53 protein-coding genes and 2 tRNA genes (2 of these 55 only partly in view) are annotated in these 56088 nt (G+C 67.9%); 24 read left to right on the plus strand and 31 right to left on the minus strand.

From position 1 onward, the window contains the following. Positions 1–101: the beginning of a beta-ketoacyl-ACP reductase gene (gene phbB, locus ACUVWL_RS03200; protein WP_014647808.1), read on the minus strand. Its footprint begins 640 nt before the window's first position; the window shows 101 of its 741 coding nt (coding positions 1–101); its start codon is at positions 99–101; its stop codon lies off the left edge, out of view. Between the two features lie 17 nt (positions 102–118). Then, the gene (gluQRS, locus tag ACUVWL_RS03205; RefSeq protein WP_041863637.1) at positions 119–1039 is read right to left on the minus strand and encodes a tRNA glutamyl-Q(34) synthetase GluQRS; all 921 of its coding nucleotides are present in this window, start codon (positions 1037–1039) and stop codon (positions 119–121) included. 93 nt (positions 1040–1132) lie between these two features. Between gluQRS and htpX the strand changes: the two genes are divergently transcribed. Further along, positions 1133–1999, plus strand: coding sequence for a protease HtpX (gene htpX / locus ACUVWL_RS03210; RefSeq protein WP_014647806.1), 867 nt, complete (start codon positions 1133–1135; stop codon positions 1997–1999). Between the two features lie 671 nt (positions 2000–2670). Here htpX and ACUVWL_RS03215 read toward each other — a convergent pair. Next, complete coding sequence (locus tag ACUVWL_RS03215; protein WP_005417749.1) at positions 2671–3498, minus strand: inositol monophosphatase family protein; 828 nt, start codon at positions 3496–3498, stop codon at positions 2671–2673. Between the two features lie 120 nt (positions 3499–3618). Here ACUVWL_RS03215 and ACUVWL_RS03220 point away from each other — a divergent pair, with 120 nt between their 5' ends. The 3 genes from ACUVWL_RS03220 to ACUVWL_RS03230 all read left to right on the plus strand — a co-directional run bounded on the left by ACUVWL_RS03220 (position 3619) and on the right by ACUVWL_RS03230 (position 7491). Beyond that, positions 3619–4389: an RNA methyltransferase gene (locus ACUVWL_RS03220; RefSeq protein WP_032956141.1), complete on the plus strand. Its 771-nt coding sequence runs from the start codon at positions 3619–3621 to the stop codon at positions 4387–4389. 103 nt (positions 4390–4492) lie between these two features. Then, positions 4493–5368, plus strand: coding sequence for a phosphate/phosphite/phosphonate ABC transporter substrate-binding protein (locus ACUVWL_RS03225; RefSeq protein ID WP_227864238.1), 876 nt, complete (start codon positions 4493–4495; stop codon positions 5366–5368). Further along, complete coding sequence (locus tag ACUVWL_RS03230; RefSeq protein WP_445978809.1) at positions 5365–7491, plus strand: putative bifunctional diguanylate cyclase/phosphodiesterase; 2127 nt, start codon at positions 5365–5367, stop codon at positions 7489–7491. The genes ACUVWL_RS03225 and ACUVWL_RS03230 overlap by 4 nt, the downstream gene beginning before the upstream one ends. Before the next feature lie 66 nt (positions 7492–7557). Here the strand turns inward: ACUVWL_RS03230 and epmB are convergent, their stop codons facing one another. After that, entirely contained in the window at positions 7558–8598 is a 1041-nt protein-coding gene (epmB, locus tag ACUVWL_RS03235; protein WP_445978810.1) for an EF-P beta-lysylation protein EpmB, read from the minus strand. A gap of 96 nt (positions 8599–8694) precedes the next feature. Between epmB and efp the strand changes: the two genes are divergently transcribed. The 5 genes from efp (at position 8695) to ACUVWL_RS03260 (ending at position 12962) form a co-directional block, all read left to right on the plus strand. Beyond that, complete coding sequence (gene efp / locus ACUVWL_RS03240; RefSeq protein ID WP_005410381.1) at positions 8695–9261, plus strand: elongation factor P; 567 nt, start codon at positions 8695–8697, stop codon at positions 9259–9261. Positions 9262–9467: 206 nt separating this feature from the next. Next, positions 9468–10811: a TRZ/ATZ family hydrolase gene (locus ACUVWL_RS03245; protein ID WP_014647801.1), complete on the plus strand. Its 1344-nt coding sequence runs from the start codon at positions 9468–9470 to the stop codon at positions 10809–10811. Positions 10812–10837: 26 nt separating this feature from the next. Continuing rightward, positions 10838–11554, plus strand: a complete 717-nt coding sequence (gene ubiG, locus ACUVWL_RS03250) for a bifunctional 2-polyprenyl-6-hydroxyphenol methylase/3-demethylubiquinol 3-O-methyltransferase UbiG (RefSeq protein WP_014647800.1) — start codon at positions 10838–10840, stop codon at positions 11552–11554. Beyond that, positions 11551–12246, plus strand: a complete 696-nt coding sequence (locus tag ACUVWL_RS03255; protein ID WP_445978811.1) for a phosphoglycolate phosphatase — start codon at positions 11551–11553, stop codon at positions 12244–12246. The genes ubiG and ACUVWL_RS03255 overlap by 4 nt, the downstream gene beginning before the upstream one ends. Positions 12247–12257: 11 nt before the next feature. After that, entirely contained in the window at positions 12258–12962 is a 705-nt protein-coding gene (locus ACUVWL_RS03260) for a squalene/phytoene synthase family protein (RefSeq protein WP_049442410.1), read from the plus strand. Positions 12963–13051: 89 nt separating this feature from the next. Here ACUVWL_RS03260 and ACUVWL_RS03265 read toward each other — a convergent pair whose 3' ends face one another. The 3 genes from ACUVWL_RS03265 to yidD are packed head-to-tail and all read right to left on the minus strand — an operon-like array spanning position 13052 to position 15499. After that, on the minus strand, positions 13052–13897 hold the full coding sequence (locus tag ACUVWL_RS03265) for a M23 family metallopeptidase (protein WP_241887800.1): 846 nt from the start codon (positions 13895–13897) through the stop codon (positions 13052–13054). Further along, positions 13897–15243 (minus strand): dihydroorotase, encoded by a 1347-nt coding sequence (locus tag ACUVWL_RS03270; protein WP_014647796.1) that lies wholly within the window; start codon positions 15241–15243, stop codon positions 13897–13899. The genes ACUVWL_RS03265 and ACUVWL_RS03270 overlap by 1 nt, the downstream gene beginning before the upstream one ends. Before the next feature lies 1 nt (position 15244). Next, positions 15245–15499, minus strand: a complete 255-nt coding sequence (yidD, locus tag ACUVWL_RS03275; RefSeq protein ID WP_014037867.1) for a membrane protein insertion efficiency factor YidD — start codon at positions 15497–15499, stop codon at positions 15245–15247. A 271-nt stretch (positions 15500–15770) separates the two neighbouring features. Between yidD and dksA the strand changes: the two genes are divergently transcribed. Further along, a complete protein-coding gene (dksA, locus tag ACUVWL_RS03280; RefSeq protein WP_075076325.1) occupies positions 15771–16997 on the plus strand; it encodes an RNA polymerase-binding protein DksA in 1227 nt (408 codons plus the stop codon). A 546-nt stretch (positions 16998–17543) separates the two neighbouring features. On the opposite strand, the gene ACUVWL_RS03285 is transcribed toward dksA, so the two are convergent. Genes ACUVWL_RS03285 through cysS form a run of 3 tightly spaced genes read right to left on the minus strand, consistent with a single transcriptional unit; the run spans position 17544 to position 20671 of the window. After that, entirely contained in the window at positions 17544–18791 is a 1248-nt protein-coding gene (locus tag ACUVWL_RS03285) for an MFS transporter (RefSeq protein ID WP_445978812.1), read from the minus strand. Then, positions 18788–19240: a SufE family protein gene (locus ACUVWL_RS03290; protein ID WP_014647792.1), complete on the minus strand. Its 453-nt coding sequence runs from the start codon at positions 19238–19240 to the stop codon at positions 18788–18790. The genes ACUVWL_RS03285 and ACUVWL_RS03290 overlap by 4 nt, the downstream gene beginning before the upstream one ends. A gap of 54 nt (positions 19241–19294) precedes the next feature. Continuing rightward, entirely contained in the window at positions 19295–20671 is a 1377-nt protein-coding gene (cysS, locus tag ACUVWL_RS03295) for a cysteine--tRNA ligase (protein WP_014647791.1), read from the minus strand. Between the two features lie 188 nt (positions 20672–20859). On the opposite strand from cysS, the gene ACUVWL_RS03300 reads away from it, so the two are divergent. From ACUVWL_RS03300 to ACUVWL_RS03350, 11 genes are all read left to right on the plus strand, one after another. After that, a complete protein-coding gene (locus ACUVWL_RS03300; protein ID WP_014647790.1) occupies positions 20860–21423 on the plus strand; it encodes a hypothetical protein in 564 nt (187 codons plus the stop codon). A gap of 331 nt (positions 21424–21754) precedes the next feature. Beyond that, entirely contained in the window at positions 21755–22765 is a 1011-nt protein-coding gene (locus ACUVWL_RS03305) for an N-acetylornithine carbamoyltransferase (protein WP_014647788.1), read from the plus strand. A gap of 119 nt (positions 22766–22884) precedes the next feature. Beyond that, the gene (locus tag ACUVWL_RS03310) at positions 22885–24081 is read left to right on the plus strand and encodes an argininosuccinate synthase (protein WP_014647787.1); all 1197 of its coding nucleotides are present in this window, start codon (positions 22885–22887) and stop codon (positions 24079–24081) included. A 151-nt stretch (positions 24082–24232) separates the two neighbouring features. Then, the gene (locus ACUVWL_RS03315) at positions 24233–25321 is read left to right on the plus strand and encodes an acetylornithine deacetylase (protein ID WP_014647786.1); all 1089 of its coding nucleotides are present in this window, start codon (positions 24233–24235) and stop codon (positions 25319–25321) included. A 75-nt stretch (positions 25322–25396) separates the two neighbouring features. Beyond that, a complete protein-coding gene (locus tag ACUVWL_RS03320; RefSeq protein ID WP_049406136.1) occupies positions 25397–26725 on the plus strand; it encodes an acetylglutamate kinase in 1329 nt (442 codons plus the stop codon). Between the two features lie 4 nt (positions 26726–26729). Then, positions 26730–27329, plus strand: coding sequence for a GNAT family N-acetyltransferase (locus ACUVWL_RS03325; RefSeq protein ID WP_014647784.1), 600 nt, complete (start codon positions 26730–26732; stop codon positions 27327–27329). Next, a complete protein-coding gene (argC, locus tag ACUVWL_RS03330; protein WP_014647783.1) occupies positions 27326–28279 on the plus strand; it encodes an N-acetyl-gamma-glutamyl-phosphate reductase in 954 nt (317 codons plus the stop codon). The genes ACUVWL_RS03325 and argC overlap by 4 nt, the downstream gene beginning before the upstream one ends. A gap of 20 nt (positions 28280–28299) precedes the next feature. Beyond that, positions 28300–29595, plus strand: a complete 1296-nt coding sequence (gene argH, locus ACUVWL_RS03335; RefSeq protein ID WP_014647782.1) for an argininosuccinate lyase — start codon at positions 28300–28302, stop codon at positions 29593–29595. After that, positions 29595–29858, plus strand: a complete 264-nt coding sequence (locus ACUVWL_RS03340) for a YciI family protein (protein WP_014647781.1) — start codon at positions 29595–29597, stop codon at positions 29856–29858. Before argH ends, ACUVWL_RS03340 begins: the two co-directional genes overlap by 1 nt. An 11-nt stretch (positions 29859–29869) precedes the next feature. After that, a complete protein-coding gene (gene proB / locus ACUVWL_RS03345; protein WP_014647780.1) occupies positions 29870–31027 on the plus strand; it encodes a glutamate 5-kinase in 1158 nt (385 codons plus the stop codon). Next, positions 31024–32295, plus strand: coding sequence for a glutamate-5-semialdehyde dehydrogenase (locus ACUVWL_RS03350; RefSeq protein WP_049442413.1), 1272 nt, complete (start codon positions 31024–31026; stop codon positions 32293–32295). The genes proB and ACUVWL_RS03350 overlap by 4 nt, the downstream gene beginning before the upstream one ends. 112 nt (positions 32296–32407) lie before the next feature. Here ACUVWL_RS03350 and pgaD read toward each other — a convergent pair whose 3' ends face one another. From pgaD to ACUVWL_RS03400, 10 genes are all read right to left on the minus strand, one after another. Further along, positions 32408–32878: a poly-beta-1,6-N-acetyl-D-glucosamine biosynthesis protein PgaD gene (pgaD, locus tag ACUVWL_RS03355; protein WP_014647778.1), complete on the minus strand. Its 471-nt coding sequence runs from the start codon at positions 32876–32878 to the stop codon at positions 32408–32410. Then, the gene (pgaC, locus tag ACUVWL_RS03360; RefSeq protein ID WP_181454188.1) at positions 32875–34125 is read right to left on the minus strand and encodes a poly-beta-1,6-N-acetyl-D-glucosamine synthase; all 1251 of its coding nucleotides are present in this window, start codon (positions 34123–34125) and stop codon (positions 32875–32877) included. The genes pgaD and pgaC overlap by 4 nt, the downstream gene beginning before the upstream one ends. 7 nt (positions 34126–34132) lie before the next feature. Then, complete coding sequence (gene pgaB, locus ACUVWL_RS03365) at positions 34133–36019, minus strand: poly-beta-1,6-N-acetyl-D-glucosamine N-deacetylase PgaB (RefSeq protein ID WP_014647776.1); 1887 nt, start codon at positions 36017–36019, stop codon at positions 34133–34135. Between the two features lies 1 nt (position 36020). Further along, positions 36021–38048: a poly-beta-1,6 N-acetyl-D-glucosamine export porin PgaA gene (pgaA, locus tag ACUVWL_RS03370; protein WP_445978813.1), complete on the minus strand. Its 2028-nt coding sequence runs from the start codon at positions 38046–38048 to the stop codon at positions 36021–36023. A gap of 341 nt (positions 38049–38389) precedes the next feature. Next, a complete protein-coding gene (locus ACUVWL_RS03375) occupies positions 38390–39595 on the minus strand; it encodes a CynX/NimT family MFS transporter (RefSeq protein ID WP_032956113.1) in 1206 nt (401 codons plus the stop codon). Positions 39596–39816: 221 nt separating this feature from the next. Next, positions 39817–39893: transfer RNA gene (locus tag ACUVWL_RS03380), tRNA-Pro, on the minus strand. Positions 39894–40033: 140 nt separating this feature from the next. Further along, positions 40034–40110, minus strand: a tRNA-Pro gene (locus ACUVWL_RS03385). 55 nt (positions 40111–40165) lie between these two features. After that, a complete protein-coding gene (cydX, locus tag ACUVWL_RS03390) occupies positions 40166–40282 on the minus strand; it encodes a cytochrome bd-I oxidase subunit CydX (protein ID WP_005410354.1) in 117 nt (38 codons plus the stop codon). 58 nt (positions 40283–40340) lie between these two features. Further along, the gene (gene cydB / locus ACUVWL_RS03395) at positions 40341–41492 is read right to left on the minus strand and encodes a cytochrome d ubiquinol oxidase subunit II (RefSeq protein WP_445978814.1); all 1152 of its coding nucleotides are present in this window, start codon (positions 41490–41492) and stop codon (positions 40341–40343) included. 15 nt (positions 41493–41507) lie between these two features. Further along, positions 41508–43097 (minus strand): cytochrome ubiquinol oxidase subunit I, encoded by a 1590-nt coding sequence (locus tag ACUVWL_RS03400; RefSeq protein ID WP_005410352.1) that lies wholly within the window; start codon positions 43095–43097, stop codon positions 41508–41510. A gap of 228 nt (positions 43098–43325) precedes the next feature. On the opposite strand from ACUVWL_RS03400, the gene cydD reads away from it, so the two are divergent. Together cydD and cydC are read left to right on the plus strand one after the other, a co-directional pair. Next, positions 43326–45071, plus strand: coding sequence for a thiol reductant ABC exporter subunit CydD (gene cydD / locus ACUVWL_RS03405; protein ID WP_197605032.1), 1746 nt, complete (start codon positions 43326–43328; stop codon positions 45069–45071). Then, complete coding sequence (gene cydC, locus ACUVWL_RS03410; protein WP_445978815.1) at positions 45068–46747, plus strand: thiol reductant ABC exporter subunit CydC; 1680 nt, start codon at positions 45068–45070, stop codon at positions 46745–46747. Before cydD ends, cydC begins: the two co-directional genes overlap by 4 nt. A gap of 112 nt (positions 46748–46859) precedes the next feature. Here the strand turns inward: cydC and ACUVWL_RS03415 are convergent, their stop codons facing one another. The 11 genes from ACUVWL_RS03415 to ccmA form a co-directional block, all read right to left on the minus strand. After that, positions 46860–47204, minus strand: coding sequence for a DUF1294 domain-containing protein (locus tag ACUVWL_RS03415; protein ID WP_014647770.1), 345 nt, complete (start codon positions 47202–47204; stop codon positions 46860–46862). Further along, the gene (gene metX, locus ACUVWL_RS03420; protein WP_111205996.1) at positions 47205–48317 is read right to left on the minus strand and encodes a homoserine O-acetyltransferase MetX; all 1113 of its coding nucleotides are present in this window, start codon (positions 48315–48317) and stop codon (positions 47205–47207) included. Positions 48318–48497: 180 nt separating this feature from the next. Then, complete coding sequence (locus tag ACUVWL_RS03425) at positions 48498–49487, minus strand: tetratricopeptide repeat protein (RefSeq protein WP_445978816.1); 990 nt, start codon at positions 49485–49487, stop codon at positions 48498–48500. Then, positions 49481–49930 (minus strand): cytochrome c-type biogenesis protein, encoded by a 450-nt coding sequence (locus tag ACUVWL_RS03430; RefSeq protein WP_049405998.1) that lies wholly within the window; start codon positions 49928–49930, stop codon positions 49481–49483. The genes ACUVWL_RS03425 and ACUVWL_RS03430 overlap by 7 nt, the downstream gene beginning before the upstream one ends. A gap of 4 nt (positions 49931–49934) precedes the next feature. Continuing rightward, positions 49935–50552, minus strand: a complete 618-nt coding sequence (locus ACUVWL_RS03435; protein WP_014647766.1) for a DsbE family thiol:disulfide interchange protein — start codon at positions 50550–50552, stop codon at positions 49935–49937. Between the two features lie 8 nt (positions 50553–50560). Next, entirely contained in the window at positions 50561–52480 is a 1920-nt protein-coding gene (locus ACUVWL_RS03440; RefSeq protein WP_445978817.1) for a heme lyase CcmF/NrfE family subunit, read from the minus strand. Beyond that, positions 52481–52942, minus strand: a complete 462-nt coding sequence (gene ccmE / locus ACUVWL_RS03445; RefSeq protein WP_262093575.1) for a cytochrome c maturation protein CcmE — start codon at positions 52940–52942, stop codon at positions 52481–52483. It abuts the gene before it with no gap. Continuing rightward, positions 52942–53130, minus strand: coding sequence for a heme exporter protein CcmD (gene ccmD / locus ACUVWL_RS03450; RefSeq protein ID WP_005410342.1), 189 nt, complete (start codon positions 53128–53130; stop codon positions 52942–52944). Before ccmD ends, ccmE begins: the two co-directional genes overlap by 1 nt. Next, positions 53127–53897 carry a heme ABC transporter permease CcmC gene (ccmC, locus tag ACUVWL_RS03455; protein ID WP_032960090.1) on the minus strand — a complete coding sequence of 257 codons (771 nt, stop codon included), beginning with the start codon at positions 53895–53897 and terminating at the stop codon, positions 53127–53129. The genes ccmD and ccmC overlap by 4 nt, the downstream gene beginning before the upstream one ends. Positions 53898–53940: 43 nt before the next feature. Then, a complete protein-coding gene (ccmB, locus tag ACUVWL_RS03460) occupies positions 53941–54636 on the minus strand; it encodes a heme exporter protein CcmB (protein ID WP_014647762.1) in 696 nt (231 codons plus the stop codon). Beyond that, entirely contained in the window at positions 54633–55487 is an 855-nt protein-coding gene (gene ccmA, locus ACUVWL_RS03465; RefSeq protein WP_414612122.1) for a heme ABC exporter ATP-binding protein CcmA, read from the minus strand. Before ccmA ends, ccmB begins: the two co-directional genes overlap by 4 nt. Between ccmA and ACUVWL_RS03470 the strand changes: the two genes are divergently transcribed. Continuing rightward, positions 55441–56088, plus strand: partial view of a pyridoxal phosphate-dependent aminotransferase gene (locus ACUVWL_RS03470; RefSeq protein ID WP_445978818.1) — the 5' portion only. Its footprint extends 501 nt past the window's final position; the window shows 648 of its 1149 coding nt (coding positions 1–648); it begins with the start codon at positions 55441–55443; the stop codon falls past the right edge of the window. The two genes, ccmA and ACUVWL_RS03470, sit on opposite strands and share 47 nt — an antisense overlap.

Consider the following 56088-nt stretch of genomic DNA (forward strand, 5'->3'; position numbering starts at 1 on the left):
TAGTTGGTGGCGACCCGGTGGCCCTGGTCGGCCAGGCGTTGGCAGATGGCGGTACCGATGCCGCCGGTTCCGCCGGTGACCAGTGCGACGCGAGATGTCATGGAGTGCTGTCCGGGTATCAGGTGGGGGAAGGGGGATTCTGCAACATCGGCGCGGAAAGTGCGCCGGCCGGCAACAGGATGTCGGTCCGCGGCAGCCGCGCCGGGTCGAACGCCCGTTGCGCAGCCTCCAGCAGCGCATCCCGGTCATCGGCGCCGTCCAGTGCGGCAGGCGCCTGGCCCAGCAGCTGCCAGAGCGCGCGCAATACCGGCACCGGCCGCGTGCTGTCCACCGGCAGCGACGCCAGCGACTTGGACAGTTTGTGCCCCGGTGCATCGAGCAGCAGCGGCAGGTGCCAGTAGCGTGGCACGGCCAGGCCCAGCGCCTGCTGCAGCAGGATCTGCCGCGCGGTGGAATCGAGCAGGTCGGCGCCGCGCACCACTTCGGTCACGCCCTGTTCGGCGTCATCGACCACCACGGCCAACTGGTAGGCCCAGCAGCCATCTGCACGGCGCAGCACGAAGTCGCCAACCTCGGCATGCACGTCCTGGTGCTGCGGCCCGCGCAGGCCATCATTGAAGTGCACGATGCTGCCGCGTGGCACGCGGAAGCGGACGGCAGGGTCCGGTCGTGGCTGTCGCGCAACGCAGCGGTGGTGGATGCCGCCGCTGGCGGCCAGTTCGCTGCGGCTGCAGTGGCAGACAAAGGCCAGATCGCTGGCCAGCAGCACGTCGAGCGCGGCTTGGTAGGCCTCCCCGCGCGCGCTCTGCCACAGGACCGGGCCGTCATGGGTGAGGCCGAAGGCGGCCAGCGCCTGCAGTTGTGCCTCCGCGGCGCCAGGCACCGTGCGCGGCGGATCGACGTCTTCAATGCGCAGCCGCCACAGGCCGCCGTGATGGCGGGCGAGCAGCCAGCTGCCGAAGGCGGCAAGCAGGGATCCGGGGTGGAGCAGGCCGGTCGGCGAGGGCGCGAAGCGGCCGCAGGAAATGGGGGAGGTCATGCTGGCTGAATCGTCGGTCAGGTTGGCGCTTGAATTCAAGCTGACCACACCGCAAATTGACTGGTATCGACCCCTTCCGAGCCGGATTTTCCCATGTTTACCCGCATTGCCCTGTTCCTGGCGACCAACTTCGCGGTCCTGATCCTCGCCAGCATCGTGATGTCGTTGCTGGGGGTCAATCCGAGCCAGATGAGTGGCCTGCTGGTCATGGCCGCGATCTTCGGCTTCGGTGGCTCCTTCATCTCGCTGCTGCTGTCCAAGTGGATGGCCAAGCGCTCCACCGGTGCGGTGGTGATCACCGAGCCGCGCAACCAGACCGAGCGCTGGCTGCTGGCCACCGTCGAGCGGCAGGCCAAGGCGGCCGGCATCGGCATGCCCGAAGTGGCGGTCTATGACGGCCCGGAGATCAATGCCTTCGCCACCGGTGCCAACCGCAACAACGCGCTGGTGGCGGTGTCCACCGGCCTGCTGCACAACATGAGTGAAGACGAGGCCGAAGCGGTGCTGGGCCACGAGATCGCCCACGTCGCCAACGGTGACATGATCACCATGGCACTGCTGCAGGGCGTGTTGAACACCTTCGTGATCGTGCTGGCCCGCGTGGTCGGCGGCATCATCGACAGCGCGCTGTCGGGCAACCGCGAAGGCGGCGGCCGCGGCTTCGCCTACTACATCATCGTGTTCGTGCTGGAGATGGTGTTCGGCCTGTTCGCCACGATGATCTCGATGTGGTTCTCGCGCCACCGCGAGTTCCGTGCCGATGCGGGTGGTGCCTCGCTGGCGGGCCGCCAGAAGATGATCGCCGCGCTGGAGCGCCTGCAGCTCAACCACGGCCAGAGCACGCTGCCGACCCAGATTGCCGCCTTCGGCATTTCCGGTTCGACGGCCAAGAAGCTGTTCATGAGCCACCCGCCGCTGGAAGAGCGCATCGCCGCGCTGCGGGCGTCGACGGCGGCGTAAGCCACCGCTCCACGGTAGTGCAGGAACGCCTGGCCCCGCGCCGGGCGTTTTTGTTTGCGCGATGCATTGCTGATGCCGGATCGTGCCCGGCGGATCGTTTCCGCGCCTGCGGGGAGGTGTCACTTTCTTTGCTCGTGCAAAGAAAGTAACCAAAGAAACACGCCGCCGGGGCGCGAGCCGTCGCTGCGCGACGGTTCCCTGTGCTTCTCGGCGAATCAGGGGACGGCGCCGAACTCGCTGCGCTCAGACACCGGCGCCTCTTCGCCCCAGATTCCCCTGCGATGCTCGGCTCGCTCAAGGCGGACTGGAAGATCAAGATCAAGATCAAGAACAACAGCATCCACACGTGGCGTGGATTTACTGGGTGCAGCTGTGGCATTTGACCTTGGGTCCGCCTTGAGCGAGCCGAGCACCGCAGGTCCGGCGAGGGCGAAGAGGTGCGGGTGTCTGAGCGCAGCGAGTTCCCGCACCGTCCCTCGACGGGCCGAGGAGCGCAGGGTACCGATGCGTAGCATCGGCTCGCGCCCTGGCGGCGTGTTTCTTTGGTTACTTTCTTTGCACGAGCAAAGAAAGTGACACCCCTCCGCGGTCGCGGAAACGACTCTCCGTGCGCACAAACGAAAACGGCACCCTCGCAGGTGCCGTCTCCATGAAGCGCTTTACGCGAAACCTCAGAACTTCGCGTCGAACTCCGCCGCATAACCGGTGTTGACCAGCACCTTCTGCAGCGACTCGGCCACCTTCAGGTTGCCGGCCACGATCTGGTGGGTCTCCGGGCCACGGTTGTCCATGCGGCCCAGGGTCGCGCCCTTGAAGTCGCAGACCTTGCCACCCGCCTCGCGGACCAGCAGCAGGCCGGCGGCGATGTCCCACGCCTTCACGCCGGCTTCGAAGTAGGCGTCGGCGCGGCCGCAGGCCACGTAGGCCAGGTCCAGTGCGGCCGAACCGGTGCGGCGGATGTCCTCGCCGTGCACCAGCAGGGCGTCAACCGCCTTCAGCTGGGCGCTGGCACGGCTGCGCTCGCGCGGTGCGAAGCCGGTGTGGATCATCGTGCCTTCCAGGTCCTTGCGATCGGCCACGCGGATGCGGCGGTCGTTCAGCACGGCGCCAGCGCCACGGCTTGCGGTGAACAGTTCATTGCGCAGCGGGTCGAAGATGACCGCATCGGTCGGTTCGCCATTCTCGACCAGGGCGATCGACACGCAGTAGTGCGGCACGCCGCGCAGGTAATTGCTGGTGCCGTCCAGCGGGTCGATGACCCACATCTGGCGGCGCTCGCCCTGCACGCCACCTTCTTCGCCGAAGATGCCGTAGTCCGGGTAAGCGCGCTTGAGTTCCTTGACGATGACCTTTTCCGCGTCCGCATCCACTTCGCTGGCGTAGTCCATCCGGCCCTTCTGCACCACGTTCAGTGCCTCGAGCTTGTTGATGTTGCGCAACAGGACGTTGCCGGCGAGGCGGGCGGCCTTGACCATGACGGTGACGGCGGGTTTCTGCATGGCGTGGGCTCCCGGAAAGGCAGAAGAGATGGACTGGCGGGGGAAAAGAGCGGGTCCGGCGCAGTGGCCGGCCGCACAGTTTACCATTGGTCATCGTCCAGCTCGACCTTTTCCCTGTTCATGTCCCAGTTTCCCGCCGCCACCCGCCTCCGATTCGTCCTGGTCGGTACCCAGCACCCCGGCAACATGGGCGCTGCCGCCCGTGCCCTGAAGACCATGGGCCTGGCCCGCCTGGTGCTGGTCGCCCCCGAAAAACCGCTGGACGAGGAGGCTTTCCGCCGCTCGGCCGGTGCCGAAGACGTGCTGGGGGACGCCCCGGTGGTGGCCACCCTGGCCGAGGCCGTGGCCGATTGCCGACTGGTGCTGGGCTGCACCGCCCGTGCCCGCCGCGTCCAGCTGGAGGAGTACCTGCCGGCCGATGCCGCCGCCCGTGCGGTGGCCAAGGCGGGCGAGGGCGCCGAGGTGGCGCTGGTGTTCGGTCGCGAGCGCACCGGGCTGACCAACGAGGAACTGCAGCTCTGCCATGCGGCGGTGCATATTCCATCCGACCCGGCGTTCAGCTCGCTCAACCTGGCAGCCGCGGTGCAGGTGCTGGCCTATGAAACGCGCATGCAGCTGCTGGGCGCGCAGCCGGCCGCCGACGCCGAGCCGGGTTTCCGCGAACAGGCCGCCAGCCATGAGCAGATGGAGAGCTTCTTCGCCCAGCTCGGCGACACCTTGGACGAGATCGATTTCCACAAGGGCCGCGCACCGGAATCAGCGATGCGCAAGCTGCGCCGCCTGTTCCTGCGCAGCGAGCCGAGCGAGCAGGAAGTGCGCCTGTTGCGCGGCATCCTGGCCGACACCCAGCGCATGGCGCGACTGGCACAAGCGGGCAACAAGGACAGCTGACGACGTTCTCATTTTTTCGGGTAGTCTGTCCGGATACCCAGGGGGGATGAAGCCTGTGTCGGGTCTGCGAAGGGCAGTGCAGAGGGGACTGCTGAGCCTGGTCATGATCCTGCTGGCCGGGACGGTGCATGCAGCACCGGACCCGGTGCTGGTGCTGGGCCGGATCAGCGATGATCCCAAGGCCCATTACGAGCAGCTGCAGCCGTTGCTGGACTATGTGGTGGCACGCATGCATGACGTCGGCATCAAGGAGGGGCGGATCCTGATGGCGCGCGACCCGCAGCAGATGGCCAGCTATCTGCGGCGGGGGCGGGTCGACTGGGTCACGGAAACGTCGGGTACGGCAGTGGCACTCGGCCAGCGCAGTGGCGCGCGGCCGTTGTTGCTGACCGAGCGCAATGGTGTGCGTGAGTACCAGACCGTGTTCTTCGTGCGCCGCGACAGTCCGGTCCAGCGCATCCAGGATATGCGTGGGCATCGCCTGGCGTTGCAGAACACGGCGTCCACCAGTGCCTACCTGGTGCCGGTGATGACGCTGCTGCAGGAGGGGCTGGCGCCGCAGATCCTGGCCGGCGTGTGGGACATGCCGGGCCGGGACAGTGTGGGGTATGTGTTCGCGCGCAGCGAGTTGAACATCGCTACGTTCGTGCACAAGGGCGTGGTTGACGTGGGGGCGGTGAGCAGCGTGGACTGGAACGACGAGCGACGGATGCCGGCGGCATTCCGGCGCGACTTCCGCGAGCTGCTGCGCACCAGGCCCTACCCGCGGGCGGTGGAGATGGTGCGCGCCGACCTCGACCCGCGGGTGCGTGACCGGCTGCAGGACGTCCTGCTGCAGGCGGCCAGTGACCCGCAGGCGCAGGGGGCGTTGCATCGGTTTTTCGGTACTTCCGGTTTCCACCGCGTCGATGCGCATGCGCAGCAGCGGCTGGATGAATTGAAACAAGGATTGACGCGCGTGCGGATGGAAGTGGAATGAAGTGGCTCGGCTCGGGAATGCAGGCCCGGTTCCTGCTCGCGATGGGCGGGGCGATGGTCGTGGTGGTGGCGATCCTGGCAGTGTTGCTGGGGCGGCAGGCGGCGATGCAGGGCGAGGTGCGCAACCTCAGTGGTGGCGTCATCCATGAACTGTTCGACCGCAGCGTGCGCAGCCGCGGCGAAGCGATGGCGCGCGAGCTGTCCGACGCGCTGGCCAACCCGTTGTACTACCGCGACCTGGACCAGGTCGGTGCGCTGGTGCGCAGCACCGCACGGCAGCCGGTCGTGCGCTATGTGCTGGTGTTCGACGACCGTGGCCGGCTGGTGCATGACGGCTCGATCGAGGTGTCCGGCTTCGGCCAGCCGATGGCCGACCCGCTCGCTCCCAAGGCCGCGGTGGCGCAGGCGCTGGTGGTGCAGGAATCGCCCAAGGTGCTCGACAACACCATGCCGATCATGGTCGGCAACCAGCGCATCGGCGGCGTCCGCGTCGGCATGGCGCTGGACGAGGTGCAGCAGCGCGAACAGGCAGCCAATGCCACGCTCGGCGAGCGCCTGCAGCAGGTCGGCAGCCGCCACCTGGGCTGGCTGCTGCTGATGCTGGGCCTGCTGGTGGTGATCGGCGTGGCGGTGATCCTGTACGTGCAGCGCACCCTGGTGGCGCCGATCCGGGACCTGGCCGCTGCGGCACGCCGCATCGAGGCTGGCGACTACCAGGCGCCGCTGGCCGAGAACACCCGCAATGACGAGGTCGGCGAGCTGGTGCGCGGCTTTGCCCGGATGCGCGATTCCATCGCCCGCCATGACCGCGAGGTGCGGCGCATGGCCTATACCGATGCGCTGACCGGGTTGACCAACCGGCTGGCGTTCCGGGAAGCACTGGACCATCGCCTGATGGCGGCGCGCGCATCCAATCATCGGCTGGGCCTGCTGTTCGCCGATATCGACGACTTCAAGCGCGTCAACGATACCCTCGGCCATGAGGCCGGTGACGAAGCGCTGTTGCAGTTCGCACAGCGCATCGGGCGCGCGGTTGCCGAAGCGGGAGGCGATGAGGCGCTGCTGGCCCGCTTCGGCGGCGACGAGTTCGTGATCCTGGTCTGCGATGGCGACGTGGCCGCGAACGCCCGGCTGCTGGCCGAGGTGCTGGTGCGCGAACTGGGCAAGCCGCTGGTGGTACAGGGCAGGGAGCTGTTCCTGGGGACCTCGATCGGCGTGACCCTGTTCCCGGACGATGCCGCCGATGCGACCACGCTGCTGAAGAACGGCGACATCGCCATGTACCAGGCGAAGATGGCCGGCAAGAACTGCTACCGCCATTACAGCCGGGCGATGGACCATGCGGTCGAGCGCCGCGTGCACATGGAGCAGGAGCTGCGCGGGGCCTGGGAGCGCGGCGAGCTGCGCCTGGCCTACCAGCCGATCTTCCGCATGCGCGACCGGCGCATGGTGGGCGTCGAAGTGCTGCTGCGCTGGCAGCATCCGACCCTGGGCACGATTCCGCCGTCGGTGTTCATCGAAGTGGCCGAGCAGAGCGGGCTGATCGAGATCATCGGCCCGAAGGTGCTGCGTGCGGCCTGCATGGAAGCCTCGCAGTGGCCACGGGGTGCGGGCGGCGACGATCTGTTCGTGTCGGTGAACGTATCACCGCGGCAGCTGCGCGGCGGCGAGCTGCCGGCGCTGGTTGCACAGTGCCTGCATGAGTCCGGGCTACCGGCCTCGCGCCTGCACCTGGAGCTGACCGAAACCGCAGTGATCGGCGACGAGATGGTTGCCGCGCAGCTGCTGGACAAGCTGCACCGCACCGGCGTGAAGGTCTGGCTGGATGATTTCGGAACGGGCTTCTCCGGTCTCAGTCACCTGCGCCAGGTGCCGGTGGACGGCGTGAAGATCGACAAGAGTTTCGTGGCCGACATGCAGCGCGATCCCGACGATCTGGCACTGACCACGGCCATCATCGCCATGGCCCACGCGCTGGGCATCACGGTGGTGGCCGAAGGCATCGAGCAGCAGGCGCAGTTCGAACTGCTGGTGCAGCGCGGCTGCGATCTTGGCCAGGGCTACTGGCTGAGCCACCCGGTGACTGCCACCGAAGTGGTGCGGATGATCGAATCGGGTCTCTGACCGACGGTTGTTGTGTCGGGGTCAGATCCCTTTTCCGCAGGAAAAGGGATCTGACCCCCTGCGGAATTACACCGGGCGCTTGCTCGGGTCGCCGGGCAGTTCGCGCACCAGCTTGGGGATCAGGTAGCCGGACAGGCGTGCGGTCAGGCCGGCAATCAGCGCCTTGGCCTGGCTGTCGTCCACTTCGAAGTGGGCCACGCCCTCGACCCGGTCCAGCTGGTGCAGGTAATAGGGCAGCACGCCGGCGGCGAAGCTGCGCTCGCTCAGGTCCTGCAGGGCCCGCACACTGTCGTTGACCCCGCGCAGCAGGACGGCCTGGTTCAGCAGCTGGGCGCCGACGCCGCGCAGGCGGCTCATCGCAGCGTCCACGCTGGCGTCGAACTCATTGGCATGGTTGGCGTGGACCACGATCGCCAGCGGCCACGGCAGGCTGCCCAGCCAGGCCAGCAGCTCCTCGTCCACGCGCTCCGGCAGCACGATCGGCAGCCGGGTGTGGATGCGTAGGCGGCGGATGTGCGGGATCGCGCGCAGCGCATCGGTCAGCTCGGCCAGCTTGTGCGTGGCCAGTGACAGCGGGTCGCCGCCGGACAGGATGACCTCGTCGATGTCCGGGTCGGCCGCGATGGCCGCTACGGCCTCCTGCCAGCCGCCCTTGGCGGCGTTTTCCGCGGCATAGTCGAAGTGGCGGCGGAAGCAGTAGCGGCAGTTGATCGCGCAACTGCCGGTGGCGACCAGCAGGGCGCGTCCACGGTACTTCTGGATGACGCCGGTGGCCTTCCTGGCGGCACCATCACCCACCGCATCGAAACTGAACCCGGGTGCCGGGCGCATTTCCTCGTCGACGGGCAGCACCTGGCGCAGCAGCGGGTCGGCCGCGTCGCCCACGCGCATGCGCGCCACGAAGCCCTCCGGCACGCGCAGCGCGAACTGGGCAATGGCCGCCTCCGAGACACCCAGCGCGGCCGGGTCCAGCTGCAGCCGGGCCAGCAGGGCGTGCGGGTCGCGCAGCGCCTGGCGCCAGAGCTGCTGCCAGCGCGCGGGCGCGCCTGGCGACTGGGGCCGGGGGACGGCGGAAAGCTGCATGGAGAGGGGGCCTGCGGTTATCATGGGGGCAGAAAAACAGTCGCCCACCGGCACCCGGTGGGCTTTCCATTCTAACGGCTCGCCGCACCCGCGGCGTTTTTGCCACTCAGGAGTTTACGCATGGCCAGCTACGGCATGAACGACGTCAAGAACGGGATGAAGATCCTGGTCAACAACCAACCGGCCGTCATCATCGACACCGAATACGTCAAGCCGGGCAAGGGCCAGGCCTTCACCCGCGTGAAGTACCGCCTGATCAAGGACGGCCGTACCCAGGAAGTGACCATGAAGTCGACCGACTCGCTGGATGCAGCCGACGTCGTCGATACCGACATGAACTTCATGTACAGCGACGGTGAGTACTGGCACTTCATGGACCCGGAATCCTTCGAGCAGGTCCAGGCCACCAAGGCCGGCATGGGCGGCGCCGAAAAGTGGCTGAAGGGCGAAGAGTCCTGCGTGGTCACCCTGTGGAACGGTGAGCCGATCTTCGTGCAGCCGCCGAACTTCGTCGAACTGAAGATCACCGAAACCGATCCGGGCGTCCGTGGCGACACCTCGGGCGGCGGCGGCAAGCCGGCCACCCTGGAAACCGGCGCCGTGGTCCGCGTGCCGCTGTTCGTCAACCAGGACGAAGTGATCCGCGTCGACACCCGTTCGGGCGAATACTCCGCACGCGTCAAGTAAGGTTCCGGCCATAGGCCGACCTTGCGGTAGTGCCGGCCGCTGGCCGGGTACGCGCCAGCACATTCGCGCTGGCGCTCCCATGATCTGCTTCGGCAGATCATGGGCCCCGCTTCACGGGTCTCCAGACCCCGCCGCTTCGCGGCAGCCCCTTACTCAGGGGCGTGTCCCCAGAAGTATCTCGCCGCCCCCACAGCCAGTGAGCCCGCATGAGCGATAGCCCGCACCTCCCCGAAGCCTGCGACCTGCTCATAGAAGCCGGTTACGTCGTTCCGATCGAGCCGCATGCGGTGGTGCTGGAAGACCATGCCGTTGCCGTGCGTGGCAGCGAGATCGTGGCCATCCTGCCGCGTGCCGAGGCGCGCGCACGCTTCCGCGCCACCCAGGTGGTGAGCCGACCCGAGGCTGCGCTGATGCCGGGCCTGGTCAACGCGCACACGCACAACCCGATGACCCTGCTGCGCGGCGTTGCCGACGACCTGCCGCTGATGACCTGGCTGCAGCAGCACATCTGGCCGGTGGAAGCGGCGGTGATCGGCCCCGAATTCGTTGCCGACGGTACCACCCTGGCCATCGCCGAGATGCTGCGCGGCGGCACCACCTGCGCCAACGAGAACTACTTCTTCGGCGACGTGCAGGCCGCGGTCTACAAGAAACACGGTTTCCGCGCGCTGGTGGGCGCGGTCATCATCGATTTCCCCACCGCCTGGGCCAAGACCGACGACGAGTACTTCGCCAAGGCCGGTGAACTGCACGACCAGTGGCGCACCGATCCGCTGATCGGCACCGCGTTCGCGCCGCATGCGCCTTACACGGTCAATGATGCCAACTTCGAGCGGGTGCGGATGCTGTCCGACCAGCTCGACATGCAGGTGCACCTGCACACCCACGAGACCGCGCAGGAAATCAACGATTCGATCAGGCTGCACGGCCAGCGCCCGCTGGCGCGGCTGGATCGGCTCGGCCTGGTCAACGACCGCCTGATCGCGGTGCACATGACCCAGCTGACCGATGCGGAAATCCACCTGTGCGCCGAACGTGGCGTCAGCGTGGTGCATTGCCCGGAATCCAACCTGAAGCTGGCCTCCGGTTTCTGCCCGGCCTGCGCCCTGCAGCGCGCAGGCGTGAACCTGGCGATCGGTACCGATGGCTGCGCCAGCAACAACGACCTGGACATGTTCAGCGAGAACCGCACCGCGGCGATCCTGGCCAAGGCCGTGGCCGACGACGCCACTGCACTGGACGCGGCAACCACGCTGCGCGCGTCCACGCTGGGTGGCGCACGCGCGCTGGGCTTCGGCGACCGCATCGGCTCGATCGAAGTCGGCAAGCAGGCCGACCTGGTCTGCGTTGATCTGTCCGCGCTGGAAACACAGCCGCTGCACAACGTGCTGTCGCAGCTGGTGTACGCCACCGGCCGCCAGCAGGTCAGCGATGTCTGGATCGCCGGCAAGCCGAAGCTGGTGCAGCGCGAGCTGGTCGGCATGGACCTGCCGGGCATCATCGCCAACGCGCGCCAGTGGCGCGAGCGCATCCGCCATATCCGCGCCTGAACCCTGGCGCCGCAAGGACATCCCCCATGACTGCCCCCCACGCTTCCTCAAATTTCGATCAGGCCGAGCTGGACAAGTTCGCTGCGCTGGCCAACCGCTGGTGGGACGCTGACGGCCCGCAGAAGCCGCTGCATGCGCTGAATCCGGTGCGCCTGCAGTACGTGGCTGACCGCGTGCCGCTGCGCGGCGCCCGCGTGCTCGACATCGGCTGCGGTGGCGGCCTGTTGAGCGAAGCGCTGGCCCAGGCCGGTGCTGACGTCACCGCCATCGACCTGGCCCCGGAGCTGGTCAAGGTCGCGCGCCTGCATGCGCTGGAAAGCGGCGCCCAGGTCGATTACCGGGTGCAGGCGGCCGAGGATCTGGCCGCCGAGCAGCCGGGCAGCTTCGACGTGGTCACCTGCATGGAAATGCTGGAGCACGTGCCGGACCCGGGCGCGATCATCGAGGCCTGCAAGCGCCTGCTGAAGCCGGGCGGCCACCTGTTCCTGTCGACCATCAACCGCACCGCCGCCGCGTTCGCGGTGGCGATCGTCGGCGCCGAGTACGTGGCGCGCCTGCTGCCCAAGGGCACGCACCACTACCAGGAATTCATCAAGCCGGCCGAGCTGGCGCGCTGGCTGCGCGAGGCCGACCTGCAGCTGGTGGATGTCAGCGGCATGGCCTACGAGCCGTGGCGCAACCATGCCCGCCTGAGCAGCCGCACCGACATCAACTACCTGGCCTACGCGGTCAAGCCGGCATGACCGCCGCCCGCTTCCCGCGTGCGGTGCTGTTCGATCTGGACGGCACCCTGCTGGACAGCGCGCCGGACTTCATCGCCACCTGCAACGCGATGCTGGCCGAGCGTGGTCGTGCGCCGATCGATCCGGCGGTGCTGCGCCCGGTGGTCTCCAAGGGCTCGCGCGCGATGGTCGGGGCCGCTTTCCCGGACCTGGATGCCGCTGCGCGAGATGCACTGATTCCGGAATTCCTGCAGCGCTACGAAGCGCTGATCGGCCAACACGCGGTGCTGTTCGATGGCGTGGCCGGCATGCTTGCCGCGCTGGATGACGCCGGCACCGTATGGGGCATCGTCACCAACAAGCCCGAGTACCTGGCGCGGCTGATCCTGCCGCAGCACGGCTGGCAGCAGCGCTGCGCAGTGCTGGTCGGCGGTGACAGCCTGGCCGAGCGCAAACCTCACCCGCTGCCGCTGCTGCACGCTGCGCAGGCCATTGGCGTTGCCGCCGAAGACTGTGTGTACGTGGGTGACGACGAGCGCGACATCACCGCCGCGCGGGCCGCGGCCATGCCGTCGGTGGCAGCCCTGTGGGGCTACCGCCTGCACAACGACGATCCGCTGGCCTGGCAGGCCGACGTGCTGGTCGAGAACGCTGAACTTCTGCAACTGGCCAGTCTCTGGCCGACCCGGCCGGCAGCCCCGGCCCAGCCGTAAGGAATGGTGTAGTGAGCAGTACCGCGCTGGACAGTTTCCTCGACAAGTGGCGCAGCCGTTGGCCGGAATGGTCGGTGGCCGCCCCGTTCGTGGCCGAATCGCAACGCGAGCTTGCAGTGGCGTGGTTCGCGCTGCTGCAGGAGTTCGACGACATGCTCAACACCAGCGGCGATCCGCTGCCGGCCGACGCCAAGCTGGCGTGGTGGGGTGAGGAGCTGCGCAGCTGGTCGGGACATCGCTCGCGCCATCCGCTGGGCAGGCTGCTGGAGCCGGTGCGTGCACCGTGGGCCCAGTTGGCCGAAGCACTTCCGGATCTGGTTGAAGCGCGCACGGTCGCGCTGGATGCGGCCGGCGCCGAGCGCGCGCTGGCGAACTACGCCGAGGCCGTAGCCGCGGTGGAGGCGGCCCTGTTCGCTGACAAGCCGCGCACCGGCGCCGGTCGTGCGGTGCAGCTGCAGACCCTGGCGCAGCGCCTGCAGGACGCTGGCGTGGCCGGTGTGCCGCGCAGCCTGCTGGACGAGGACGCCAGCAATGCCGCACAGCGCTGGGCGCAGCATCTGTTGAAGGGGTGGGGCACCCGCGTGCCCGGCCCGCGCCCGCGCCGTGTGTGGTCCAGCCTGGCGCGTGCGCGGGTGGCGGCACAGGCCGCAGGCAAGCCGATCGAGGCCACCCCGGTGCGCACCCTGCTGCGCGTGTGGTGGGCCGCGCGCGGTTGATCCAACGTACCTGGTAGTGCCGGCCGCTGGCCGGCATCCAGCAGGGCGCGGAAGAGGATGAGGTTGCCGGCCAGCGGCCGGCACTACCGTTACTTGCGCTCCAGCACCAGCAGCGGGTCGATACGGGTCTCGAACCAGTTCATGCCCCAGTGCAGGTGCGGGCCGGTGGCACGGCCGGTGGCGCCGACCGCAGCGATCACCTGGCCCTGTTCAACCCGGTCGCCGACCTTTACGTCGATGCGCGAGAGGTGCAGGAAGTTGGAGCTGACCCCGAAGCCGTGGTCGAGCAGCAACGTGCCGCCGGTCAGGTACAGGTCCGGGCCGGCGAAGGTGACGATGCCGGCGGCCGGTGCTTTCACCGGCGTGCCGGTCGGCACCGCGATGTCCATGCCGGAATGACCGGCACCGGGCTGGCCGTTGTACACGCGGGCATTGCCGAAGCGGCCGCTGATGCGGCCCTGCACCGGCCAGATGAAGGTCTGGGTGAAGTCGGTGCGGTCGTCATCGCGGGCGCGTGCGGCGGTCACCTGCGCCTGTTCGCGCTTGATCCGCTCGGCAATCGCCGGCGGCGGGTTGACCGTCTTCGGCGGCACGCCATTGACCCGCTCTGTGGGCCAGTCGCGCGGCGTCACCGCAATGGTCGCGGTCTCGCTGCCACCATCGGGGCGCTGCACCTGCACGCGCAGCGGGCCCTTCTCGTCACGGCCGATGCCGAACACCACGCTGCCGTAGCCGCTCACCCGCAGCTGGCGACCGGCGTACTGCACGCGGCTGCCGGCGGGAACCTTGCCGATCACCAGTGCGCCCTGCGACGCACTGGCCGGGAACACCACGCGGCTGTCGATCAGGCTGCCAATGCCATCCTGCGCCTGCGCCGCGGGTGCGGAAAACAGGGGCGCGGCCAGCAGCGACCCGATCAGAAGTGCCGAGCGCATCAGCGGTCGTAGGTCATGCGCTGGCCGGCGGGTTCGCCCACCAGGTTGCTGCCGTCCCACACCAGCTGGCCGTTGACCCAGGTGGAGGCGACGCGCGAACGGAAGGTGGTGCCCTCAAACGGCGACCAGCCGCACTTGGACAGCACGTCCTCGCGCTTGACCGTGAACGGCACGTCTTCAACCAGGACCAGATCGGCGAAGTAGCCTTCGCGCAGGAAACCACGTTCTTCCACGTCGAACAGCTGCGCCGGGGCGTGGGCGAACTTCTGCACCACCTGCTCGCGGGTCAGCTTGCCTTCGTGCACGCGCTCCAGCGCGGCCACCAGCGCGTACTGCACCAGTGGCAGGCCGGAGGGGGCCTGCGCGTAGGGCTTCTGCTTCTCTTCCCAGGTGTGCGGCGCGTGGTCGGTAGCCAGCACGTCCAGCACGTCGTCGGCCAGCGCAGCGGTGATCGCCTCGCGGTCGGACACTTCCTTGATGGCCGGGTTGCACTTGATCAGGTTGCCCTTGGTCGCATAGTCCGGGCGCGCGAAGTGCAGGAAGTGCACGCAGGTTTCAGCGGTGATCTGCTTGCGGCTGCCATCGGCGCGGATCAGCGGGCCCTTCTCGAACAGCGCCAGTTCATCGGCGGTGGAGATGTGCAGCACGTGCAGGCGGGTGCCGTGTTTGCGCGCCAGCGACATCGCCAGGCGGGTCGACTTGATGCAGGCTTCGCGCGAGCGGATGTCCGGGTGCATGTCCGGGGTCAGCGCATCGCCGTACTTTTCCTGGAAGGCCTTCAGGTTGGCATCGATCATCGGCGTGTCTTCGCAGTGCGTGATGATCGGGGTCGGGCATTCGCGGAAGATCGCGTCCAGCGTTTCGGGGTTGTCGACCAGCATGTTGCCGGTCGAAGCACCCATGAACACCTTCACGCCTGGCGCCTTCTTCGGGTCCAGCGCACGGATGGCGTCCAGGTTGTCATTGCTGGCGCCGTGGTAGAAGCCGTAGTTGGCCCAGGCGCGGCCGCGCGCGAGCTCGTACTTGGCTTCCAGGATGGTCGAATCCAGCGTCGGCGGGTTGGTGTTGGGCATGTCCATGAAGCTGGTCAGGCCACCGGCCACGGCCGCCGCCGATTCGCTGGCGATGTCGCCCTTGTGGGTCAGGCCCGGTTCGCGGAAGTGCACCTGGTCATCGATCATGCCCGGGAGCAGCCAGCGCCCGGCCGCGTCCACCACCTGCTCGCCGTCGCGCGGCGCCAGCCCGTTGCCGATCTGCGCGATGCGGCCGTTCTCGATGCGCAGGTCGCCGTCGAAGGTGCGGCCTTCGTTGACCATGCGGGCATTGGTGATGAGGGTGGAGGACATGTCAATGTTTTCCTGTGCAACGGCAAGAGGGGGCGTTGGGGGACTCGGGCACGGGGTCGAAGCCGCCGGGATGGAACGGGTGGCAGCGGCCCAGCCTGCGCGCAGCCAGCCAGCTGCCGCGCAGCGGGCCGTGCCGCGAGATCGCGTCCATCGCGTATTCAGAACAGCTCGGCACGAAACGGCAGCGGGGCCCCAGCAAGGGGCTGATGAAGCGCTTGTAGAAGCGCAGCAGGGCGATGAGCAGGCGCGAGATCACCCAGTCATCTTATGCCAGTTGGCATGAAGGCCGCATTTGTGCAGGATGGGCCGTTGGTCGCATGTCGCCGATGGCCTGCGACCGGTACCAGCACCGTCGGGTGCTGGCCAGGTTCCGTACCGCGCAAGGCGGTCCGTGTTCGTCGGACTGCCCATTGGGCGCCTTGGCTCCAGGACTGAATGGAGCAGGGTGCCGAGGTTGCTGCTGCGGGTCGGGTAGGCTATAAAGGCCCGCTTTCCCGGGCCCCGGGGAATCCAAGGAAGAGCGTTTCGTGGCTGCTAAAAAAACTGCAAAGAAGGCCGCAACGGCCGCCAAGAAAACCGCCAAGCCTGTTGTGAAGAAGTTGGCGGCAAAGCCCGTTGCCAAAAAGCCGGCGAGCAAGCCGGCGACCAAGGCAGCGTCCTCGCAACCGGCGGCCAGGAAGGCCACCGCAAAGAAAACGCCGGTCAAGGCAACCAAGCCGGTGGCGAAGAAGGCCGCTGCGCCCGCCAAGGCCAAGCCAGCCGCTGCCAGCAAGAAGGCGCCGGTGAAAAAGGCCGTCAGCAAGGCTGCGCCGGTGAAGAAGACCGTCGCCAAGCCGGTGGTCAAGAAGGCAGCAGCCAAGCCGGCGCCGAAGGCGGTGGTGAAGAAGGCTGCAGCCAAGCCGGTCGCCAAGCCGGCGGCAAAGAAGGTCGCTGCGGCCAAGCCGGTCGCCACGCCTGCCGCTGCAAAGAAGGTTGCCAAGAATGTTGCCGCACCGGCCGTAAAGCCGGCCCCGGCCCCAGTAGTGAAGTCCGCACCGAAGCCTGCTGCCAAGCCGGCTCCGGCCAAGCCTGTCCCGGCCAAGACCGTGGCAGTGGCAGCAGCCCAACCGGCCTCCAAGCCGGCCCCGGCCGCCGCTCCTGCCGCTTCGAAGGCCCCGCAATCCAAGAATCCCGTGCCCGTTTCGAAATCGCCTGCCAAAACCGCCGTGAAATCCGATTCCGCCCCGAAGACCGTGTCGCGCCCTGTCGGCAAGGTTGCCGTGGCCGTCGCCGCCCGCTCGGCAGCACCGGCCCCGCGCAGCAAGTACAAGGTGGTCGAATACAAGACCGACGAGGCCACCGGCCGCCCGATCCTGCCGGCTGGCTACAAGCCGTCCTCGGAAGAGGAATACATGAGCCCGCTGCAGCAGGAGTATTTCCGCCAGCGCCTGCAGAACTGGCGCGCGGACCTGGTGGAAGAGTCCAAGCAGACCATCGAGAACCTGCGCGAGGAAGTGCGTGACATCGGCGACGAAGCCGAGCGCGCGACCCGCGAAACCGAGAACTCGCTGGAACTGCGTACCCGCGACCGCTACCGCAAGCTGATCGGCAAGATCGACAGCACCCTGAAGCGCCTGGAAGCGGGCGACTACGGTTACTGCGTCGACACCGGCGAAGAAATCGGCCTGGAGCGCCTGGAGGCGCGCCTGACCGCCGAGCGCACCATCGATGCCCAGGAGCGTTGGGAGCATCTGCAGAAGCAGCAGGGCGACTGATTCCTGATCGTTGTCTGGTCATGCAGAAAACCCGGCTTCGGCCGGGTTTTTTGTTGGGTTCGAGTTGGCTGTGTAGAGCGCCTTCCGGGTATCGGGTGGAGCCTGCGGGTGGGTCCGATGTAGAGCCGAGCCCACGCTCGGCTCAGGCCGAAGCCGGAGGGCAAGGAAGAGCAAAAGCAAAAGCAAAGGCAGCCAAGCATGGCTTGGCTCTATCAGGAGCGGTCATGCGTGCGCTCGCGGCTGTTGAGTCCGCCTTGTAGCGAGCCGAGCACCGCAGGGGAATCAGGGGCGAAGAGGCGGCTCTATCCTGTAGAGCCGACTGCTGGTCGGCTGGCTCTCCGCGCCGTCCCCTGATTCACCGAGGAGCACAGGGCACCGGCGCGCAGCGCCGGCTCGCGGATGGCGGCGTGTTTCTTTGGTTACTTTTCTTTTCGCGCGAAAAGAAACGTGACACCCCACCGCGGTCGCGGAAAGAGCCCGCCGGGCATGGCCCGGCGCGTGGGCGCACGGAAATACGCAGCCGAGCATGGGCTCGGCTCTACAGGCTCACTGCAGGTCGCGAAGATTCAACTTCCGCAGCGTCGGGTTCTTCCACGCGGTGATCCCGGCCACGCTCAGCACCGCGAACCCGCCCAGCACCACGGCCGGTACCAGGCCGAGCAGCTTCGCCATCGTGCCGGCATAGAACGCGCCCAGCTCGTTGGACGAACTGATGAAGATGCCGTTGATCGACGATACGCGACCGCGCATTTCTTCCGGCGTGGCCAGCTGCAGGATGGTCGAGCGGATCACCACCGAGACGCCATCGAAGGCGCCGTAGAACAGCAGGATCAGCGCCGACAGCCAGAAGTGCTGCGACAGCCCGAAGCTGATCACGCACAGGCCGAAGCCGGCCACCGCGAACAGCAGCACGCGGCCGGCATTGCGGTGCAGCGGGTGGCGGGCCAGCCACAGGCCCACGCACACCGAGCCCAGCGCCGGCATCGCGCGCAGGATGCCCAGGCCTTCCGGGCCGTGGTGCAGGATTTCGTGCAGGAACGCCGGCAGCATCGCCACCACGCCGCCCAGCAGCACCGAGAACATGTCCAGCGCCATCGCGCCGACCATGATCCGGTTGCCGACCACGAAGCGCGCGCCTTCGGCGATGCTCTTGAAGATCGGCGCGGCAGGGCCGGTGTGCACCGGCTCCTCCACTTTCAGCGTGGCCAGACAGGCCATCGCCACCAGCGCGAAGGCGGTGGCCACCGCGTAGGACAGGCCCTTGCCACCGAAGCCGACCAGCACGCCGCCCAGTGCCGGGCCGGCGATCATGCCGACCTGGAATACCACCGCGCCCAGGCCGGCGCCACGCGCGAACTGGTCACGGGCCAGTACGCGGGCGAACAGGGCGTTGTAGATCGGCGACAGGAAGGCGCGGACCATGCCGGTCAGCGCAATGGCTGCGTAGATCGGCCACACGCCGTCGATCGGCAGCCAGCCCATGGCCACGCTGGTCAATACCAGTGCGGTGGCGATCAGTCCGCAACAGGCGACCATGCCCAGGCGGCGGCGCGGCAGGTGATCCACCAGGTAACCGGCGAACGGCGCCACGCAGAAGAACGGCAGCACCTCGGCCAGGCCGATCAGGCCCAGCGAGAACGGATTGCGGGTGACTTCGTAGATGTGCCAGCCGACGGTGACCGCGACCACCTGGTAGGACAGCATCGCGAAGATGCGGTACGCCAGCAGCCTGGCGAAACCGGGCCGGGACAGCAGGCCCAGCGCGCTGTCTTCGGCTGTGGCAGGCTCGCTCACGACGGGTCGCGCTGCAGCTGGGCCTGCGCGGTCTCGCGGATGAAGGCCAGCATCGCCGCCACGCCGTTGCTGCGGGTCGGCGAGAGGTGGCGGGCCAGGCCGATGTCCTGGATGTAGCTCGGCTCGGTGGCCAGGATCTCCTGCGCCGAGCGCCCGGAGTACACACGCAGGGCCAGGAAGATCAGGCCGGAGACAATCGCCGAATCACTGATGGCATGGAAGCGCAGCGACTGCGCGTTGCCTTCGGGCACGATCCAGACCATCGACTGGCAGCCGAGCAGGCGATGCTCTTCGGTCTTCCATTCTTCCGGGAAGGCCGGCAGCTTGCGGCCGAGGTCGATCAGGTACTGGTAACGCTCGGACCAGTCGCCGAAGAAGCCGAATTCCTCGGCGATGGCGGCCTGTGCCTCGGCGGCGGTGGGTTCAAGCGGGAACGGGGAGTCGGTCACAACAGTCTCTACAGTGGGGGCGTGGCCGGCGTACCGGCCACGGGGCAGGGCGGGTCAGCCGCGCTTGCGCGACCAGCGCACGCCCTGCGGGGTGTCTTCCAGCACGATGCCTTCGGCGGCCAGCTGGTCGCGGATGGCGTCGGAACGGGCGAAGTCGCGTGCCTTCTTGGCAGCGGCACGCTCATCGATCAGGCCCTGGATGCGGGCATCGTCGCCGCCGTCGCTGGCCGCAGTGCCGAACCACTGCGCTGGATCGGCCTGCAGCAGGCCCAGTGCCAGTCCGGCGCCGAGCAGTTCACCCTTCAGGCGCGCCTGCTCGGCCGGATCGGTGGCACGACGCGCATCGGCGGCGATGCGGGCCACTTCGGCCAGTGCCTGCGGGGTGTTCAGATCGTCATCCAGAGTCGCTTCGACCGTGGCCGGGATCGCAACGACCGCCTCGACTGACGCCAGTTCGCGCAAGGTGCCGTACAGGCGGTCCAGGGTGCGCACCGACTGTTCGATCAGGCCATCGGACCAGTCCAGCGGTTGCCGGTAGTGGGCCGACAGCAGGGCCAGGCGCAGTGCTTCCGGCGGGTGCTGGCGCACCAGGTCGTGCACGCGCTCGATGTTACCCAGCGACTTGCTCATCTTGGCGCCGCCGAAGTTGAGCATGCCGTTGTGCAGCCAGAAGCGGGCGAAGATCTTGCCGCCGTGGGCGCACTCGCTCTGCGCAAGCTCGTTCTCGTGGTGCGGGAACTGCAGGTCGACGCCGCCGGCATGGATGTCGATGGTCTCGCCCAGGTGGGCGGCGGCCATTGCCGAGCACTCGATGTGCCAGCCCGGGCGGCCACGGCCCCAGGGCGACGCCCAGCCGGGCAGGTCGTCGCTGGACGGCTTCCACAGCACGAAATCACCCGGATCACGCTTGTACGGGGCCACGTCGACACGGGCGCCGGCCAGCATTTCGTCCGGATCGCGGCGCGAGAGCTTGCCGTAGCCATCGAAGCTGGCCACCGCGAACAGCACGTGGCCTTCGGCAGCGTAGGCATGCCCGTTGGCGATCAGCTGCTCGATCATGGTGATGATCTGCGGAATGTGCGCGGTCACCTCCGGCTCGATGTCCGGCGGCACCACGCCCAGCGCGGCCATGTCCTCACGGTAGGCGGCGGCGAACCTGTCGGTGATGGTGCTGATCGGTACGCCCTGCTCGCGCGCGGCGGTGTTGATCTTGTCGTCCACGTCGGTGATGTTGCGCGCGTAGCGCAGGCCACCGAAACGGCGCCGCAGCAGGTCGGCCAGCACCCCGAACACCACCGGGCCACGGGCGTTGCCGATGTGCACGTAGTTGTAGACCGTCGGGCCGCACACATACAGGGTCGGACAGGCCGGATCGAGCGGGGTGAACGGTTCGAGCTGGCGAGTCAGGTTGTTGTGCAGGCGCAGGGTCATGGGGCTGTGGCTGGGGGACAAGCCTGTGATTTTAGAACGTGTCGGCCCCCTTTGGGGGCACCCGTTGCCACCGGTGGACGCCGGGGCCGCCCGGGGTGGGGTGGGCAGGAGCGGCGTGGACGGGTAATGTTCAGCCCCTTGCGCTCGCCACTGCCTACACTATTGCCGTGTCCTTGCTCCCGTCGCCAATGAAATCCACCGCGTTGCTGACCCTGGCCTGCCTGTCGGCGCTGCCCGCCGTGGTGCTGGCGCAGGAGGCCGAGCCCCGCAACCGGGTGGTGATCGTTGAGAACGTGAAGTTCGACTACGCCCAGGTGCTGAACGTGGAGCCGGTGTTCCAGACCCTGCGCGCGACCCGCACCGAGGAGCACTGCGAGCCGGTGTCGACCCGGACCCTGGCCCCGGTGAACGTGACCGGCGAGGAGCCGGTCGAGGACAAGGGCCGGATCAGCCGCTTCTGGGACTCGGTGCGCTCGATGTTCAAGCGCAGCGACGAAGAGGCCGTTGAGGAGCCCGGAGCCGAGACGCCGGCCCCGGCACCGGCCAACACTGGCCCGATGCTGACCCGCGACTGCCGCATCGTGCCGGTGGGGCGTGAATTCCGCCGGCCCATCGCCTACGACGTGGATTACGTCTACAAGGGCACCAAGTACCGTTCGCGGCTGCCGGAAGACCCCGGCAACCGGCTCAAGATCCGGGTGTCGATCACGCCCTGGGTCGGCCCGGAGCAGGGCACGGCCAGCAATCCCTGATTCTGGGACCCCGGCCCTTGCGCCGGCCTCGGCCGCATGCAAAGATGGTTGACCATGAAGCTCACCGACTTCCAGCACGACAGCAGCGCAGCCCGACAGGCGTCGGGCATGACCTCGCGTGCGCGTCGACCGGAACCCCACATCCTCGCTGGGTAACCGGAGCTTTTTGCTGTTCGTCCGAAAAAACCCAGCCCGCCGGCTGGGTTTTTTCGTTTCCGCGCTTCAAAAGTGCATCTTCTGAAAGCTGCAACTGCAATCTTCCCGCTCCACCTTTGATTCCTGTTTTCCCTTCCACCGCGTCGAAACCGGCGCCGCCACGCAAGGAAAGATGATGTCCCCCAAGCACTTCCTGAACACCCAGGACTGGAGCCGCAGCGATCTCGACGCGCTGTTGACCCAGGCGGCGCTGTTCAAGCGCAACAAGCTCGGCGACCAGCTCAAGGGCAAGTCGATCGCGCTGGTGTTCTTCAACCCGTCCATGCGCACCCGCACCAGCTTCGAACTGGGCGCGTTCCAGCTCGGTGCCCACGCGGTGGTGCTGCAGCCGGGCAAGGATGCGTGGCCGATCGAGTTCAACCTCGGCACGGTGATGGACGGCGATACCGAAGAGCACATCGCTGAAGTGGCCAAGGTGCTGGGTCGTTACTGCGACATCATCGCCGTGCGTGCGTTCCCCAAGTTCATCGACTGGGCCTACGACCGCCAGGACATCGTCCTCAACAGCTTCGCCAGGTACTCGCCGGTGCCGGTCATCAACATGGAGACCATCACCCACCCGTGCCAGGAGCTGGCCCACATCATGGCCCTGCAGGAGCACTTCGGCACCCAGGACCTGCGTGGCAAGAAGTACGTGCTGACCTGGACCTACCACCCCAAGCCGCTGAACACCGCCGTTGCCAATTCGGCGCTGACCATCGCCACCCGCATGGGCATGGACGTGACCCTGCTGTGCCCGACCGCCGACTACATCCTCGACGAGCGTTACATGGGCTGGGCCGAGCAGAACGTGGCCGAGAGCGGCGGCTCGCTGAAGATCAGCCATGACATCGACAGCGCCTACGCCGGCGCCGACGTGGTCTACGCCAAGAGCTGGGGCGCGCTGCCGTTCTTCGGCAACTGGGAACCGGAGAAGCCGATCCGCGACCAGTTCAAGCACTTCATCGTGGACGAGCGGAAGATGGCGCTGACCAACAATGGTGTGTTCAGCCACTGCCTGCCGCTGCGCCGCAACGTGAAGGCCACCGACGCGGTGATGGATTCGCCGCAGTGCATCGCCATCAACGAAGCCGAGAACCGCCTGCACGTGCAGAAGGCGATCATGGCGGCGGTTGCCGGGCGCTAGATCGAACAAGGGGTAGAGCCGACCGTTGGTCGGCTGCTCCCGCAGCGGCGCATCCAATATTCCAGCCGACCAACGGTCGGCTCTACCGAATTCCCATCCCCCAAGTGGACCTGACCCCCATGAGCAACAAAGACGTCGTTCTCGCCTTCTCCGGCGGCCTGGATACCAGCTTCTGCGTGCCGTACCTGCAGGAGCGCGGCTACAACGTGCACACCGTGTTCGCCGACACCGGCGGCGTCGATGATGAAGAGCGTGACTTCATCGAGAAGCGCGCCGCCGAACTGGGCGTGGCGAGCCACCTCACCGTCAACGGTGGCCCGGCCATCTGGGAAGGCTTCGTCAAGCCGTTCGTGTGGGCCGGCGAAGGCTACCAGGGCCAGTACCCGCTGCTGGTCTCGGACCGCTACCTGATCGTCGATGCCGCGCTGAAGCGTGCTGCCGAGCTGGGCACCAACATCATCGCCCACGGTTGCACCGGCATGGGCAACGACCAGGTCCGCTTCGACCTGGCCGTGAAGGCGCTGGGCGACTACCAGATCATCGCGCCGATCCGCGAGATCCAGAAGGAACACACCCAGACCCGCGCCTACGAGCAGAAGTACCTGGAAGAGCGTGGCTTCGGCGTGCGCGCCAAGCAGCAGGCCTACACCATCAACGAGAACCTGCTGGGCCTGACCATGTCCGGCGGCGAGATCGACCGGTGGGAAGCTCCGGGCGAGGGCGCGCGTGGCTGGTGCGCACCGCGCAGCGAGTGGCCGGAGCAGGCCCTGACCGTGACCCTGAAGTTCGTTGAAGGCGAAGCCGTCGAACTGGACGGCAAGGCGCTGCCGGGCGACCAGATCCTGGCCCAGCTCAACAAGCTGTTCGCCCCGTACGGCGTGGGCCGCGGCGTCTACACCGGCGACACCGTGATCGGCCTGAAGGGCCGCATCGTGTTCGAGGCCCCGGGCCTGGTTTCGCTGCTGGCCGCACACCGTGCGCTGGAAGATGCGGTGCTGACCAAGCAGCAGAACCGCTTCAAGCCGGACGTGGCGCGCAAGTGGGTGGAGCTGGTGTACGAAGGCTTCTACCACGACCCGCTGAAGACCGACATCGAAGCTTTCCTGAAGTCCTCGCAGGCCAAGGTCAACGGCGAAGTGGTGCTGGAAACCCGTGGTGGCCGCGTCGATGCGGTGGCCGTGAAGTCGCCGCACCTGCTCAACACCAAGGGCGCCACCTACGCGCAGTCGGCCGACTGGGGCGTGGAGGAGGCTGAAGGCTTCATCAAGCTGTTCGGGATGAGCTCCACTGTCTATGCGCAGGTCAATCGCGGTTGACCTGTGACGGGGTGCCGGCCGCTGGCCGGCGCCTCGCAACGTCGATGGAGGGTAGTGCCGGCCGCTGGCCGGCTCGTGGCACGGCTGGATCATTGCGGAGCCGGCCAGCGGCCGGCACTACCGATTTCGAACCCTACGGATATTCAGACACATGCTTGAACAGACGCTCGATCACCTGCAGGCCCTGGTGTCCTTCGACACCCGCAACCCGCCGCGTGCGATCACCACCGGTGGCATCTTCGATTACCTGCGCGACAACCTGCCCGGCTTCAACGTCGAGGTGATCGACCATGGCGCGGGCGCAGTCAGCCTGTACGCCGTGCGCGGGACGCCGAAGTACCTGTTCAACGTGCACCTGGACACCGTGCCGGACTCGCCGCACTGGAGTGCCGACCCGCATGTGATGCGCCGCCTGGACGACCGCGTAGTCGGCCTGGGCGTGTGTGACATCAAGGGCGCCGCCGCTGCGCTGGTGGCGGCGGCCAATGCCAGCGATGGCGATGCCGCCTTCCTGTTCTCCAGCGACGAGGAAGCCAACGATCCGCGCTGTATCGCCGCGTTCCTGGCCCGTGGCCTGCCGTATGAAGCGGTGCTGGTGGCCGAGCCGACCATGAGTGAAGCGGTGCTGGCGCATCGTGGCATCAGCTCGGTGCTGATGCAGTTCGCCGGCCGCGCCGGCCATGCGTCCGGCAAGCAGGACGCGGCCGCCAGCGCGCTGCACCAGGCCATGCGCTGGGGCAACCGTGCACTGGACCATGTGGAATCGCTGGCCTCGGCCCGCTTCGGCGGGCTGACCGGGCTGCGCTTCAACATCGGTCGCGTCGAAGGCGGGATCAAGGCCAACATGATCGCACCGGCTGCTGAGGTGCGCTTCGGGTTCCGCCCGCTGCCGTCGATGGACATCGATGGCCTGCTGGCGACCTTCGCCGGTTTCGCCGAACCGGAAGCCGCCGTGTTCACCGAAACGTTCCGTGGCCCCAGCCTGCCGGCCGGTGACATCGCCGAGGCCGAGAACCGCCGCCTGCTGGCGCGCGATGTGGCCGATGCGCTGGAGCTGCCGATCGGCAACGCGGTGGACTTCTGGACCGAGGCCTCGCTGTTCTCCGCCGGTGGCTACACCACGCTGGTGTTCGGCCCGGGCGACATCGCCCAGGCCCACACCGCCGATGAGTTCGTGACGCTGGAGCAGCTGCAGCGCTACACCGACGCCGTGCATCGCATCATCGCCGCCGGCGCCTGATCGACCCTACAACGCCGCCCGGCCCTGGCCGGGTGGAACTGCAACGCGGCGACCGCCGCCTGTGACGAAACCGAAATGTCTCCTGCCCTCCAGCCCCACCGCCAGACCCGCCAGACCATCGTGCGCCTGCTTTCCAGCATGGCCAGCGCGAAGGAGATCAGCCAGTACCTCAAGCGCTTCTCGCAGCTGGACGCCAAGCGCTTCGCCGTGGTCAAGGTCGGCGGCGCGGTGCTGCGCGACGACCTCGACGCGCTGACCTCTTCGCTGTCGTTCCTGCAGGAAGTCGGGCTGACCCCGATCGTGCTGCACGGCGCCGGCCCGCAGCTGGATGCCGAACTGTCGGCCGCCGGCATCGAGAAGCAGACCGTCAACGGCCTGCGCGTGACGTCGCCGGAAGCGCTGGCGATCGTGCGCCGGGTGTTCCAGCAGTCCAACCTGCGCCTGGTCGAGGCGCTGCAGCAGAACGGCGCGCGCGCCACCTCGATCACCGGCGGCGTGTTCGAGGCCGAGTACCTGGACGTGGACACCTACGGCCTGGTCGGCGAGGTGAAGAAGGTCAACCTGGCACCGATCGAGGCCAGCCTGCGTGCCGGGTCGATCCCGGTCATCACCAGCCTGGGCGAGACCGCTGGCGGCCAGATCCTCAACGTCAACGCCGACTTCGCCGCCAACGAGCTGGTGCAGGAACTGCAGCCATACAAGATCATCTTCCTGACCGGCACTGGCGGCCTGCTGGACGAGCAGGGCAACGTGATCGATTCGATCAACCTGTCCACCGAGTACGACCACCTGATCGCGCAGCCGTGGATCCACGGCGGCATGAAGGTGAAGATCGAACAGATCAAGGATCTGCTCGATCGCCTGCCGCTGGAATCGTCGGTGTCGATCACGCGCCCGGCCGACCTGGCCAAGGAACTGTTCACCCACAAGGGGTCGGGCACGCTGGTGCGCAAGGGCGAGAAGGTGCTGCGCGCCACCGCCTGGAACGCGCTGGACCTGCCGCGCCTGAAGGGCCTGATCGAATCCAGCTTCGGCCGCACCCTGGTGCCGGAGTACTTCGAAAAGACGAAGCTGCTGCGCGCCTACGTCAGCGAGAACTACCGCACCGCGGTGATCCTCACCGACGAGGCCGAGGGCGTGTACCTGGACAAGTTCGCCGTGCTCGACGATGCGCAGGGCGAGGGCCTGGGCCGCGCGGTCTGGAACGTGATGCTGGAGGAAACCCCGCAGCTGTTCTGGCGTTCGCGCCATGGCAATCCGATCAACCACTTCTATTACGCTGAATCCGACGGCTGCTACAAGCAGGACCACTGGAAGGTGTTCTGGTTCGGCGCCGACGGCATCGACCGGATCAAGACCTATGTCGACCATTGCGCCCGGCGCGCGCCGAGCCTGCAGGGCTGAACACATGAACCATGCCGACTGGACCAAGGTCCCTACGCTGGCGGGCACCCATGCGCGGCTGGAGCCGCTGCAGATGGGGCATATCGATGGCCTGCGCGGCGCGCTTGGCGATGGCGCGTTGTCCAGGCTCTGGTACACCCAGGTGCCCGATGCGAAGACCATGGCCGGCTACGTGCAGGCAGCGCTGCAGGCGCAGGCCGAAGGCAGGGTGCTGCCGTTCGTGGTGTTCGATGCCAACGACCAGATTGTCGGCACCACCCGCTACTACGATCTGCAAGCGGACGTGCCGCGCCTGAGTATCGGTTACACCTGGTATGGCGAGTCTGCGCAACGCACCGGGGTCAACACCGAGACCAAGCTGATGCTGCTCAGCCACGCGTTCGAGCGGTTGCAGTGCCTGAGCGTCGTGTTCGAGACCAGCTGGTTCAACTTCACCTCGCGCACCGCCATCGCACGCCTCGGCGCCAAGCAGGATGGCGTGCTGCGCAACCACAAGCGGCACGCCGACGGCACGCCGCGCGACACCGTCATCTTCTCCATCATCGATGCGGAATGGCAGGGCGTGAAGCGCCACCTGCAGTACCGCCTGGACAGCCACGCATGAACGATTCGACTTTCACCCTGGGCATCGTCGGGGCCCGCGGCCATACCGGCGCCGAGCTGATCAAGCTGGTGGCCGCCCATCCGCGCCTGGAACTGGCCTTCGTCTCCTCGCGCGAGCGCGCCGGGCAGCGCCTGTCCGACCACCACCCGGAGTTCCAGGGCGAGCTGCAGTACGAGAACCTGGATGCCGACGCGGTGGCCGCCAAGGGCGTGGACGCGGTGATCCTGGCCCTGCCCAACGGCCTGGCCGCACCGTTCGTGGCCGCGCTTGAAGCCGCCAAGCCGGACACCGTCATCGTCGATCTCTCGGCCGACTACCGCTTCGACAACAGCTGGTATTACGGCCTGCCGGAGCTGACCCGCGGCCGCTACAACGGCCAGAAGCACATCAGCAACCCGGGCTGCTATGCCACGGCGATGCAGCTGGCGGTGCATCCGCTGCTGGACCTGCTGGCCGGCCCGCCGCAGTGCTTCGGTGTCTCCGGCTACTCCGGTGCCGGTACCACGCCGTCGGACAAGAACAACGTCGAACTGCTGGCCGACAACCTGATGCCGTATGCGCTGACCAACCACGTGCACGAGCGCGAGGTGTCGGTGCAGCTGGGCGTGGCCGTCGAGTTCATGCCGCACGTCGCGCCGCATTTCCGCGGCATCACGCTGACCGCCAACCTGTGGCTGAACCGCGTGCAGACCCGCGAACAGATCGTCGAGCGCTTCCAGCAGGCCTATGCCGGCGAACCCCTGATCGAAGTGGTGGATGAAGCGCCGTGGGTCAGCCGCATCGCCGGCCGCCACGGTGCCCAGGTCGGTGGCTTCACCCTGGCCCCGGGCGGCAAGCGGGTGGTGGTGGTGGCGACCCTGGACAACCTGCTCAAGGGCGCGGCCACCCAGGCCATGCAGAACCTCAACCTTGCGCTGGGCATCGACGAACTGACGTCGATCCCGCACTGAACACGCCTTCCGGAGCCCCCATGGCAGACCTTCTTTGGCAGAAGCCCGGCGTCGCTGTCGACGCCCAGATCCAGACCTTCCTCGCCGGCGACGATGTGATCCTCGACCGCGAGTTCTTCCTGCATGACATCGCTGCCAGCGCCGCGCATGCGCAGGGCCTGCAGCACATCGGCATCCTCAGCGCCGACGAGCTGGCAGGCCTGCTGCGCGAGCTCGACGTGCTGGCGCAGGATTTCCGTGAAGGCCGCTTCGTGCTGGATACGCAGTACGAAGACGGTCACTCAGCAATCGAAGCGCGTTTGACCGAACGCCTCGGCGACGCTGGCCGCAAGATCCACACCGGCCGCAGCCGCAATGACCAGATCCTGGTCGCCACCCGCCTGTGGCTGAAGGAGAAGCTGCTGCGCGTGGCCGGGCTCAGCACCGACGTGGCCAAGATCGCGCTGGACCGTGCGCAGGCCGAGAAGGACCTGCCGATTCCCGGCTATACCCATATCCAGCGCGCCGTGGTCTCTTCGGCCGGCATGTGGTGGGCCGGATGGGCCGAGGCCTTCATCGACAACGCCATCCGCGCCCGTGACACCCATGCGCTGGTCGACGCCAATCCGCTCGGCACCGCCGCCGGCTACGGGGTGAACCTGCCGCTGGACCGCGAGCACACCACGGCCGCGCTCGGTTTCGCGCGCATGCAGATCTCGCCGATCTACGCACAGCTGTCGCGCGGCAAGTTCGAGCTGGCCGCGCTGGAAGCGCTCGGTGGCGCTACGCTGGACCTGCGCCGCATCGCCTGGGACCTGTCGCTGTTCACCAGCGCCGAGTTCGGCTTCGTCGCGCTGCCGGCGCAGTACACCACCGGCAGTTCGATCATGCCCAACAAGCGCAACCCGGACGTGATCGAGCTGATGCGTGCGACCCACGCCAGCGTCGCCGCCGCGCGCACCGAGATCGAGCAGCTGCTGTCGCTGCCTTCGGGTTATCACCGTGACCTGCAGTCGTCCAAGGGCGCCATCTTCCACGGCTTCGGCCGTGGCCTGGCCGCGCTGGAACTGCTGCCGGCGCTGCTGGCCAATCTGGAGTGGCGTGACGACAGGCTGCGCGCAGCGATCGATTCGGGCATGTATGCCACCGACGTCGCCGTGGAAGCGGCGGTGGCCGGTGTGCCGTTCCGCGAGGCCTACAAGGCCGCTGCAGCCGGTGCCGACAGCGCAGGGCAGGGACGTACCCCGGAAGGCAGCCTGGCTGCGCGTGTATCGCCGGGCTCGGCTGCCGATCTGCGCCTGGACGAACTGCGCGCACGCTGGCAGGCGCTGTCCTGATGGCGGGCACTGTCTATCTGGTGATGGCGATGCGCCGGCCGGACTTCAACGATGCGGCGGTGCAGCCGCACCGCGATTTCCTCGAGGCGTTGCAGGCACAGGGAAAGCTGCAGCTGACCGGTGGTTTCGCCGATGGCAGCGGTGGCGCCTATGTGCTGTGCAATGTCGAGAGCCTGGAACAGGCGCGGGCCATCGTCGCCACCGATCCGCTGGTGACGATGCACGCTTCCGAGCTGACCGTGCACGAATGGAATACCCGCTGAGGCCCTGACCGATGACCCTGCACGCCGCCACCGTCGCTTCGCCGTTCCCGCAACAGGCGCTGCCGCCATGGCGGCGTGCGGTGCTGAAGGTTGGCAGCAGCCTGCTGGCGGCCGATGGTGGCGGCCTGTCGCCACGCCACGCGCTGGGCCTGGCCCAGTTTGTATCCGCCAACGTACTGGCTGGGCGCGAGGTGGTGATCGTCTCCTCCGGCGCGGTTGCGGCGGGGCGCGCGATCCTGCCGCGGGCCGATGAACCCGGTGCGGCGATGGCGGCGCGGCAGGCCCTGGCCGCGCTCGGCCAGGCGCAGCTGATCGGGCTCTGGCAGCGCTTCTTCGAGCGCCCGGTGGCGCAGGTGCTGCTGACCCACGACGACCTGCGCAACCGCCGCCGCTACCTCAATGCACGCGCCACGCTGAGCGAACTGCTGCGGCTGGGTGCGCTGCCGGTGGTCAACGAGAACGACACCGTATCGGTGGACGAGCTCAAGCTCGGTGACAACGACAACCTGGCCGCGACCGTGGCCGCGCTGGTCGATGCCGATGCACTGTTCATCGCCACCGACATCGACGGCCTGTACAGCGCAGATCCGCGCACCGTGGCCGACGCGCGGCCACTGCACGACGTGCCGGAACTGAGTGACGATGTGCTGGCGATGGCCGGCGGCGCCGGCTCGCGCGCCGGCACCGGCGGCATGCGTACCAAGCTGGAGGCGGCGGCCAAGGCGGGCCGCCTCGGCATCGAGACCTACCTGTTCAACGGCCGCAGCAGCGATGTGGTGCGCGCGCTGGCGCAGGACCGCCTGTTCGGCACCCGCATCCACGCCGCACGCAGCCGCGAGGCTGCCCGCAAGCACTGGCTGCGGCACGCGCCGCTGGCCGAGGGCGCGATCGTCGTCGATGCCGGTGCGGCACAGGCGATGCGGGAGAAGGGCGCCTCGCTGCTGCCCGGCGGCATCACCGCTGCCGAGGGGGCATTCCGCCGCGGCGACATGGTGCAGGTGTGCTGGATCGCACCGCAGGGGCGTGTCTGTGTCGCCCGCGGCGTCAGCCAGTACGCGGCCGACGACGTGCGCCGGATCGCCGGCCATCATTCGCGCGACATCCAGGCCGTGCTGGGCTACAACTACGGTGGTAGCGTCGTCCATCGTGACGACCTGGTGCTGCCATGACCGGTTTGAAGGACACCCCGATGAGCGAAATCGAAGCCCAGGCGCGCGCCTGCCGTGATGCAGCGCAGATCGTTGCCGGCCTGGACAGTGCGGCGCGACGCATGCTGCTGCTGGCGATGGCGCAGGCCCTAGAAGTAAATGCCGGACTGATCCTGGCCGGCAACGCACGCGACCTCGCCGCCGCGCGCGACAAGGGCGTTGGCAGTGCCATGCTCGACCGCCTCGCACTGGACCCGCCGCGGCTGTTCGCGATGGCCGAGGCGGTGCGCGAGGTGGCCGCGCTGCCTGACCCGGTCGGCCAGGTGACGCGCGACGACGTACGTCCCAACGGCATCCGCGTGCAGAAGGTGCGCGTGCCGCTGGGCGTGATCGCGATGATCTATGAGGCGCGCCCGAACGTGACGGCCGAAGCCGCCGCGCTGTGCCTGAAGGCCGGCAATGGCGTGATCCTGCGCGGTGGTTCCGAAGCGATCCACTCCAATACCGCCATCGCCCAGGCGCTGGCCGGTGCATTGAAGGCCAACGGCGTACCGCCGGCGGCGGTGACCGTGCTCACCGACCTGCGCCGCGAGGCGATGCTGGAACTGCTGCAGCTGCATGAGCTGATCGACCTGGCCATTCCGCGTGGCGGCGAAGGCCTGATCCGTTTCGTGGCCGAGCACGCGCGCGTGCCGGTGATCAAGCATTACAAGGGGGTGTGCCACCTGTTCGTGGACGCCAGCGCCGACCTCGGCAAGGCCATCGACCTGCTGGTGGACGGCAAGTGCAGCCGGCCGGCGGCGTGCAATTCGCTGGAGACGCTGCTGGTGCACCGCGCCGTGGCTGACGCGTTCCTGCCGCGCGTGGCGAAGGCGCTGGGTGAGCGTGGGGTGCAGCTGCGCGCCGATGCGCAGGCGCAGCCGTTGCTGCCGGGCAGCACGGCGGCGACCGAGGAGGATTACGCCGCCGAGTTCCTCGATCTGGTGCTGGCGGTGCGCGTGGTCGATGATCTTGATGCAGCCATCGCGCACATCCGCACCTATACCTCCGACCACACCGAAGTGATCGCCACCGAGGACACCGGCCACGCCGAGCGCTTCGTCAACGCGCTGCGCTCGGCGGTGGTGATGGTCAACGCTTCGTCGCGCTTCTCCGATGGTGGCCAGCTGGGCCTGGGCAGTGAGATCGGTATTTCCACCACGCGCCTGCACGCCTACGGCCCGATGGGCTTGGAAGCCCTCACCGTTGAACGATTTGTCGTGCGCGGCGAAGGGCAGACGCGCACATAAGTGGATCCACGCGGCGCGTAGATGCTCTTCGCGGCAAACCCCGGTGCCGACCAAGGCCGGCACCCACCAGGCCCAAGCGCCGACCAAGGTCGGCAGCTACCAGGTCGTCGGGTTACACCACCTCGCGGCGGATGCCGACCGGCCGTGCGTGATCATCCATGTGCAGCGTGGCTGCCTTGCAGCCCATCAGGCGTTCGGCCAGCCCGGTGCTGGCGCCCAGATCGGCGGCCACTTCGTTGAGGCTGGCCAGGGGCCGCGGCAGGCGGCGTTCGCGGCCACGGAAGCGGGCGCGGTTGTACTCGGCCCAGGCGATCAGCAGCACGCTGGCGCACAGCAGCATCAATGGCAGCGCGACCAGCACGTACGGGTCGAACTGGTTCTGCCGTTCGTAGAGCTGCCGCCAGGCCAGCTGGCCACCGATCAACCACGAGAGCAGGGTCACCAGGGGGGCCCACAGATAGAAGTAGAAGCCCCAGAACGCCAGGGTGACGAAGCCCCAGGCCGTGCGCTGGAAGTGTGGCTGGCGATGCGGCTTGCGGATCATCCGCGAGTCGAAGCGGTTGGACGGGCGTTGCGCGTTCATCGGATCCCCCGGTCAGGGCTGGTCCAGGTGGCGCGCTTGCTGCGACGGCGCAGCAGCGTCTTGGGCAGCGCCACCAGGGTGGTGGAAAGGCTGATCAGCCAGTACGCCATCGGGTACCAGATGACCCAGAAGTAATTGCGTCCAATCTGTGTTTCGTAACGCCGGTCGATGATCAGGCTGCTGGCGAACTGCAGCAGGCAGACCAGCGCCAGGATCACGCCATGCCACTCCGGCAGCAGGCTGGCGATATGCAGCTGCGGCGGCAGCTCGATGTACTTGCCCAGTGCCCACAGCAGCACGATGAACAGCATCGTGTAGGCCCAGACCACGCTCAACACGTACTCCAGCAGCACGCCCCACATGCGCCGCTCTTTCCAGTGCAGCAGCGAGCGCGCGTGGCGCAGCATCACTTCCACGCCGCCCTGGGCCCAGCGCAGGCGCTGCCGCCAGAGGCCCTTGAGCGTCTCCGGCATCAGGATGAAGCACAGCGCATTGGGTTCGTAGCGGATGTCCCAGTGCGCGCGCTGCAGGCGCCAGCTGATGTCGATGTCCTCGGTCACCATGTCATCCGACCACCAGCCGACCTGGTGCAGGGCAGTGCGGCGGAAGCCGGCGATCACGCCGGAGATGGTGAAGATGCGGCCATACACGCGCTGTGCCCGCTTGATCATGCCGATGATCGAGGAGAATTCCGCCACCTGCAGGCGTCCGAGCAGGGTGGAGCGGTTGCGGATGCGCGGGTTGCCGGTGACCGCACCGACCCGGTTGCCACTGACCAGGTGCCAGACCATCCAGTGCAGTGCATGCTCTTCCAGCATCGCATCGCCATCGATGCACACCAGGTACTCCGAGCGTGCGGCCAGTGCGCCCATGCGCAGCGCATTGGCCTTGCCCAGGTTGCGGTCCAGGTGCAGCACGCGAAGCCGTGGATGCCTTGCCGCCAGCGCATCCAGCCGTGCGCCGGTGTCATCGCTGCTGCCATCGTCGATGGCGATCACTTCGTAATCGGCGGGGTAGCGCTGGGCCAGCGCCGCAGTGAGCGTGTCGTCCAGGTTTTCTGCTTCGTTGTGGCAGGGCACCAGCAAGGTCGCGAAGGGAGGGGCGATCATCAAGGGCGGATCGTTGCGCGGACGTGAGTGACGCTCGCGCCGGAAGTAGTAGTACAGGCCACCGGACATCCAGAAGAACGCCATCACCATCGGGTAGTAGAAGGCGAACTGGAACAGGACCTGCAGCAGCGGATGCATGTCCACGTCACTTCTCCGGGTACGGGAAGTTGCCGGCGGACATTGCCGCGCGGGCATCGCGGGTGGAGGGCTGGTCGGCGATGAAGTCATCGGGGTACCAGGCGAAGTGGTGCACGCCCTGCGCCTGCAACTGGCGGATCTGCGCACGCAGGCGCCCGGCGGGAATCGGCTGCCCGCTGCGCCAATCGACGGTCTGCAGCTCGAACAGCGTGTGCTGAAGCTGCGGGTCGTGCGCGCGTACCGCGGCCAGCAACTGGTCGAGCCAGCGCTCGGGGTGCCTGCTGCCTTCCATCCACGGCATCGCCATCAGCGCCGTCTGGTCGTAGGCCTTGTTGAACAGGTCCAGGCGCTGCGCGAACCAGGCTTCGCTCTGCGGGCGGAGTACCGGCTCGGCATACAGGTTGCGCACCGTTGCCAGTTTCGGCCGCCAGCGCTGCGCGCTGTTGCGCAGGGCCAGGGTGAAGTCGATCAGTGCCTGGGTACGTGCGCTGCCATCTTCGCCGGCCGCCAGGGCGGGCAGCTCGGTGTCGCGCAGGTAGCCGTCGTCATGGAACAGCAGGCCTTCGAAGTAGGAATTGACCGCCAGGTCCTCGTAGATGTCGAGCATGATCTGCCTGGCCTTCGGGTTGGTGAAATCCAACCGGTACATGCCGTCGGCATCCCCATTGCGGATCGCCAGCACCTTGCGCTGCTCCGGGTCGGGCAGTTCGAAGCCGAGCACTGGCAACCACGCGTAGACCTTCACGCCCGCGCGGGATTTCAGCTGCCAGGCGACGCGGCTGAACAGGTCCGCCCGCATCGGCATGTGCCGGTTCGGGAAATACAGCGCATCGGCGGTGTTGTTGCCGTCCGGGTCGGCAAAGGCCTGCAGATAGACATGGGTCGGCGCGATGCGCTTGACCCGCTCGATCAATGCATCGAGATTGCGCGCCTGCTGCGCTGGATCCGGGTCATACATATCATCCAGATCGATCTGCAGGGCGCGGATGCCATCGAGCGCCACGTCTCGGCGCAGTTCGTAGGCCAGGCCTTCCACGGTCGGGTTGTTGCTCACCAGCAATCGTGCCAGCCCGTGCAGGTCGCGGGCCACTGGCGTGCTACGGCCTTCCAGGTCGAACGAAACCGGCATGCCCAGCTGCTCGGCGATGTCGTTGCTCAACTGGTTGTACGCGGCATATGGCCAGACGATGGCGCGCGGGCGCACGCCCAGGTGCTGCTGGATGCGCTGCACGCTGCGCGATAGATCAGTGCGCAGGCGCTGCTCATACTGTGTCCCGCTCTCGTAGCTGCGCGTGGCCGGGGTGTAGATGCGGGTGACCACGGCGGGCGTGGAGTTTCCCTGCGGATTGGCAAGCACGCCGTGGTGCAGGTCGTCGGTATGGCTGGCCACTTCGATCAGGCCACTGTCGTGCATCTGCTTCAGCTGCGCCCAGGTCACGAAGTCATCGTGGCCGAACGGGCGGTAGCCGTAGTCGATGGTGCGGCCCGGTGCCATGTCCACGTAATCGGTGATCACCGCCACCAGGGCCGGGTAGTGGTAGGCCTGCAGCAGCGGGAAGGCCTTGTCGTAGACGCTGCGCAGGCCATCGTCGAAGGTCAGCAGCACCGGCTTGGGAGGCAGCGTGGCGCGGCCCTGCGAGGCCTCGATCAGCTGCGACAGCGAAACCGGGTGGTAGCCGTGCGCGCCCAGCCAGTCCAGGTGCGCGGCGAAGTTCTGCGTGCTCACCGCATAGGAATCGGCATCACCCTTGGCGGCCACCTTGTCGCGGATGTCGTGGTAGCTGAGGATCAGCAGGCCGTTGTCGATCGCATCAAGATGCAGGGGCTGCTGCGCGAACGCCGGTGGCACGCAGGCCAGCAGCAGGAGCACGATCAGTCGCAGGAAGCGGGCCATGTCAGTCTCCCCAGCGCAATGCGGCTTCGAAGCCGATATGGCGCTCGCGATGGCCGTCGTAGACCGGTCGTGACCACCGCACGCCATACTCGAACACGCGGCCAGGGCCCAGCTGCCACTCGTGCATGTAGGACACCGACGGCACCAACGCGCTGCCGAAGCCGTCCTGCCAGTAGTCGCCCAGCGAGACGGTCAGCCGGTGCCGGAAGTGGCGCTCGTAGTGCCGCCACAGCTGCTGGTCGATGCGCAGGCCGATCTCGACCATGCGGTCGCGCTTCGGGTTGAAGTAGGGCGCATCATCGCGGCTGCCGCGACTGGTGTAGGCACTGGCCAGGCCATCGACCAGCCAGCGTGGGCGGGTCAGCAGGCGCTGTTGGACGCTGGTGCCGAACAGCTCGCGGTGGTTGCCGTCGTCATAGCGGAAGCGGCTCGCGCCGAACGTCCAGTGGGTGAGCTCGCTGCGCCGGTAGTCCACCTGTGCGCTCACGCTGTCGGCGGTGATGCCGGCCGCGCGCGCCTGCATCGAGGCCTCCGGGTCATTGCGTGCGACCACCACGCCGGCGTGCCAGGAATCGTTGAACTGCCAGCCGACGCCGACGCGCAGGCCGGTGTCGCCGATGTGATCGTTGGCGCGCAGGACCGCCGCTTCCGCATCCAGCTGCCCGAAGCGGTAACGCACGCCCGCACCCAGCCACAGGGGATCGATGCGCTGGTCCTGGAAGTCGGTCACGCGACGGTCGGCGAGGGCGAACAACCGCCAGCGGTCATCAAGGACCGGCGTCTCCACGTCCACGCCGTAGTGGCGGTCGTTGTTGCCCAGGGGCGAAATACCACCGCCCCCGGAGCTGCGGCCGATGTCGGTCCATGCCTTCAGCTGCCAGCCGCGATGCGCGCGCCAGGCCTGGTCCATGCGTTCGACTGCCGGCTGGGTGGGGTAGCGTGCGACCAGGTCATCGTGCAGCGGCCGCGCCAGGTCGTCGCGCTGCAGGGCGACATAGGCCTCTTCCATGCCCAGCCGCGGTTCGATGTCCCGCGGATCGAGCGCGTGTGCCATCTGCTGGCGCTGCAGCGCCCGGCGTGGCCAGCCGCGCATCATGTAGACGCTGCCCAGCGCACTCTGCAGCCCGCCGTTGCCGGGTGCGATCTCGACCATCGACTCCAGGTCGTGCTGCGCGGTGTGCAGGTCGCCGCTGTAGGCGCGCACCATCGCCAGGTTGAGATCGGCCTCGTAGCGCGACCAGTTCGCGTACGGCGACTTGCCGTTGCTCCAGCGCCACGCCGGCTCCTTGTCGCGCCATGCCTGCAGCAGGTCGATGGCTTTTTCCTGCTGCTCGCTTTCCAGGTAGGCGTAAGCCAGTTCCGAATGCGAGGCGTCGCGCGTCGGGTCGCCAGCGACGGCCGCCTGCAGCACCGGGATGGCTTCTTCAGGGTGCAGGGTGCCCATCAACGAATCGCCCACTGCGGGCAGCACGTAGTCGGGCAGGGTGTGGCCTTCGGCCTGCAGTGCCCGCGCTTCCTCGCGGACCTGTGCATGGCGGCCCAGCCGGTTGAGCAGGATCAGACGGTCCATGCGGATCCGCAGTGGTGCCTGCGAGGGCGGGGTGCCTTCGCCGCCGAGGTAGCGCTGCATGCGGGCCAGGGTCGATTCGGCTTCTTCCAGGCGGCTGTCCTCGCTGCTGCTGTAGGCCAGGCTCCAGACCACCAGCTTGGCCAGGTAGTCGCCCTCCAGGCGCTGTTTCTGCGCAGCGTCGAACAGTTGCGGGCGCTGCTGGTACAGCTCCCACGCACGCCAGGCGTTGCCGATGTCGCCCAGCGTCAATACGCGCAGCTTGAACAGCAGGTCGTCGTTGGGTTGCTGTTGGCTGGCGCGCTCGATCGCGCCCAGGGCGTCCAGCCAACGCGCCTGGTCTCGATAGCGGCCGATCTCGGCCAACGCTGCTTCGCGGTCGGGCGGGGCAGCGCTGCTGGCCCAGGCCAGGGCGGTGCAGGCGAGGCCGACGCAGAGCGCCAGCCGGCGGTGGACAACCATTGGGGACCCCCTTGGCTTCCGAACCAGACAACCTGAAAAATGTGACGCACATCACATGCCAGCTTTTGGCGTGGCCGTGGCCCGCGTCACTCCCTTCGTGCATTCCCGCCCAGCGAAGACGGATACAACCCGGACAGCGACCTGCGATGTCTTGTCTGAAACGAAGTCCCCCGCACACCGAGTGGTGGCCCGGGCGGCGCTGCCGCCCCCATGCCCGATGCCGGCACGCGGCAAGGATGGGCATTCGTGGGCACTATCCGCCCGGAATTGTCAGCCCGGCGTCAAAATGCGCAGACGGGCTGACGAATGGTAGGTGGGCCCGGTTGCGGGCCCCACGTGGCTTACCAGAGATCTTCCAGCTTGCGCGGCTTGCAGGCCACCCACGAGGCGCACAGCATCAGGGCGGCGCAGCCGAACAGGAAGCTGAACGGGAGGGTCCAGCCGTCGCTGACCGTGTGCAGCCAGCCGACCAAGAACGGGCCCAGGCAGCTGAAGCTGTAGCCCACGCCCTGCATGAAGCCGGACAGCGCCGCCGAGCCGGTCGGGGTGCGGGTGCGCAGGTTGATCAGGGTCAGTGCCAGCGGGAAGGTGGATGGGCCGACGCCGAGCAGGCAGGCCCACAGCAGGGGGGCCTTCATCGGTGCCAGCAGCAGGCCGGTGAAGGCGATCACGAACGAGAAAAAGCCGATCAGCACCAGCGGGAACGGGTTCTGCATGCGCACCGCCATCGACGGAATGACCAGCGATGGCAGCAGGCCCAGCGCCGAGAACACGGCGACCATCACGCCACCGAACGCGGGCGTGCCACCGGCCTCGACCACGATGCGCGGCAGCCAGGTGAACATCGAGTAGGTCATCAGCGAGGTCATGCCGAACATCAGCGTCATGCTCCAGCCCAGTGACGTGCGCCAGACCTTGCCGTGCGGCTGCGCGGTCGGATCGGACACGTCGGACTGCGGCTTCGGCGCGCGCGTGGCCAGCACCAGCCACGGCAGTGCGGCAGCCAGCGCCAGCAGCGCCCACATGCCCAGCGACACGCGCCAGCCTGCGGCGTTGGCCACCGGCACCGCCAGCAGTGCCGGCAGCATCGTGCCCAGCTGCAGCACGCTGATGTAGAGCGTGCTCATGGTGCCGACCTTGTTGGCGAAATAGCGCTTCACCAGCGGCGGCACCACCACGTTGCCGATGCCCATGCCGGCCAGTGCCACCACCGAACCCAACAGCAGCGTGCCGACGTTGCCGGCGCTGGAACGCAGCAGCAGGCCGGCCATCGCCATCACCATCGCCAGCAGCGTGGTGCGCTCCAGCCCGAGGCGCCGCGCCAGTGCCGGCGTGGCCACGCCGAACAGTGCGAACGACGCGGTCGGCAGCATGCCCAGCACGCCGGTCATGGTGGTACCGAAACCGAACTGCTGGCCGAGCACGTCCAGCAGCGGAGTGATCGAGGTGACCGCGGTGCGCAGGTTGATCGCTGCCAGCAGGATCGCGGCGAATGCGAGGACGCGGCCGTGCAGCAGCGACGGCGAATCGGAAGGGGAGGAACTCATCGGTGGTCCTTGCAGGTGTCGCACGCCGGGGCAATGGCATGCAGCGCCGGCATCGGTCTACGCCGAAGCGGCAGGTGGGGGAGGGGCTGCTGGCGGGCCGGCAGCGCGGCCATTGTACGTGCGGGCTCCGGCAAGGTCCCGTCATGCGGGCGGGCAGGTGCCTGATACAAAAAAACCCGGAGGACAGTGATGTCTTCCAGGCTTCTTGGTGACCACCGAAGTGGTCGGGGAGACAGGATTCGAACCTGCGACCTCTACGTCCCGAACGTAGCGCTCTACCAGACTGAGCTACACCCCGAAGGGAGCCGCCTATTCTAGCGATTCACCCCGATGGCGGCAAGGGGTGAATGCTGTTTTCTTCACACTGCCGAAGCAGTGCCACTTCAGGGAACAAAAAAGCCTGGACGACTTCACCAGGCTTCAATGCGACCACCGAAGTGGTCGGGGAGACAGGATTCGAACCTGCGACCTCTACGTCCCGAACGTAGCGCTCTACCAGACTGAGCTACACCCCGAAGGAGCCGCCTAAGATACCGTGTGAAGGCCAAGGCGGCAAGGTTTTTTTACAGCTCAGCGACGATTTTCTTTCTCGATGCGGTTCTGCTCGCGGGCTTCGAACCACATGCCGTTGAGGATGGCCACCGTCGAGGCGAGGCCGGCACCGAGAATCCAGGCGAAATACCACATGATCAGTCTCCTTCATTCCGGGTAGGTGCCGACCGTTGGTCGGCACACGTGCAAGCAATCAATACGCGTTCGGGTTGTTGCCCATCTCTTCGGTGGTGGTCTTGCCCTTCAGCACGCGGTACACCCAGGTGGTGTAGGCGAGGATGATCGGCAGGAACACCGCCGTGGCCAGCAGCATGATCCACAGGGTCAGGTGGCTGGACGAGGCATCCCACACGGTCAGGCTGGAGGTGGGCTGGCTCGAGGACGGCAGCAGGAACGGGAAGATGGCGAAGCCGACGGTCAGGATGATGCCGGCGATGGCCGCACCGGAGGCAATGAAGGCCAGGCCGCCGCGGCGGGCACGCAGCAGCACCGCACTGGCGAGCAGGCCGGCCAGGCCGAGCAGCGGGGCCAGGATCGTGGCCGGCATCGTGCTGTAGTTGCGCATCCAGCCACCGGCGGCGCCGAGTTCGGCGGTCTTCAGCAGCGGATTGGTGGCGCCGTCGGTGACCACCTGCGAAGTGATCTGGTAACCCGGCAGGCCGAAGGCCACCCAGGCGCCGCCGAGCGCAAAGAGCACGAAAGCGATGATCGCGGCGATGCTGCCGAAGCGGGCCGCACGCTCGGCCACCGGGCCGTCGGTCTTCAGCACCAGCATGGCGGCACCGTGGGCGACCAGCATCGACACGCTGAGCAGGCCGGCCAGCAGTGCGAAGGGCATCAGCAGGCCGAAGAACGAGCCGGTGTAGAAGATGCGCATGCTGTCATCGAAGTGGAACGGCACGCCCAGCACCACGTTGCCCACCGCCACGCCCATGATCAGCGCCGGTATGAAGCCACCGATGAACAGCGCCCAGTCCCAGGTGTTGCGCCAGCGCTCGCTGGGCATCTTGCTGCGGAACTTGAAGCCGACCGGACGCAGGATCAGGGCGAACAGGATCACGAACATCGCCAGGTAGAACCCGGAGAAGCTGACCGCGTAGAGCGGCGGCCAGGCGGCGAAGATCGCGCCGCCGCCCAGGATCAGCCACACCTGGTTGCCTTCCCAGACCGGACCAATGGTATTGATCACCAGCCGGCGCTCAGCGTCGTTGCGGGCGACGAAGGGCAGCAGGGTGCCCACGCCCAGGTCGAAACCATCCATCACGGCGAAACCGATCAGCAGGATGCCGAGCAGCAGCCACCAGATCACGCGCAGCGTGGTGTAGTCCAGAAGAATGAAATCCATCTTGGTTCTCCTGCCTCAGGCCTGGCCGGCGGCCGGCGCCGAGGCATTGTGGGAAGCATGCGGCTGGGGCGACTGCAGCGACGGCAGCACCTCGTCCGGACCCTTGCGGATCGCCTTGAGCATCAGCTTGATCTCGACCACGATCAGCGCGGTGTAGATGGCAGTGAAGCCGGCCAGGGTCAGCACGATTTCATGCAGGGCCAGGCCCGACGCCGCATAGAAGGTCGGCAGCACGCCATCGACCGCCCACGGCTGGCGACCATACTCGGCCACGAACCAGCCGCACTCGATCGCGATCCACGGTGCCGGCAGCGTCCACAGGGCCAGCTTGAGGAACCAGCGCTTGTCCTGGAAGTTGTTGCGGCACGAGTAGTAGAAGGCCAGTGCGAAGAAGGCGATCAGGTAGAAGCCCAGGCCGGCCATCACGCGGAAGGTCCAGAACAACGGCATCACGCGCGGCACCGTGTCCATCGCCGCCTGCGAGATCTCCTGCGGGGTGGCGTTGAGGATGTCATCGCGATAGCGCTTGAGCAGCAGGCCGTGGCCCAGGTCCTGCCAGTGGCGGTCGAACATCTCGCGCGCTTCAACGTCGTTCTTGTTGGCGCGCAGGCGTTCCAATGCACCGTAGGCCAGCTGGCCGCCACGCACGCGGTGTTCGGCGCGCTCGACCAGTTCCAGGATGCCGGGAATCGGCTGGTTCAACGAGCGGGTGGCGATCAGGCCCATCAGGTAGGGGATCTTCACCGCGTAGTCGTTCTGGTGAGTCTCCTGGTTGGGGATGCCGAAGGCGGTGAAGTCGGCCGGCGCACGCTCGGTCTCCCACATCGCCTCGATCGCGGCCAGCTTCATCTTCTGGTGTTCGCTGGCGGCGTAACCGCTCTCGTCACCCAGCACGACCACCGACAGCGATGACAGCAGGCCGAACGCCGCGGCCACCGCAAACGAACGACGGGCCAGGTCCTTGTGCTTGTTGCGCAGCAGGAACAGGGCGCTGATCGCCATCACGAACACCGCACCGGTCACGTAGCCGGCGCTGACGGTGTGCACGAACTTGGCCTGCGCCACCGGGTTGAACACCACCGCCATGAAGTCGACCACTTCCATGCGCATGGTTTCCGGGTTGAACACCGCGCCGGTCGGGTTCTGCATCCAGCCATTGGCCACCAGGATCCAGATCGCCGACAGGTTGGTCCCCAGCGCCATCAGCCAGGTCACCATCAGGTGCTTGACCTTGCTCAGGCGGTTCCAGCCGAAGAAGAACAGGCCGACGAAGGTCGCTTCCAGGAAGAACGCCATCAGGCCTTCGATCGCCAGTGGCGCACCAAAGATGTCACCCACGTAGTGGCTGTAGTAGGACCAGTTCATGCCGAACTGGAATTCCATGACGATGCCGGTGGCAACGCCCATGGCGAAGTTGATGCCGAACAGGACGCCCCAGAACAGGGTCATCCTGCGCCAGATCTCCTTGCCGGTCATCACGTACACGCTCTCCATGATGGCCACCATGAAGGACAGGCCGAGGGTGAGCGGTACGAATAGGAAGTGGTACATCGCGGTCAGCGCGAATTGCAGCCGCGACAGTTCTACGACTGTCTGATCAATCATGGCCTGGCTACCTCGTTGGATAGTGCCGTTGCAGGTGGCGGGAAGGGTGGTCTACGACGTGAATGATGTGACCGACTACTTCAAACAGCCTTGATCCAGATCAATGTATGAACAGGTGCCCCGGCTGATCGTATGCCAACCTGATGAAGACTGCGACCGCCGGCCGCAGGGGCGGGCTATTGCCTGCGCCTACAATGCCGTGTCTCCCCCGTTGCCCGTGAAGACCTCTTGAGCGCTGCCGAAACGACCCCTGACGGCCTGTCCCCGGAAGCTGAAACCGCCCGCCAGCGGCGTGTGCGCACGGCCTGGCTGGCCGACCTGGCACGCTCCGCCCGGGGCCGCCAGCGCCTGGCTGCGCTGTGCATCAGCCTGTCCGGCGCGCTGTTGATCGGCCAGGCTGCCGCCATCGCCTGGCTGGTGCAGCAGGTGCTGGTGGAGCGCGCGCCGCTGGCCTCTGGCCTGCCGGTGCTGGCGGGATTGGCGGTGATCCTGGTGCTGCGCACCCTGCTGGGCAGCGCCACCCAGGCCGCCGCCGGTGACGTGGCCGACGCCGCCCGGCTGGCATTGCGCGAACGCGTGTTCGCGCGCCTGCTGGGCCAGGGCCCGCTCTGGCTGCGGCAGCGCCGCACCGGTGAACTGGGCGAACTGATGCTGCATCACGGTGATGCGATCGAGAGCTATTACAGCGGCTTCCTGCCGGTGCGCACCGAAGTGGTGGTGGTGCCGCTGCTGATCCTGGCCGCTGTCGCCTGGGTGGACTGGGTGGTGGCGCTGATCCTGCTGTTCACCGCGCCGCTGGTGCCGTTCTTCATGATGCTGGTGGGCTGGGGTGCTGAAGCCGCTGGGCGCGCGCAGCTGGGCGAGCTGGCGCGCATGAGCGGCCACTTCGCCGACCGCATCAAGGGCCTGGGCCTGCTGCGCCTGTATGGCCGCGGCGAAGCCGAACTGGCCGGCATCGAGGCCGCCGCCGAAGGCGTGCGCGTGCGCACCCTGAAGGTGCTGCGCATCGCCTTCCTGTCGTCCACCGTGCTGGAATTCTTCGCCTCGGTGAGCGTGGCGATGGTGGCGCTGTACCTGGGCCTGAGCTATCTGGGCATGATGTCGCTGCATGCAGCGGTGCCGACGCTGGGTGCGGGCCTGTTCTGCCTGCTGCTGGCGCCGGAGTTCTATGCGCCGCTGCGACGGCTGGCTGCGCACTACCATGATCGCGCCAATGCACTGGCCGCCGCCGCCGAAGTGGAGCGCCTGCTGCAGTCGCTGCCGGACGAGCAGGGCCTGATCGAGAACGAGGTTGCGCCGCTGGCGGTGGAGCCGGCCGAGGCCGCCTTGCCGCCACTGCAGGCGCAAGGACTGGTACTGCGCCCGTTGGGGGCGCCGCAGGATGTGCTGCGGGATCTGGACCTGCTGCTGGAGCCGGGCCAGCGCCTGGCCCTGGTCGGTCCCAGCGGGTCCGGCAAAAGCACGCTGCTGGAGGCGCTGGCCGGTTGGTTGCCGCCGCGTGCCGGCAAGCTGCAGCTGCGCCCCGGCGTGCAGGTGGCCTATGCCAGCCAGCGACCGTACCTGTTCCATGGCAGCATCGCCGACAATCTGCGCCTGGCCGATCCCGGCGCCAGCGATGCGCGCCTGCGCGCGGTGGCCGAGGCCTCGCAGGTACTGCAGTTTGCCCAGCGCCTGCCGCAGGGGCTGGACACGGTGATCGGCGAACGCGGCTTCGGCCTGTCCGGTGGTGAAGCCCGCCGCATTGGCCTGGCCCGCCTGCTGCTGCGCGACCCGCAGGTGCTGCTGCTGGACGAACCCACCGCGTTCCTCGATGCCGATACCGAGGCGGCGCTGCTGCGCAGCCTGGCCGCGTATGCACGCGGGCGCAGCGTAGTGGTCGCCACCCACAGCCCGGCCGTGATCGCCTGGGCCGATCGTTGCCTGCTGTTGCCGGAAGGCCGCCTGGTCGAGCCGGCACAGGCGGTGCGCGCATGAGCCGTTCGCCTGATTCGCTGCGCGCGATATTCCTGCGGCACCGGCCGCGCCTGTTGCTGACCCTGCTGCTGCTGTGGACCACGATGCTGGCCGGCACGGCGCTGCTGGGCCTGTCCGGTGGTTTCCTCACGGCGGCCGCGCTGGCCGGTGCGGCCGGCCTCGGCCAGGGCTTCAACTTCTTCTCACCCTCGGCCGGCATCCGTGGCCTGACCATGGCGCGCATCGTGTCGCGCTACTTCGAAAAGCTGGTCGGCCACGATGCCACCCTGCGCATCGCCCGTGATCTGCGCGTGTGGTTCTTCCGTCGCGCGCTGCCACTGGCACCTGCACGGCTGGGGGCTACGCGCACCGGCGAGCTGCTGGCGCGCCTGCTGGGGGACATCGGTGAGGTGGATGGCCTGCTGGTGCGTGCGATCGGGCCGCTGGTGGCGCTGGGCGCGCTGTCGCTGGTGGCGGTTGCCTCGGCAGCGCTGATCCTGCCCTCGGCGGCGGTACTGCTGGCGGTGCTGGCGCTGCTGATCGCCTTCGGCGTGCCGTGGCTGGGCGTGCGTGGCCATGACGACGAAGAGGCCGATCGTGCCGCGCACCGCGCGGCGTTGCGCACCGCTGCATTCGAAGGGCTGGAGGGGGCCGGTGACCTGGCTGCGCTGCATGCCGATGCGGCTTGGCAGCTGAAGGTACGCGTGGCCGCCAAGCAGCTGGCCTCGCGTGATCGTCGTCGGCGTTGGCGCCTGATCGCGGCCTCGACCCTGCACGGCCTGGTGGCGGGGCTGGGCCTGGTGGCGATGCTGGCGTTGGCCCTGCACGCCACCGAACAGCAGCACATCGCGCCGGAAATGGCCGCGGGCCTCGTCTTCCTGACCGTGGCGCTGATCGAACTTTGGGCCGGCATGGGCCTGGCCTGGCAGTCGCTGCAGTCCGGGCGCGTTGCTGCCGACCGCCTGCAGGCCAGCGTCGAACAACCGCCGACGGTGGAGGATCCGCAGACGCCGCAGCCGGTACCCCAGGCGGCGCACGTGCATTGGGATGACGTGCACTTCCAGTGGCCAGGTGCCGCGCGGCCGGTGTTGTCCGGCCTGCAGCTGACCCTGGCGCCGGGAGAACGCATCGCGATCCGTGGCGACAGCGGCAGCGGCAAGACCACGCTGTCCAGCCTGCTGCTGCGGTTGTGGGATCCGCAACAGGGGCGAATCACCTATGGCGGACGCGACCTGCGCGACGTCGCCCAGGCCGAGTGGCACCGCCAGCTGGCCTGGCTTCCGCAGAACGCACCGGTGTTTGCCGGTACCGTGGCCGAGAACCTGCGGCTGGGGGATCCCGACGCCCGTGATGCCGCGTTGTGGGCGGTCCTGCGTCGCGTGCGCCTGGGGGACTGGGCCGAGTGCAACGGTGGCCTGCAGGCCTGGGTGGGCGAGAACGGCGCGACGATGTCGGCCGGCCAGGCGCGGCGGTTGGCACTGGCGCGCGCGCTGCTGCGCAATGCGCCGATCCTGCTGCTGGACGAACCCACCGAAGGCCTGGACGTGGATACCGCACGTGCGCTGTTGCAGGACCTTTCCGGGTTGCTGGACGGGCGCAGCCTGCTGATGATCACCCACGACGACCTGCCCGAAGGCGTGGTCGATGCGCAGTACCGGTTGCGCGATGGGGTGTTGGAGCGCGAAGTGCTTCGGTAGATGCCGACCTTGGTCGGCACATCCACGCATGGCGTGGATCTACTGTAGAGCCGAGCCCATGCTCGGCTCCGGAAGCAAGCCAGCCGAGCATGGGCTCGGCTCTACAGGCCGGTCAATGGGAGAACTCGCGCAGCATCACCGCGATCGAGGCCACGTTGGCCAGCACGCACAGCCAGAACACCCACTGGAATGCGGCTTTGCGATGCTTGTGGCGGAACAGCGCCTGGCCCAGCAGCGCGCCGGGCCAGCCTCCGGCGAAGGCCAGCAGCTGCAGGGTGCGCTCGGGAATGCGCCATCGCTTTCGCTGCGCCGCGCGCTTGTCATGGCCATAGAGACCGAACGACACCGCACTGGCCAGCAGGCACCAGCCACCCAGCCACAACGGCAGCACACCGCTGATCATCAAGGCGGTCAGCGCGCCGAAGGCGGCCAGCGCGAGGTTACGCCGCCACGCCACTTACAGCGCGTCGAGGAAGCCGCGCACGGCCGGGCCGAAACGCTCGAAATCGACGAGGAAGGCATCATGGCCCTGTGGCGATTCCAGGCCGATGAAGCGCGCATCGGCACCGCCGGCACGCAGGCCGTCGGCGACCTGTTGCTGCTGCTGCACCGGGAACAGGATGTCGGTGTTGGCACCGATGGCCAGTGCCTTCTCCACCCGGATCTTCGCCAGCCCGGCCAGCACGTCGCCGTCGGCGTACTCGGCCAGGTCGAACCAGTCCATCGAACGGCTCAGGTACAGATAGCAGTTGGGATCGAAGAAACGCACGAAGCGCCGTGCGTGGCCTTCCAGATAGCTTTCCACCTGGAATTCCAGCCCGAACGGATCGTCGTCGGCCTGGTCCGAATCCAGCCGCACGCGGCCGAAGCGGCCATCCCATTCCAGTGCCGAGCGGTAGGTAATCACGCCCAGCTTGCGCGCCATGCGCATGCCGGACTCGGGGTACTCGGCATCGTCGTAGTGGCCGCCATTCCAGCGCGGGTCGAGACGGATGGCCTCGCGCTGCAGCGAGCGGATCGCGATCGAGAACGGCAGCGCCTGCGCACTGCCGGAAATGTTGACGTGGCTGCGCGCGATGCCCGGGTGCAGCATCAGCACGGCCAGCGCGGTCATCCCGCCCATGGAATTGCCGACCACGCAGGCCAGCTGCGCGATGCCCAGCGCACGCACGACTTCGATCGCGGCGCGAGCGCCGTCTTCGATCGACAGCTCGGGGAAGTCCAGGCGGTAGGGCTCACCGCTGGCCGGGTTGATCGAGGCGGGGCCGGTCGATCCCTTGCAGCTGCCCAGCGAATTCACGCAGACCACGAACCAGCGGCGGGTATCGATGGGTTTGCCGGGGCCAACCATCGCTTCCCACCAGCCCGGCGCCGGATTGGCCTCGTTGGCCGCCGCATGCGCATCCGGCGACAGGCCGGTCACGATCAGGATCGCATTGCTGGCGTCAGCGGCCAGCGTGCCCCAGGTCTCGTAGGCCACGCGTGCGCCGTGCAGGGCGCCACCGCGCTTGAACGGGAACGGCGAGGGCAGGGCGTGGAAGCGGGTGCCGGGCGGGATGAATTCGGTCATGCAGTCATTCTAGCGGGGCTGCATGTGGAGCTGGCGACACGCTGGTTTCCATGGATGGATGGACGCGGACCGGACCGTCGCATCCACGCATGGCGTGGATCTACTGTAGAGCCGAGCCCATGCTCGGCTGCGGTTGAGTTGCCGGCGCCGGGCAGCCGAGCATCGGCTCGGCTCTACAGGTCAAGGGAAGTGCAGCTCCACAACACCGTCGTGGGGCAGGCTTACCTTCACCGGAACGCTCTGCAGGTCGTCCTCGCTGCGGTTGGCGCTGCCGCTGCGCGAGATGCGTGCCACCACTTCCACTTCGCGATGGGCCGACAGCGGTGCGGTCGGCATCGGGCTGTCACCGTCGCCCAGCCCGACCGTGTCCGGGAATCCGCTCAGCGGCAGCTTGCGAGCGGCCACCGGCATCGGCGGGCCGCCGACGGCACGGGCCAGCACGAACACCTGGGTGCTGGCTGGCCACTCGGCGTTCTTCAGTGCCGGCAGCTGCACGCGCACCTGCAGCAGCGCCGGTGGCGCCGCAGCGCCAGCATCGGGCGCCTGGCCAGCGGCCTCGCGCGCGATGGCGATCTGTGCCTGCAGCGCCTGCGCGGCGCCCGGCTCCAGTCGTGGCAGCAGGCCGCTCCACACATCCGCGGCCTCGGCGTTCCTTCCGCGCTGGCGCAGGGCGATGCCCAGCAGCCAGCTGGCGCGCTCGGCATCGGGAGCCTGTGCGCGCGCCTGCTGCAACCAGGCCATTGCGGTGTCATCGAACTGCTTGCCGGCATCAGCCTGCGCGCGCGCCTGCGCGGCTTCCACCAGCACGCCCGGATCTTCCGGTGCCAATGCGGCGGCCCTCGCGAAGGCATCCGCCGCGGCTGCGGCGTTGCCCAGTTCGGCCTGCGAACGGCCGAGCAATGCCCAGCCGTCGGCACGCTGCGGGTCGCGCTCCAGTGCGTCCTGCAGTGCCTGCACGCCATCGCGCAGGGTGGCTGCCGACGGGGTCGGTTGTACCTGTGCCGCCCTTGGGTCACCGACCAGCAGATACAGGCAGGCACCGGCCACGCCCAGCGCGAGCACGCCGACCACGAAACCGCGCCGACCGCGCTGGCGCAGTGGCCACAGCACCAGCGCTGCCATCAGCGCGGCGACCAGCCCGGCCAGCATCGGCAGCCAATGGTTCACCATTCGTCTCCTTCATCGGCCTTGCCGGCCGGCGCCGCGCCGACGGTGCGTCCACGTCGGCGGACGATGCCCAGCACTACCAGTGCACCGGCGCCGAGCACCAGCAGGGGGCCACCCCACAGCAGCCAGGTGCCCGGCTGCAACGGTGGTTGATAGAGCACGAACTCACCGTAGCGCGCGACCAGGAACTGCTTGATCTGTGCGTCGTCGTGGCCCTGCTGCATCAGCTGCAGCACCTCGCGGCGCAGGTCCTGGGCGATCTGCGCGTTGGAATCGGCCAGCGACTGGTTCTGGCACTGCACGCAGCGCAGCTGCGCGGCCAGGTCATGGAAGCGGCGTTCCTCGGCGTCATCGCGGAACTGCAGCGGCTGCGGATCGTGCAGCGGCTGCTGGGCCAGCGCGGCCAGCGGCAGCGTCAGAAGCAGCAACGCCAGCAGCCAGCGCATGGGTTCAGGGCGCCGTATGCAGGGTGTTGCCGGCACTGCCCTGGGCCTTCTCGATCTTCTGCAGCGCCGGGATCAGCTTCTCGTCGACCACGCGCTGGGTCATCGCACCGCTGTACTTCCAGCGCACGATGCCGCTGCCATCGACCAGGAAGGTTTCCGGTGCGGCGGTCACGCCCCAGTCGATCGCGGTACGGCCCTCGACATCGCTGAGCACGACCATGAACGGGTTGCCCAGCTGTTCCAGCCAGTGCAACGCGTCGGTCGGGTCGTCCTTCCAGTTGTAGCCGATCACGCGCACACGCTTGCTCTCCGCGAAGCGGGTCAGCACCGGGTGTTCTTCGCGGCAGGCCGCGCACCAGCTGCCCCACACGTTCAGCAGGTAGGGCGCGCCGCGCAGGTCGTCGCTGTGCACGATCATTTCCGGGTCGTGCAGCACCGGCAGCGCGAATGCCGGCGCCGGTTTGTCGATCAGTGCCGACGGCAGTACGTCGCGCTGCGGATCGCCTGATTTCATCACCCCGTAGATCATCAGCCCGAGCAGGCCGAAGAAGAACAGCACGCCGATCACGATGGCTACCGGCGGCAGCGGGCGGGAGGGACGCGGGGTGGGGGACTCGGACATGGGAACTCCTACGGACGACGGAAACGGCGATCGGCGGCGGTGATGAATCCGCCCAGGGCCATCAACAGCGCGCCCAGCCAGATCCAGCGCACGTACGGCTTGATGTGCACCCGGACCGCCCATGCATTGTTGCCCAGCGGCTCGCCCAATGCCACGTAGACATCACCATTGAAGCGTGCATCGATGCCGGCCTCGGTCATCACCTGGCCGCCGCTGGCGTACTGGCGCTTCTCCGGGTGCAGCAGGGCCAGCTCGCGGCCGTTGCGGAACACGCGCAGGCGGCCGCGGTCGGCGATGAAGTTGGGGCCTTCGCGATGGTCCACGCCCTCAAAGCGCACTTCGTGGCGACCGACCACCAGCTGCTGGCCCGGTGCCAGCGCCACTTCGCGCTGCACGTTCAGCGCCTCCACCAGCAGCGCGCCGGCCAGGAACACGGCAATGCCGGCGTGGGCGACGATCATGCCGAGCATTTCGGCGGTGAAGCGGCCATTGCCGCGCAGGCGCTGCCAGACGAAGCGTGCGGTGCCGAGCGCGATCCAGGCCGCAGCGGCCACGCCGATGCCGGCCTTCCACCCGTTCTGCGGCGCCTGCCACCAGGCCAGCGCGCCCAGCAGCAGCGCCAGGCCCAGCCACGGTGCCAGCAGCGCGAAGGCGCGCGAGGGCTGGTCACGCTGCCATTTCACCAGCGGGCCGAACGGCAGCAGCAGGATCATCGGCGCCATCAGCAGCAGGAACAGGCTGCCGAAGTAGGGCGGGCCGACCGAGATCTTGCCCAGCGACAGCGCATCGGCCAGCAGCGGGTACAGCGTGCCGAGCAGTACCATCGCGCAGGCGGTGGCCAGCAGCAGGTTGTTGGCCAGCAGCAGGGTCTCGCGCGAGGTGGCGGTGAAGCCACGGCGTGGGTCCTCGGCGTCCACGTTCAGCTGGCTGGCACGCAGCGCGTACAGCAGCAGGCTGCCACCGACCAGCACCGACAGGAAGACCAGGATGAACAAGCCGCGCGAGGGATCGGCGGCGAACGAATGCACGCTGGTCAGCACGCCGGAGCGCACCAGGAACGTGCCCAGCAGCGACAGCGCGAAGGCGGCGATCGCCAGCAGCAGGGTCCAGCTGCCGAAGGTGCCGCGCTTTTCAGTGACGGCCTGCGAATGGATCAATGCCGCACCGACCAGCCACGGCATGAAGCTGGCGTTCTCCACCGGGTCCCAGAACCACCAGCCGCCCCAGCCCAGCTCGTAATAGGCCCACCAGCTGCCCAGCGCGATGCCCAGGGTCAAAAAGCCCCAGGCGACGTTGGTCCATGGCCGCGTCCAGCGCAGCCAGCGTGCGTCCACGCGGCCTTCCAGCAGTGCGGCAACCGCGAAGGCGAACGGCACCGCGAAGCCGACATAGCCCAGGTACAGCATGGGCGGATGGATGATCAGCCCCGGGTCCTGCAGCAGCGGATTGAGGTCGCGGCCTTCCAGCGGTGCCGGGTTCAGGCGCAGGAACGGGTTGGAGGTGAAGATCAGGAAGGCGAGGAAGCCGACGCTGACCACGCCCATCACCGCCAGCACGCGCGCCTGCACCGGTGCCGGCAAGTGCCGCGAGAACAGCGCCACCGCGCCGGTCCACAGCGCCAGCACCAGCGCCCACATCAGCAGCGAGCCCTCGTGCGCGCCCCAGACCGCCGAGTAGCGGTAGACCATCGGCAGCAGCGAATTGGAGTTCTCGGCCACGTAGCGCACCGAGAAGTCCTGCTGCACGAACGCGGCGGTCAGTACCGCGAACGCGCCGGCGACCAGCAGCAGCTGCGCGAACGCGGCAGGTCGTGCCACGGCCATCCACGCCGTATTGTTGCGCTGCGCACCGACCAGCGGCAGGCCGGCCTGCAGCAGCGAGGCCAGCAACGCGCACAGCAGCAGGATCTGACCCAGTTCGGGCAGCACTCAGCGCACCTCGGGTGCCGTCACCGGCACGTCGTGCTTGCGATGGGCATCGCCCATCTTGTCGGCCACTTCCTTCGGCACGTACTTCTCATCGTGCTTGGCCAGCACCTCGTCGGCGACGAAGGTGCCGTCCTGCAGGCGGCCGCTGGCGACCACCGCCGTGCCTTCGGCGAACATGTCCGGCAGGATCCGCGACGTGGTCACCGCCAGCTGCGCGTCGCCGTCGGTCACTTCAAAGCGTGCCTCCAGCGAGCCGACCGGACGATTGAAGGAGCCCTTCACCACCATGCCGCCGAGGCGGAAGCGCGACTGCGCATCGACATCGCCGCGCAGGACTTCCGACGGCGTGTACAGGTAGGCGATGTTGCGCTCCAGTGCCATCGCCACCAGTGCGGTGGCCAGGCCGGAGGCGAGCAGGGCCAGCAACACCCACACCATGCGGCGGCGCTGTACCGGGGTCATCATCGTTCCAGCTCCGTCGACAACGGCGCCGCTGCGTCCTGCCTGCCGGCGCGGGTCTGCTGGCGCTGCTGGCGGGCCAGTGCCAGCCGGCGCGCCACGCGCAGGCGCAGCCACGAACCGATGGCATCGGCGCCGAGCACCAGCACGAACACCGCGTAGGCACCGATCACATAGGGCAGGTGGGTCATGGCTGGGCCTCCCGGGCCGGGCGTCCGGCATCGACGCGGCCGCCGACCCAGGCCTTGCCGGCCTCGCGGTCGAGATTGTCGGCGCGGGCCTTGGCCAGCACCGAACCGGCGAACCAGAACTTGGTGCCGATCACCATCCACCACAGCGGCGCGATCATCGCGCTGCTGATCGCCGATTCACCGAATACGTTGATCGACTGGCGCTGGTGCAGGCCGCCCCACCAGTCCACCGAGTAGCGGATCACCGGCAGCAGGCTGACACCGACGATGGCCAGCAGGCCGGCCGCACGTGCGGCGCTGCGGCGGTCCTCGATGGCGTGGTACAGGCCGATCACGCCCAGGTACAGGAACAGCAGCACCAGCTCGCTGGTCATGCGCGGGTCCCAGTCCCACCAGGTGCCCCAGGTGCCCTTGCCCCAGATGCTGCCGGTCAACAGGGTGATCAGGGTGAAGCCGGCGCCCATCGGCGCGCAGGCCATGGCCAGGATCTCGCAGACCTTGATCCGCCAGACCAGTGCGATGGCCGCATACAGCGCCATCAGCGCGAAGACGAACAGGCTCATCCAGGCACTGGGCACGTGGATGTAGAGGATGCGGAAGCTGTCCAGCTGCTTGGCTTCCGGTGGCACCACCAGCAGCGCCTGCCACATGCCGACCAGCAGCACCGGCACCGCCGCGAGGTAGAACACCCGCGACCAGCGGGCAGCGAAACGGTCGAACGTGGGGGGCGAACCGAGTTGGTGGAACCAGCGGACAATCGGATTCATGCGTGGCGGCTATCCAGCAGGGGTGGATTGGCTCTCAGCTCGGTCAACTCAGAGAAATACGTATTGCAGCGGCAGTGGCCAGCGGCGCCAGCACCAGCGCGACCAGCAGGCCGGCGCCCAGCATCAGCAGCGCACCGACCGGATCCTGTCCGCGTCCGGCTGCCGCCAGGCTGCCTGCGCCGAACACCAGCACCGGCACGTACAGCGGCAACGACAGCAGCGCCACGAGAATACCAGAGCGTCGGATGCCTACGGTCAGCGCGGCGACCACGCCACCGATCAGGCTCAGCAACGGCGTGCCCAGCAGCAACGATGCCAGCAACATCGGCAGCTGGTCATGCGGCAGATGCAGCATTTCGGCCAGCAGCGGGCTGACCACGATCAGCGGCAGCGCAGTGGTGGCCCAATGCAGCAGCACGCGCACCAGCACCAGCCAGGCCAGCGGCACCGGCGCCAGCAGCCATTGTTCCAGCGAGCCATCCTCGGCGTCGGAGCGGAACAGCGAATCCAGCGACAGCTGTCCGGCCAGCAGCACGGCCAGCCACAGCACTGCACCGGCGGTGGCGGCCAACAGCTGTGGTTCGCGGCCCTGGGCCAGGGCGAACAGCACCACCACCAGCACCGCGAACAGCAGCGGTTGCAGTGCATCGCCGCGGCGGCGCCAGAGCAGGCGCAGGTCGCGCCTGAGCAGGGCGCCTGCGGTCTGCCACAGGCCCGGTTCGGTGCCCGGCGCGATCACGCGGCACCGCCGAGGTCGAGCTGGCGGGTGCGCACCGGCGGTGCGGCATAGGCACCGTGGGTGGTGACCAGCGCAGCGCCACCGGCGCGCAGGTGCGCCGAGATCATCCGGTTGACCAGGGTGATGCCCTCCAGGTCGAGGTTGGCATAGGGTTCGTCCAGCAGCCACAACGGCGCCGGCGACAGCCAGATGCGCGCCAGTGCCAGCCGCCGCTTCTGCCCGGCCGACAGGTGCCGCACCAGGGTGTCCTCATAACCGGCCAGGCCGACGATGGCCAGCGCGTTGCCAGGCATCTGCCGCGCACGCCGTCCGTGCAGGCCGCACAGGAAATGCAGGTTTTCCAGCGTGCCGAGGTCCGGTTTCAGCGCTGGCAGGTGGCTGAGGTAGGCGACATAGCGCGCGCGCTCGGCATTGCTGGCCGGCTTGCCGTCGATCCGCACCTGGCCGGCACCGGGCCGGGCCAGGCCGGCCAGCACGCGCAGCAGGGTGGTCTTGCCGGCGCCATTGCCGCCCTGCACCAGCAGGGCTTCGCCGGCGTCCACATGGAAGTCCAGCGGGCCGAACACCGGCTCGTCATTGCGGGAGAAGCTCAGGCCGCTGGCAGCCAGCAATGCAGGGGTGTTCAAGGGGCAAAGGTCTTCATGCCGGAGTGCGGCGGCAATTGTAGCGGTGAATGCCGATGGCAGTGCCGGCCGCTGGCCGGCAATTTCGCTATCTGCCAGCCGAGGTTGCCGGCCGGCGGCCGGCACTACCGACGCGCGGATTGCGTAAACTCGCAGATCTGTTCCCCCACAGCCCAGGCCGATGCAACCCACCACCAAGCTGCCCAAGGTCGGTACCACGATCTTCACCGTGATGTCCCAGCTCGCCGCCGAACACGGCGCGGTCAACCTGGGCCAGGGTTTCCCGGACTTTTCGGCGCCGCAGCGCCTGATCGACGAGACCGCCAGGGCGATGGCCGCCGGGCTGAACCAGTACCCGCCGATGACCGGCGTGGCGCCGCTGCGCCAGGCCATCGCACAGAAGGTGCTGGACTGCTACGGCGCGCAGGTCGATGCGGACAGCGAGATCACCGTCACCAGCGGTGGCACCGAGGCCATCTTCAACGCCATCCACGCCGTGGTGCGTGCCGGCGAGGAAGTGATCGTGCTGGACCCGGCGTATGACTGCTACGAACCGGCGATCGACCTGGCCGGAGCCAGGGCCGTACATGTGTCGCTCGATCCGCAGACGTTCGCGGTCGATTGGGACCGCGTGCGCGCAGCGATCACCCCGCGCACCCGCATGCTGATCGTCAACACCCCGCACAATCCGTCCGGTGCGATGCTGTCGGCGCAGGACATGCAGGCGCTGGCCGAACTGCTGCGCGGCACGCAGATCTACCTGATCTCCGATGAGGTGTACGAACACATCATCTACGACGGCCGCCGCCATGAATCGGCGCTGCGCTAC

Source organism: Stenotrophomonas muris, assembly GCF_052751275.1.

Bases quoted from the DNA above. Each gene is read 5' to 3' on its own strand.
- ACUVWL_RS03310 (WP_014647787.1), top strand. From the start codon at position 22,885: ATGAGCAACAAAGACGTCGTTCTCGCCTTCTCCGGCGGCCTGGATACC.
- ACUVWL_RS03300 (WP_014647790.1), top strand. From the start codon at position 20,860: ATGAAATCCACCGCGTTGCTGACCCTGGCCTGCCTGTCGGCGCTGCCC.
- ACUVWL_RS03425 (WP_445978816.1), bottom strand. From the start codon at position 49,487: ATGGTGAACCATTGGCTGCCGATGCTGGCCGGGCTGGTCGCCGCGCTG.
- ccmD (WP_005410342.1), bottom strand. From the start codon at position 53,130: ATGACCCACCTGCCCTATGTGATCGGTGCCTACGCGGTGTTCGTGCTG.
- pgaA (WP_445978813.1), bottom strand. From the start codon at position 38,048: ATGGTTGTCCACCGCCGGCTGGCGCTCTGCGTCGGCCTCGCCTGCACC.
- ACUVWL_RS03220 (WP_032956141.1), top strand. From the start codon at position 3,619: ATGTCCCAGTTTCCCGCCGCCACCCGCCTCCGATTCGTCCTGGTCGGT.
- efp (WP_005410381.1), top strand. From the start codon at position 8,695: ATGGCCAGCTACGGCATGAACGACGTCAAGAACGGGATGAAGATCCTG.
- ACUVWL_RS03225 (WP_227864238.1), top strand. From the start codon at position 4,493: ATGATCCTGCTGGCCGGGACGGTGCATGCAGCACCGGACCCGGTGCTG.
- ACUVWL_RS03255 (WP_445978811.1), top strand. From the start codon at position 11,551: ATGACCGCCGCCCGCTTCCCGCGTGCGGTGCTGTTCGATCTGGACGGC.
- epmB (WP_445978810.1), bottom strand. From the start codon at position 8,598: ATGATAACCGCAGGCCCCCTCTCCATGCAGCTTTCCGCCGTCCCCCGG.
- proB (WP_014647780.1), top strand. From the start codon at position 29,870: ATGACCCTGCACGCCGCCACCGTCGCTTCGCCGTTCCCGCAACAGGCG.
- ACUVWL_RS03315 (WP_014647786.1), top strand. From the start codon at position 24,233: ATGCTTGAACAGACGCTCGATCACCTGCAGGCCCTGGTGTCCTTCGAC.
- cysS (WP_014647791.1), bottom strand. From the start codon at position 20,671: ATGACCCTGCGCCTGCACAACAACCTGACTCGCCAGCTCGAACCGTTC.
- ACUVWL_RS03435 (WP_014647766.1), bottom strand. From the start codon at position 50,552: ATGTCCGAGTCCCCCACCCCGCGTCCCTCCCGCCCGCTGCCGCCGGTA.
- ubiG (WP_014647800.1), top strand. From the start codon at position 10,838: ATGACTGCCCCCCACGCTTCCTCAAATTTCGATCAGGCCGAGCTGGAC.
- cydB (WP_445978814.1), bottom strand. From the start codon at position 41,492: ATGGATTTCATTCTTCTGGACTACACCACGCTGCGCGTGATCTGGTGG.
- argC (WP_014647783.1), top strand. From the start codon at position 27,326: ATGAACGATTCGACTTTCACCCTGGGCATCGTCGGGGCCCGCGGCCAT.
- ACUVWL_RS03430 (WP_049405998.1), bottom strand. From the start codon at position 49,930: ATGCGCTGGCTGCTGGCGTTGCTGCTTCTGACGCTGCCGCTGGCCGCG.
- pgaB (WP_014647776.1), bottom strand. From the start codon at position 36,019: ATGGCCCGCTTCCTGCGACTGATCGTGCTCCTGCTGCTGGCCTGCGTG.
- ACUVWL_RS03215 (WP_005417749.1), bottom strand. From the start codon at position 3,498: ATGCAGAAACCCGCCGTCACCGTCATGGTCAAGGCCGCCCGCCTCGCC.
- ACUVWL_RS03245 (WP_014647801.1), top strand. From the start codon at position 9,468: ATGAGCGATAGCCCGCACCTCCCCGAAGCCTGCGACCTGCTCATAGAA.
- ACUVWL_RS03400 (WP_005410352.1), bottom strand. From the start codon at position 43,097: ATGATTGATCAGACAGTCGTAGAACTGTCGCGGCTGCAATTCGCGCTG.
- gluQRS (WP_041863637.1), bottom strand. From the start codon at position 1,039: ATGACCTCCCCCATTTCCTGCGGCCGCTTCGCGCCCTCGCCGACCGGC.
- cydC (WP_445978815.1), top strand. From the start codon at position 45,068: ATGAGCCGTTCGCCTGATTCGCTGCGCGCGATATTCCTGCGGCACCGG.
- argH (WP_014647782.1), top strand. From the start codon at position 28,300: ATGGCAGACCTTCTTTGGCAGAAGCCCGGCGTCGCTGTCGACGCCCAG.
- ACUVWL_RS03265 (WP_241887800.1), bottom strand. From the start codon at position 13,897: ATGCGCTCGGCACTTCTGATCGGGTCGCTGCTGGCCGCGCCCCTGTTT.
- ACUVWL_RS03325 (WP_014647784.1), top strand. From the start codon at position 26,730: ATGAACCATGCCGACTGGACCAAGGTCCCTACGCTGGCGGGCACCCAT.
- ccmC (WP_032960090.1), bottom strand. From the start codon at position 53,897: ATGAATCCGATTGTCCGCTGGTTCCACCAACTCGGTTCGCCCCCCACG.
- ACUVWL_RS03340 (WP_014647781.1), top strand. From the start codon at position 29,595: ATGGCGGGCACTGTCTATCTGGTGATGGCGATGCGCCGGCCGGACTTC.
- metX (WP_111205996.1), bottom strand. From the start codon at position 48,317: ATGACCGAATTCATCCCGCCCGGCACCCGCTTCCACGCCCTGCCCTCG.
- cydX (WP_005410354.1), bottom strand. From the start codon at position 40,282: ATGTGGTATTTCGCCTGGATTCTCGGTGCCGGCCTCGCCTCGACGGTG.
- ACUVWL_RS03320 (WP_049406136.1), top strand. From the start codon at position 25,397: ATGTCTCCTGCCCTCCAGCCCCACCGCCAGACCCGCCAGACCATCGTG.
- ACUVWL_RS03375 (WP_032956113.1), bottom strand. From the start codon at position 39,595: ATGAGTTCCTCCCCTTCCGATTCGCCGTCGCTGCTGCACGGCCGCGTC.
- ACUVWL_RS03350 (WP_049442413.1), top strand. From the start codon at position 31,024: ATGACCGGTTTGAAGGACACCCCGATGAGCGAAATCGAAGCCCAGGCG.
- ccmE (WP_262093575.1), bottom strand. From the start codon at position 52,942: ATGACCCCGGTACAGCGCCGCCGCATGGTGTGGGTGTTGCTGGCCCTG.
- ACUVWL_RS03270 (WP_014647796.1), bottom strand. From the start codon at position 15,243: ATGTCCTCCACCCTCATCACCAATGCCCGCATGGTCAACGAAGGCCGC.
- ACUVWL_RS03230 (WP_445978809.1), top strand. From the start codon at position 5,365: ATGAAGTGGCTCGGCTCGGGAATGCAGGCCCGGTTCCTGCTCGCGATG.
- htpX (WP_014647806.1), top strand. From the start codon at position 1,133: ATGTTTACCCGCATTGCCCTGTTCCTGGCGACCAACTTCGCGGTCCTG.
- pgaD (WP_014647778.1), bottom strand. From the start codon at position 32,878: ATGAACGCGCAACGCCCGTCCAACCGCTTCGACTCGCGGATGATCCGC.
- ACUVWL_RS03305 (WP_014647788.1), top strand. From the start codon at position 21,755: ATGTCCCCCAAGCACTTCCTGAACACCCAGGACTGGAGCCGCAGCGAT.
- pgaC (WP_181454188.1), bottom strand. From the start codon at position 34,125: ATGCATCCGCTGCTGCAGGTCCTGTTCCAGTTCGCCTTCTACTACCCG.